The organism is Comamonas sp. BIGb0124 (genome assembly GCF_003752175.1).
Classification (GTDB): domain Bacteria; phylum Pseudomonadota; class Gammaproteobacteria; order Burkholderiales; family Burkholderiaceae_C; genus Comamonas_F.
In genome coordinates this window covers 397,417-455,087 of record NZ_RJVF01000008.1, presented here as the reverse complement: position 1 = coordinate 455,087, position 57,671 = coordinate 397,417, and the positions used below count along the sequence as shown (strand labels likewise).

Genomic DNA, 57,671 nt, shown 5'->3' with positions numbered 1-57,671 from the left:
CGCACCAGATTCAGGTCATGGCTGATCAGCAGGACCGACATGCCGTTCTTGCGCTGCAGTTCGGCCAGCAGATCGAGGATCTGCAGCCTCAGCGTGGCGTCGAGCGCGGTGGTCGGCTCGTCGGCAATCAGCAGCCGGGGCTCGCTGGCGAGCGCCATGGCGATCATGGCGCGCTGGCGTTGGCCACCCGAAAGCTGGTGCGGGTACGACTTGGCCCGGCGTGCCGGCTCGGGAATCCCGGTGGCCGCCAGCCGCTCGACCGCGCGGGCCCAGGCGGTGCGACGATCCAGTCCCAGCTTGACCTGGAACACCTCGGCGATCTGTTGCCCGATCGTGTGGACGGGGTTGAGCGCGGTCATCGGCTCCTGGAAGATCACCGAGATGTCGCGGCCGCGCAGGGCCTGAAGGGCATGCGGCGGCAGCGACAGCAGATCCTGACCTGCAAAGCCGGCCTGTCCGCTCACGGCGGCGCCTGGCACCAGGCCCAGCAGGCTCATCGCCCCGACGCTCTTGCCCGAGCCCGATTCGCCCACCAGCGCGAGCTTTTCGCCGGGCGCGATGGAAAAGGAAATATCGTGGACCACCGGGGTGCCGCTGAACGAGATGCGCAGATCCCGGACATCGAGCAAGGGCGGTGCGGCTGTGTGAAGGTCGGTCATCGTGGGCTTGTGTTTGTCGCGAGGCGGTCGGGTGCGCCTGCGCGTGCATGGACCGGCGGTGCGGCACACGAGGCGCGCAGCACGAACTCGGTCGGGATCTCGGTCCGGGAGGGCGCGCTGGCCGGGTCCGCCGCCGCCAGTTGGTCGAGCAGCAGTTCGGCGGCGGCGCGCCCGAGGTCGTAGGTCGAGTAGCGGATCACGCTGATCGCCGGTTCGGCCAGCTCCGCCAGGTCGCTGTCGTTCGAGGTCACCACCGACAGATCCTGCGGAATGCGGATGTTCTGGCGTTTGCAGGCGACCAGCACGCCTTTGAGCAGATGGCGTCCCAGCGCCATGACCGCGGTGGGTGCGTCGGCCTGGGCCAGCAGCCACTGCGTCTTGCGCAGGCCCCAGTCGTTTCCGGCCGTGCCGCTGTCGATCTGCACCAGCGTGTCGTCGACGGCGATGCCGGCTTGCTCGTGGGCCTGGCGGAAACCGGCCAGCCGGGCGCGGCCGACGCGGTTGTCACGGCCGCCGCTGACCAGTGCGATGCGCCGGTGACCCAGCTCGATGAGGTGCCGGGTGGCCTGCAGGGTGCCCTGGAAATGATCGGCACCCGCCGAGACGGTGGCCGCAGGGGTGCCGTCGCGTTCCAGCATCACGATGGGGAAACGCGCCTGGGCCATGCACTTCTGGACGGCCGGGTGCGATTCCTGCTCGATGGTGAAAATCAATCCGTCGGCCTGGCGTTGGCCGAACAGGTCGATGAGCGCCATCTCGCGCTCGGACTGGCCGTTGCTGCTGCCGACGATCAGCATGTAACCGGCCCGCGTGAGCACATCCTCGGCACCCTTGATCATCGACGAGAACAGCGGGTTGTCGAGGTCGGGAAAAATGAAGCCGATCATGCGGGTGGCGCGCCCCCGCATGTTCTGCGCCACGATGCTGGGACGCCAGCCCAGCGTGGCGATCGCGCTGGTCACACGGTCGCGGACCTGGGCGTTGACGGTTGCTGCGCCATTGACCACACGGGAGACCGTGCCGACGGATACGCCGGCCAGGGCCGCCACATCGCGGGCAGTGGGCCGCGCGCCGGTCTCTCGCGCGGCGAGTGAGGAAGTCTTGAACGTCACGTTGCACTCAAGGCTGCAGCCAGGCGTCCTTGAGCGAGGCGAAGCCGCCGTCGGGCGCCCGGCTCACGCCATGCAGCTTCTTGCTGTAGACCGTGAAGTGATGGATCTCGAACAGCGGCAGCACCGGCAGGTCTTTCTGCACCACGCGCTGGAACTCATGGAACAGCTTGACCCGCTTGCCGGCCTGGCCTTCGACCTGGGCCGCCTCGATCAGCTTGTCGAGCTCGGGGTTGGAGTAGCCCGATGCGTTGGTCCACGGCACGCCCGCTGAGATGCCCTTGCTCCAGTACTGCCGGATCACGCCGATCTGCGGATCCAGGTAGGGCGACCATTGGCCGGTGTTGATGTCGAAGTCGTAATCCGTGTAGACCCGTTTGACGAAGCCCGCCAGGTCCTGGTTGCGTACCTTGACGTCGACGCCCACGGCTTTCAGGCTTTGGCGAAGGTACTCGGCCTGGAACTTGAAGGCCTCGTTGAAGGGCTGGTAGTCCTGGAAGATGGAGAACCGGACGCCGTCCGCCTTGCGCGGGTAGCCTGCGGCATCCAGCAGTCTCTCGGCCTGGGCGCGGTCGAAGCGGTAGGTCGGAACGCCATCTTGCGTATAGAACTGGCGCAGGGTGGAGGGCACCGGGCCCGTGGCCGGCTTGCCCAGTCCATACCAGATGGTGTCGACCAGCGCGCGGGTATCGATGGCATGCGCAAAGGCCTGCCGCACTTCGCGCTTGGCCAGGATGGGGTTGCGCAGGTTGAACTCCAGGAACACGTACTGCGATTGCCAGTCGTAACCCTTGGTGCTGACCACCAGCTCGGGGTTGTCGCGCAAGCGCTGCACGTCGGCCTGCGGCACGGCGTCGAACGGCGCATACTGCACGTCGCCGGTCTCGAGTGCGGCGGCACGCGAGGCTGCATCGGGAACGATGCGGAAAATCACCCGGTCGAGCCGGGGCTTGCCGCTGTCCCAATAATCGGGGTTGCGTTCGAGGGCGATGTACTGACCCTTGCGCCATTCCTTGAACTTGAACGGACCGGTCCCGACCGGCGCCAGGTTGTGCGGATTCTTGTAGATGTCCGTGCCCTCGTACAGGTGGCGGGGCAGCAGTTGCGACTCGACGGCATTGAGGGCGCTCAGGATGACCAGCGAGGGGTGGGCCAGCTTGAGCACGGCGGTGTACTTGTCGGGCGTCTCGACCGATTCGACAGGGGCGAAGGTGATGCGGCCGCGCGAATGCACCTTTTTCCAGACCTCCATGACGTTGTACTGCACATCGGCCGAAGTGAAGTCCACCCCGTCGTGCCACTTCACGCCCCGGCGCAGATGGAAGGTCAGGCGCAGGCCGTCCGGTGAGACCTCCCAGCGCTCGGCCAGGCCCGGCTGGGGGTTCAGCGCCTCGTCGTAGGTGAGCAGGCCATCGTACACATTGGCCGATACGACGCCATTGGGATAACCGTTGTTGACCGTGCTGGTCAGCACCGTCGGCTCGGGCTGCACGATGGCGTGCAGCGTGCCGCCGCGTACCGGGGTGACGGCGCCGGGCTGGGCCCAGCTCGATGCGCCCAGCAGCGCCAGGCCCGTGACGGCTCCCTGCAGTGCCGCGAGTCGAAAAAAGATCTTCATGATGAACGTGTGCCCTTCGAACCGCGTGCGGCGGCCCATGCCCGAGGGGCTGAGGTGAGTTGATACGTTTCATATGTTGGCGGCAGCGACGTTTTGCGGCCACTGAAAAAACGGCATGTCGATATGCGGAGCCTGTTGCAGGGCCGGTCGAAGCGGTTTTCCCTGTGCGCCGCGGTGCCGTGCCGTGCCGACGGCGATGAGCGAGGTCGGTGTGCCCGCTGATGCAGGCGCCCAGCGGACTGCGCGCGTACCCGCTGTTTTGTGCATAAGCACGCGCGTTAATCGACTTTGTCTGTCTGGCGATGAAACGATATTCTTGCCCTTCGCTTTCTTCTGTTACCCGCTGTGCATGGCTGCAGGCCTGCATGGCTCCGCTTCGCAACACACCGCGCTGGAGGGCGCTCCCATGTCTGAATTTCTGATCGACCGCATTCGAGCGCGTGCTCGGATGGGCGCAAAGGCCGGCACGCTGGCGATGCTGGCCGTGCCCTTGGCGGCCGCCCTGATCGGCGGCCCTGCCTGGGCGCAGGATGCAGCGGGCGAGAAGCCGCGCCGCGGCGGTCAACTGCAGGCGCTGGTGCAACCCGAGCCGCCCGTGCTCACGACCGCCTTCAACAACAGCTTTCCCATCGGCGTGGTCTCGACCAATGTGTACGAAGGCCTGGTGTCGTTCGATGCGTCGCAGCGGCCCCAGCCGGCGCTGGCCACGCGCTGGGACATCTCGCCCGACGGCAAGACCGTCACCTTCCACCTGCGAAAAGGCGTGAAGTGGCACGACGGGGTGGACTTCACCTCGGCCGATGTGAAGTTCAGCGTCCAGCAGATCTGGCAGAAAACGCATCCGCGCGGCCGCAACACCTTCGCGGCCGTGTCTTCGGTCGATACGCCGGACGCCCACACCGTGGTCTTCCACCTGAAGCATCCCTCGCTGGTCATCTTCAGTTCGCTCAATGCCAACGAAGGCCAGATCCTGCCGCGTCACCTGTACGAGGGCACGGACATCCAGACCAATCCGTACAACATCAAGCCGGTCGGCACGGGGCCTTTCAAGTTCAAGGAATGGCGCAAGGGCCAGTACATCGCGCTCGAACGCAACCCCGATTACTGGGACAGCGGCAAGCCGTACGTGGATCAGGTGATCTTCCGCATCATTCCCGATGCGGCCTCGCGCGCCGCCGCGCTGGAGACGGGGGACGTGCAATACGCACCGTTCGATCCGGTGCCTCTGGCCGACGTGCAGCGCCTGCGCGACAATCCCGAACTGGTGGTCAGCACCAGCGGCTACGACTGGCAGTCGGCCTATGTGTTCATGGAGTACAACCTGCGCAATCCCGTGCTGAAGGACCTGCGCGTCCGGCAGGCCATCGCCCATGCCATCAACCGCCAGGAACTGGTCGATGTGGTGTGGTACGGACTGGGCAAGCCTGCGACCGGACCGGTGCCGTCGTCGCTCAAGAGCGTCTACACTGCCGAGGGCGTGCCGCAGTACGCCTTCGATCCGGCCCGCGCCGAGAAGCTGCTGGACGAGGCCGGCTACAAACGCAATGCCGACGGCGTGCGTTTTGTGCTGAACCAGGAATACCAGAACTTCAACGAGACCTTCAAGAACAACGCCGAGTACATCCGCCAGTCGCTCAAGCGCGTGGGCATCGACGTGAAGGTGCACAACCGCGATCTGGCGGGGCACCTGAAGGCGGTTTACGGCGAGTATGCCTTCGACCTCAACAGCGGCCGCTGGGTGCCGACGATGGACCCCGAAGTGGGCGGGTTCCGGCACTACTGGTCGCAGTCGCAGGCCAAGGGCGTGCCATGGACCAATGCCTCGGGCTACAGCAGCGCCGAGACCGACCGCGTGATCCAGGCCATACGCGTGGAAGCCGACCCGGCGCGCCGTACGCGGCTGTTCCATGAGTTCCAGCGCCTGGCCCAGGCCGATCTGCCGGTGCTGCCGCTGTTCGAGCAACGGAACTTCACGGTCATGAGCAAGAAAGTGCGTGGTCTGAGCCAGGCACCCGACAGCGCGTTGGCCTCGCTCAAGGACGTGTGGCTGCAGCCCTGAGCGGCAGCGACTTTTCGACATTCATCGATTCAAGGGAACAAGACATCATGGCTCTGGAACTCGAAGGCAAGGTCGCGCTGGTCAGCGGCGGCAGCAAAGGCATCGGCCTGGCCGTGGCCCGGACGCTGGCCCTCAACGGCGCGAAGGTGGCCATCCTGTCGCGTCATGCCGGCAACCTGGAGCAGGCCCGGCAGGTGCTGGCCGGGCAGGGCGTGACGGTGCTGCCCGTGCAGGCCGATCTCGGCGATGCGGCGCAGGCCGAGCGCGCCGTGGCAGAGGTCGAGGCCGGGCTCGGTCCGATCGACATCCTGGTCAACAGCGCCGGTGCGGCGCGCCGGCACGAGCCCGAGGATCTCGATCCCGTGCGCTGGCGCGAGGCTCTCGACGCCAAGTTCTTTCCGTACATCCATGTGCAGCATGCCGTGCTGGCACGCCTGCGAGCCCGTGCCCGCCGGCTCGAAGGCGTGGCGCGGCAGCCGGATACCGGCACCATCGTCAACATCATCGGCGTCGGGGGCAAGCAGCCCACCAGCACCCATCTGGCAGGGGGCTCCGCCAATGCGGCGCTCATGCTCAGCACGGTCGGGCTGGCGGCGCACTATGCGCGCTACGGCATACGCATCAACGCCGTGAATCCGGGCTTCACCCTCACCGAGCGGGTCCAGCAGGCGATCGGCCTGGATGCGGCGCGTCTGGGCATCAGCGAACAGCAGGCGCTCGAACAAGGACAGGCGCGCGTTCCGCTGGGCCGTTATGCCGATCCCGACGAAGTGGCGGAAGTCGTGCTGTTTCTGGCGGGGCCGCGCTCGAGCTACGTGGTCGGCGCCGTCGTGCCCGTCGATGGCGGCAACGGCCCGCTGATCTGATGTTTTTCCCTGCGGTCTGAACATGTCCTCTTTGCCCAGCTACATCGCCCGGCGCCTGCTGCAACTGATTCCCGTCGTCATGGTGATCGTGCTCATGACCTATCTGCTCATGCGCCTGGCACCGGGCGACCTGGTCGATGTGATCGCCGGCGAATCGGGCTCGGCGACGCCCGAATACATGGATGAACTGCGGCGCCAGTTCAATCTGGATCAGTCGGGCTGGGTGATCTTCGGCAACTACCTGAAGAATCTGGCGCAGTTCGATCTCGGCTTTTCCTTCCGCCACGGCATGCCCGTCGCGGATCTCATCCTGGAACGGGTCGGCCCGACCCTGCTGCTCATGCTGGCGAGCATCGTGATGGCGGCACTGCTGGGCGTGATTCTGGGCGTGATCTCGGCGCGTTGGCGGGGCAGTTGGGCCGACGAGTCGATTTCCACCTTCTCGACCATCGGCTTTGCGACGCCCGTGTTCTGGGTCGGGCTGATGCTGATCGTGCTGTTCTCCGTTCATCTGCGCTGGTTCCCGGCCTCGGGCATGTTGACCATCGGCGTCACGCAGGACGGTTTCTGGTCGACCGTGGCCGATCTGCTGTGGCACCTGACCCTGCCCGCGCTGACGCTGAGCCTGTTCTACCTTTCCATCTACGTGCGCATCACGCGGGCGGCGATGCTGGAAGTCTACGGGCTCGATTTTGTGCGCACGGCGCGGGCCAAGGGGCTGAGCGAGCTGCGTGTCTCGGTGCGCCATGTGCTGCGCAATGCGCTGCTGCCGGTGGTCACCATCACCGGCCTGCAGCTGGGCTCGTTGCTGGGCGGCTCCATCGTGGTGGAGACCGTCTATTCGTGGCCGGGCCTGGGCCGGCTGGCGTTCGACGCCGTGTTCCAGCGCGACGTCAATCTGCTGCTGGGCATCTTTCTGTTCAGCTCGCTGCTCGTGGTGGTGATGAATCTGCTGGTCGATCTGCTTTATGCCGTTCTCGATCCGCGGGTTATCGGGAGAAATTCGTGAATCGACTGCACGGCCTGGTCCGTTTTCCAACACTCGCGTTGCCGAAACTCGCGTTGCCCAAACTCACGTCCCGGCCGCTGGCCGTCGGCGGTCTGATCCTGCTGACCGTGGTGGCCCTGGCCGTGCTGGCCCAGCAGCTGTACCCCGGCGATCCCCTGGACATCGTGGGCCGGCCCAATCTGTGGCCCGGCGCGCCCGGTCATTTTCTCGGCACCGACATGATGGGCCGCGACATGGCCGCAGGGGTGGTGCACGCGGCGCGCGTGTCGCTGATGGTGGGCCTGTTCGCGGCACTGCTTTCGGTATTCATCGGCATCGTCGTCGGGCTGTGCGCGGGCTACTTCGGCGGCTGGGTGGACGATGTGGCCATGCGGGTCACCGAGATGTTCCAGACCCTGCCCAGCTTTCTGTTCGCCATCGTGCTGGTGGTGATCCTCACGCCCTCGCTGGGCAGCATCGTGTTCGCGATCGGCGTGACCTCGTGGCCGCAGATCGCCCGGCTGGTGCGCGCCGAAGCGATGCGTGTCCGGCATGCCGAGTATGTGAAAGCGGCCGTGACGCTCGGGCTCGGCCATGGCAGGATCATCGCTGCACATGTGCTGCCCAACAGCATCGCGCCGGTGGTGGTGGCGGCTTCGGTGCTGATGGCCCAGGCCATCCTGACCGAGGCTTCGCTGTCGTTCCTGGGGCTGGGCGACCCCAATGTCATCTCGTGGGGCAGCATGGTCGGCGTCGGCCGCTCCACCTTGCGCACGGCCTGGTACATGACCGCCTTGCCTGGCCTCGCCATCTTCGTGACCGTGATCAGTTTCATGTTGCTGGGCAACGGATTGAACGACAAGCTCAACCCGCGCTCGGCCAAGCCCACCTGATCGCGCCCATGCCGGACGGCTGCGCATGCCTGGCCATGCCTGCAGCCCCGGCACCCGCGCGACGGCATTTTTTTCGGCTTTCCCTATCCAGCTCCCCACATTTCAGGATCCATCCTCATGACCCATTCCACCGCCCTGGCCGCCGAACCGAAAGACAGCGCCGGCGCCCCCGCCGCCGACACCGCCCTCGAAGCCTCTCGTGCAACCGCCCGGCGCCATCTGGCTGCTGCGCATCGCCTGGCGGTGTGGCACGACTTGACGGAAGGCATCTACAACCACTTCACGGTGGCGGTGCCGGGTGCGGACGATCGGTTTCACGTGCCGCCGTTCGGATTGCACTGGAGCGAGGTGAAGGCCAGCGAACTGCTGACCGTCCATCATGACGGCCGCGTGCTCGACGGCGAGGGCATCCTGCAGCGCTCGGCCTACAGCATCCACGCGCCTATCCATGCCTCGAGCCCTGCGCACGCCGCCGTTCTGCACACCCACATGCCCTACGCCAGCGCGCTGGTGCGTCTCGAAGACCAGCGGCTGCAACCCCTCGGGCAGACCGAGGCCCTGCTGCTGGACCAGATCGCCTACGACGATTCGTACGACGGCCTGGCGCGCGATTGGGCCGAAGGCGAACGCCTGGCGCGGGTGCTCGGCAACAAGAGCATTCTGTTCATGGGCAACCACGGCATCCTCGTGACCGGCCGCAGCGTGGCCCAGGCCTACGACAGGCTGTACTCGCTGGAACGCTATGCGCGTGTGCACCTGCACGCCCTCTGGACCGGCCGCCCGGTCAAGAACCTGAGCCCGGAGCAGGTGGCCAAGGTGCAATACCAGATCGGCAACACCGCCTTGCACGATGGCCAGGCCTCTGCCGCCAAGCCGGCCTACGAACTGCATTTCGATGCCTTGCTGCGTTTGCTGGATCGCAAGGAACCCGATTTCAAAGCATGACCGATACCCGAATGATTCCCGCCGACATGCCGCCCGACAGTCCCCTGGGCCAAGCCTGGCAGCAGCCGCTGATGCTGGGGCTGTTCCTGCCGATCCACAACGGCGGGTGGACCATGTCCACTCTGCCACGGGGCACGGACTGGCGTTTCGACTACAACGCCCGCTTGACGCGCCGTGCCGAGGAGCTCGGCTTCGACCTGGTCTTCGGCCCGGCGCACTGGCTCTCCAAGGGCGGTTTCGGTGGCGAGACGAATTACCGCGAGACCTCGCTCGATGCGTTCATCGCGACCAGCGCGCTGGCTGCGGTCACGAGCCGCATCCTGCTGATCTCGACCATCCACATCCTGTATGGTCCCTGGCATCCATTGCATCTGGCCAAGTTCGGCGCCACCCTGGATCACATCTCGAAGGGGCGTTGGGGCCTGAACGTGGTCACCGGTTTCCGCAAGGACGAATGGGCGATGTTCGGCCAGCAGCAGATCGCGCACGGGCAACGTTATGCCCTGGCCGACGAGTTCGTCGACATCATGCTCAAGCTGTGGGGCAGCGACGAGAACGTCAGCTACCAGAGCGAGCGCTGGACGCTCGAGAAAGCCTTCGTCACGCCCAAGCCCGTGCATGGACGGCCGGTGATGGTGAGCGCGACCAGTTCGCCGGCGGGCATCGCCAGTGCGGTCAAGCATGCGGATCTGGTCTTCATCACCAGTCCCGCCGGCGCCCGCATCGACCGCGCGCTGGAAGCCTTGCCGGCGATCAACCAGGCCGTCAAGGACGGTGCCGCTGCACAGGGGCGTTCGGTGCGCACGCTGATCAATCCGCTCATTCTGTGCCGCGACACCGAAGCCGAGGCGTGGCAAGCCTACCGCGAGATTCTGGACCAGGCCGATCACGGCGCCGTCGAGGGTTTTTTCCACTCCCATGCCACCGGCGACAGCCAATCTTGGCGCGGCCATGAGCGCGACGAGCGCACGGTGGGCGGCAACATCCAGATCGTCGGTACGCCCGAACAAGTGGTCGACCAGTTGCTCAAGCTCAAGGCGACCGGCTGCGACGGCATCCAGATCTGCTTTTTCGACTACGAACCGGAACTCGAGTACTTCGGCCGGCGTGTCCTGCCTTTGCTCGAACAGGCGGGACTGCGTCTGCCTGTCGCTCGCTCCACGAACGCCTGAAGGTCGCCGATGTCCACTGCATTCCAATCCCCATCCACTCCGGCGGCGCCGGCCGCCCTGTCGCGGGCGGTCGTGCCTTCCGTCGAGGCCTCCTGGCTGGCTCGGCAGATCGTCCAGGGCACGGGCGAGCTCGCGTGGATCGACATCCGCGAGGCGGGCGAGTACGGCGAAGGGCACGGCCTGCTGGCCGTCAACATCCCCTACAGCCGCCTCGAGATCGAGATCGGGCGCCTGGTGCCGCGGCGCGATGCGGCGGTGGTCGTCTCCGGCCATTCCAGCGACGACGGACGCCTGGCGGCCGAGAAACTGCAGGCGCTGGGCTACGGCGACGTGCGCGTCCTCGAAGGCGGTATCGCGGCCTGGCTCGCTGCGGGCCAGCCGGTCTTCAAGGGCGTGAACGTACCGAGCAAGGCGTTTGCCGAGTGTGTGGAGCTGTTTTTCCATACGCCCGACATCGAATCGGCCGAGCTGGCGCGGCTGCAGGCCGAGGGCGCGGACCTGGTCGTGCTCGACAGCCGCACGGCCGAAGAGTTCGCGCGTTTCCATGTGCCGGGCGCGATCAGTTGCCCGTCCAGCGAACTGGTTCTGCACTTTGCCGACCTCGTTCCGTCGCCCCGAACCCAGGTCGTCGTGTCGTGCGCAGGTCGTACGCGCGGCGTGATGGGCGCTCAGACGCTGCTCAATGCCGGGGTGCCCAATCCGGTACGGGCCTTGTCGGGCGGCACGCAGGGCTGGCGGCTGGCCGGCCTAGAACTGGAGAGAAACACCCCCGTGGCGCCCCGCACGGCCAGTCCGCAGGCGTGGCAGCAGGCCCGCGAGCGCGAGGCCCGTGTGGCCGCCCACTTCGGGGTTCCGCTGATCGATGGCGAGACGGCTGCACGGTGGCGCGCCGATGCCGAGCGCACCACCTATTTCTTCGACGTGAGAACCCCTGAAGAGCATCGCCGTTCGCCCTTGCCGGGTTACACCGGTGTTCAGGGCGTGCAACTGGTGCAATGCCTGGATCAGTGGGCCGTCGTGCGCCGAGCCCGCATCGTGCTGGCCGATCTGGACGGTGGCCGGGCCGTGCTGACCGCACACTGGCTGCGCCAGATGGGCTGGGACGCATCGGTGCTGCAAGGCGAGGAGGCCGAAAGCCCCGCATCGGTTGGGTCGCTCGGCTCACAGAGGGCCGACGCGGTCTTCGATGTGGCCCGGATCGACAGCGGCCAGGCTGCCGCGTGGGTCGAGCAGGGCGCTCTGCTTCTGGACGCATCGGGCAGTGCCGCCTATCTGCGTGAACATCCCGCCGGCGCCGTATGGGCCAATCGCTCGGCGCTGCCGGCGTTGCGCGCGGCTCTGGAAGGCGTACGGCAGGTGGTGGTCCTCGCCGAGGACGAGGCCGTGGCGCTGCTGCTGGCCCGCGATCTGCGCCACGAGGAACGCACCGTGGCCGTGCTGGCCGATGGCCTGCAGGCCTGGCGCCAGGCCGGTCTGCCGGTCGAATCCGGTGCGGGTGCGGTGGGCGAGCTCAAGCGCATCGACTTTCTGTTCTGGCTGCACGACCGCCATGAAGGCAATGCCGAGTCGAGCGCCGCCTACCTGGCCTGGGAAGCCGATCTGCCGCGGGCCATCGGCGATCCTGCCGCCGCCGGCTTTGTGCTGCAGAAAGCGCCTGCCGCCTGAGTCGATCCGGCAGGTGCCCGCAGAGGGCCTCTGCCGTCCGTAACCGAGCGGGCGCGATCGACGGGCCAGCCGCCGCGATGCGTTTTCCCGCAGATCTTCAGGCGGCTTCTTCGGCGCGAGCGTAGCGGCTCGCCGGCCGTTCCAGCCCGAGGTTCTCGCGCAGCGTACGGCCTTCGTACGCGGTGCGGAACAGCCCGCGGCGCTGCAGTTCGGGAATCACCAGATCGACGAAGTCGTCGAGCGACTCGGGCAGCACCGGCGGCATCACGTTGAAGCCGTCGGCCGCTTCGTTTTCGAACCAGAGCTGCATCTGGTCGGCGATCTGTTCGGGGGTGCCCACCACGACCCAGTGGCCACGGGCCCCGGCCAGGTATTCGTAGAGCTGGCGTACCGTGAACCGCTCGCGCCGCGCGAGCTCGATGACCACATGGGCGCGGCTGCTCACGCCTTTGGGCGGCAGGGGGAAGTAGGGCGGCGGCTCGTCGAGCTTCCAACTGCGCAGGTCGGCCTCGGGCCAGAACGGACGCAGCGTGTCGAGCCCCACCGAGGGATGGATGAGCCCCTGCAACTCGGCCCACTTGGCCTGGGCTTCCTCGGGCGTGCGTCCGACCACGGGCGAGATGCCGGGCAGCACCAGCAGTTGTTCGGGACGCCGGCCGTACTTGGCCAGCCGGCCCTTCACATCGCGATAGAAGGCCTGGGCCTCTTCCAGGCTGGTCCAGGCCGTGAAGATCGCTTCCGCACTCGCGGCGGCCAGCTCCTTGCCGTCTTCCGACGAACCGGCCTGCACGATCACCGGATGGCCCTGCGGCGGCCGTTCGATGTTGAGCGGTCCTTTGACGGTGAAGTGCCGGCCGACATGGTTGAGGGCATGGACACGCGCGGGATCGAAGTAGACGCCGGAATCGCGATCGCGTGTCAGCGCATCGTCGTCCCAGCTGTCCCACAGGCCTTTCACGACATCGACGAATTCATGGGCGCGTTCGTAGCGCACGGCCGGATCCGGATGGGCGGCCAGGCCGAAGTTGCCATGCACCGTGGCGGCGCTCGTGGTCACCACGTTCCACGCCGAACGGCCCTTGCTGATGTGGTCGAGCGAGGCGAACTTGCGAGCCAGCAGGTAGGGGTCTTCGTAGGTGGTCGACGCCGTGGCGACAAATCCGATGTGGCGCGTGACGGCCGCCAGGGCCGCCCACAGGGTCACCGGTTCGAAGTGCGACAGACGACCTTGGCGGCTGATGGATTCGTCGTCCAGCCGCTGATGGATGCCCGGGCTGTCGGCCAGGAAGATCTGGTCGAACAATCCCCGTTCGGCGGTCTGCGCGACCTGGATGTAGTGGTCGAGGTTGGTGCCGGAGTCGATCTGTGAGCCGGGATGGCGCCAGGCGGCGATGTGATGGCCGGTCGCCATGACAAAGGCGCCGAGCCGAAGCTTGCGTTGGGACATGAGTGTGCCGAGGAGAAAGGACGCGGCGCAGTCCGCGGCGCCGTTTCGCGTATGCGATCCATCCTAGGAACGTGTGGTGTGCTGGCAAAGAAAGCTTTGCGGCTAAGGATATGAGCCGGCGGAGGTTTAAAGCATCCAGTATTGGATATTCCTATTTGAAACTTGACGCTTTGTCAAGCGAACTATATTCTTACTTTGTCGAATCATGTCGAAACTTGCCAGTATCGGAAATCGCCTATGAAACTCGCTCACATCCAGACGTATGTCCTCCGTTATCCGGACCCATCCGATCTGCAGCAGCCCCGGATGACCGTTCTGGTCCGTCTGGAAACCGCCGATGGCGTGATTGGCTGGGGAGAAGCCGTCGCGCTGTGGCCCGAGGCCTGTCGAGCCACCGTGCTGCTGATCGAGGAGGGTTACTGGCCCCTTCTTCAGCAGGCCGGCGAAACGAGCGTCGAGAAATGCTGGCAAAGCATGCGCCGGCACAGCGAGTGGTATGGCGAAGGCGGCATTGCCTCGTTTGCGCTGAGTGCGATCGACATGGCGCTGTGGGATATTCGAGGGAAACTCGAAAATCAGCCGCTGTGGGCGCTTTGGGGGCGTTTCCACGAAGGTCTGCCGGCCAGTGCGAATTGCCAGGTCGGCACCAAAAACCTGTCGGCCTGCATCGACGAGATACTGGGTCTGGTCTCCGCCGGTTTTCGCAGCGTGAAACTCGGATTGCGCATGGACTCCCGCTCGGCCGTGGGCCGCGATACCGACAGCAGCATTGCGCTGGTGGCCGGGCTGCGACGCGAGCTCGGTCCCGACGTGGAGATCCTGGTCGACGTGGGCAACGGCTTGCATTGGGATGCCGACATCGCCATCGACACCGTGCGGCGCATGGCGGGCCAAGGCATCGGCTGGATCGAGGAGCCGTTCCATCCCGCGCATCTCGAGGACCATCGGGTGCTCAAAGCCGCCGTGGCGGTGCCCATCGCCGGCGGCGGGCGCGAATGGACCGTCACCCACTACCAGCGCCTGATCGACAGCGCGACGCTGGATGTGCTGTGTGTCGACCCGGCGCGGGCCGAAGGGATCACGGGCTTTCGGGAAATCGACCGGTGCGCCGGTGCGGCCAGGCTGAAGGTGAGCGCCCAGGCGTGGAGCACGGCGATCACGACGGCGGCCAGCCTGCATCTTTCGCTCGCCTCCCCGAACACCCGGCTGTTCGAGCTCAAGCCGTCCCTGGTGCAGCACGAGCTGGTGTCCCGGCCTGCCGAACAACTGGCGGGCTGGGTCACCGTGCCGCACGGCCCGGGGCTGGGGGTCGAGGTCGATGAAGCCGTGGTCCGGCGACTGACGTACCGGGCCTGACCTGCGCCGCGCGAACCCGCGCCGCTGCCGCCTGTTCATGGCCGCAGCGGGGCGGGTGCTGCAGCTTTCGCTATGATCGTCGAGAACACCCCGTCAACGGAGACCGAGATGAAGTTCCTCAAAACCGCGCTGGCCGCCAGTGCCCTGCTGCTGCTTTCCGCCACGGCCCATGCCGAGCCGGGTCCTTTGTGCAAGGCCAAGCAGGACGAGATTCGCACCGAGCTGTCCGCCGCCAAGGCACACGGCCAGACCCATCGAGTCCGCGGGCTCGAGCGGGCCTTGTCGCAGGTGCAGGACAACTGCACCGATGCCAAGCTGCAGGCCGAGCATCAACGCACCGTTCGCCAGCAGGAAAAGAAGGTCGCCGAGCGCCAGCGCGAACTCGACGAAGAGCGACGCGAGGGCAAGCCCTCCAAGGTGGCCAAGCGCCAGGAAAAGCTGGACGAGGCGCAGGCCGAACTGGCCCGTCTGCGCAAGGCTGCGCCGCACTGATTCGCGCCGCGGCGGTTTCCGATATGCGCGACCTCAACTAACAGATGACAAAAACTGCGTTGTCGCCGGCGCAGGGCTTTGCCAGACTGACTGCTTCATCAGACGTCCGTTTTCAAAGCCATCCTCATGAGCGATCTCAACGCGTATCTCGAACAGAAACGAAAAGCCTTCCATACCCGCCAGGAGCGAATCGAATCGGGGCAGGCCGATGCCGTGCAACTGAAGGCGAGCGTATCGGCCGAAGGGCGCAGCGGGGTCCGTCTGCTGCGCATCCGGGATCACCGCGTGATCAGCGACAGTCCGGCCGATTTCGCCGGCTACGATCTCGGTCCGAGTTCGCCGGAACTGCAACTGGGGGTGCTGGGCACCTGCGTGACGCATATCTTCCTGATCCAGGCGGCCGATCAGCAGGTGCCGTTGAACAATCTGCGGGTCGACGTTCAGGGCACCCTGGACCCGCGCGCCGGCAAACCGGGGCACGAGCACACGCCGTTCTGGCCGCACGACATCGCGTACACCGTGCATATCGATTCCCCGGCATCTGCCGCCCAGATCCAGCAGCTTTTCGAAAGCGTCGAGGCCGTCTGCCCGATCCTCAACCTGCTGAAGAATCCGCAGACGATACGGGCGCAATGGGTGCATATCAACACGCTGGACGGTGTGACCCCGGCCCGACCCGCCGCGCAGGCCGTCAACGACGATCGCGCCGCGGCGTGAGAACGAGCGGCCACTCCCTGTGTTGCGCCTGGCCGCACGCAGCATCCGAATCCATGCGATATGACCTATGACGCTTGCGCTTGACCATCTTGTGATCGCCGTGTCCGACCTGCCCCGGGCGATTGCCGATTACACGGCACTGGGCTTCACCGTCCTCGAGGGCGGGCGGCATCCCGGCCGGCCGACCCACAACGCCCTGGTGGTGTTCGAGGACGGCAGCTACCTGGAGCTGATCGCCTGGCATTCGCCCGGCCTGGACGACGACCGCTGGTGGCAGTGGCTGAAGGGCCACGGCGAAGGCCTGGTCGATGTGGCCCTGCATCCGGACGACGTGGCCCGCGTGGTGGCACGCGCCCAGGCCGGCGATGTCGCGCTGGGCGGCCCGTACGACGGTGGCCGGGCCCGCCCCGACGGCGAGATTCTGCAATGGCAGACCGCGCGCCACATCACGCCCGATCTGCCGTTTCTGTGCGGCGACATCACGCCCCGGCACCTGCGGGTGCAGGAGGGCGAGGTCCGCCGGCACGCCAACGGCGTGACGGGTGTGGCCAGCGTGACGCTGGTGGTCGAGGATCTGAATCGGACGCTGGCGCGCTACCGCATCCTGCTGGGCGAAGAGGCCGTGCTGTCGGCCCCGTGGCGCCTCGCCACGACGGGTCTGCAGGTCGCTCAACTGCGTCTGCCGGCGCATCCGGGTGCGGAGTCGGGGGCGACGCTGATTCTGATCGAGCCGGATCGCGGCAGCACGGCCGAATCGGCACGAGCCCTGTCGACGCTGCTGCGCCAGCGGGGCGAGGGCGTGCTGGCCTTTACCTTGCGAGGCGCGCGATCACGCGATCAGTTTCCGTGGCCGGGCGGTTCGGTACTGCCGCAGGCGCTGACGCACGGTGCGGTGATCGAGTACGAGCCCTGAGATCGACCCCGAACCAACAAGAACGCGCCCCGGTTTGGAGCCGGGGCGCGTCTGCATTCGGGCCTCGAGCCCGTGGGGGTCAGGCCGCGGCGGCGGGCTTCGGCACCGTCGGTTCACCCAGCGACAGCATCAGCCGATTGGCCCAGTTGAAGAAGGCCGCGCCGTGGATGACGTCCGAGATGGCGTCGTCGTCGAGGCCGGCCGCCCTCAGGCGCAGGATGTGCGCTTCGCCGAATGCGGAGGGCACGTCGCTCAGGGCCACGCTGGCCTGCACGATGGCGTTCCAGCGCTCGTCGCCGAGGTCGGCATCCGTGCCCTCGTCGAGCAGGCGCTGCAGATCTTCGGTGCGCTGCGAGAAATGCGACGAGAAGCGGGCGTGGACCGACGCGCAGTAGATGCAGCCGTTGTGCCGGGAGGTGGCGGCGGCGGCGAGCTCGCGTTCGGCCCGCGGCAGTCCGGCCTGCGGGTTGTAGAAGATGTCCTTGTCGGTCTTGGTGCGTGCGGCCAGTGTGTCCGGGTCCCGCGACAGCAGGCGGAAGTACGGCGACTTGATGCGCGAGGCATCGACCAGCCCGGCGCGATGGCGGTCGGTGAATTCCTCGGGGGGCAGCGGGGGCAGCCATGGCAGCCATTCCAGCTGTGCCTGGGTGAAGGCGACCGGGGGGGCGTTGTCGGGGTGGGCGATGAGGGTGTTGGCCAGATCGGTCATGCGGTACTCCGGTAATCAGGCGGGGGAATGGAGGTGCGGGTGCAATGCGCGCAGGCCCTGGACCACACGGATCTGGAAACTCAGGAATGCCACCAGCTGCGACAGGATGACGATGTCGGTCGTGTCCCAGCCGTTGTCGAGCAGTGCCTGCACTGCGGCGGGACTGGCATCGCGCGGGTGGAACACCAGCAGGTGCACGTGGTCGAAGGCTGCGGCCAGCCGGTTGCCCAGCGCCGGACGAAGCTCGGCCGCCACGGCGTAGCGGGGGCCGTCGGTGTTTTCCACCGTCAGGGGGCCTTCGGGATAGTGGCCGTAGGGGCCGGTGTGCCGTGCCGCTTGCGATGCGGCATCGATGGCCTGCAGCAGGAGCGCCGGAGCGGCTGCATCGTGCAGTCCCTGCTCATAGAACCGCGCGACATCGGGCGAGCGATGCAGCAGGGCGACGAACAATGCGACGGCCTGGCGTTCGAGCCGGCTCACATGGCCCACCACGGGCTTGGCCGGGTGGAACAGCGAGAGGTAGCTTTGCTGGGCGTGGCTGCGCGCCTGCGCACGTTGGGCACGGATGCGGTCGAGTGCATCGCCGGGCTGGATGTCGAGCAGGTGGTCGATCACGTCGTCGACAGCGGGGGTCGGGCGATCGCGCTCGGCGGAGAGGACGGGGGAGGGTGTGGTCATGCGTTGGCTTCAAGAGAAAGATCGAGGCTTGAACGGTGTGTGCCGCCGGCGCGTTCGGACCGGGGCGCAAACCAGCCGAGCGCCGGCGCGACTTCGGTGGCGATGAGTTCGATCGAGCGCAGGATGAAGGCGTGCGGCGGATCGATCGAGTGGGCCTGGAAAACGACGTCGGTGACGCGTTCGAGCGTGGTGTCGGCGCGCAGCGAAGCCACGACGTCGTCGGGTGTGCCCACATGGGCGTCGTAGGCGGCGATGAGCGTGTGGACCGAGGCGCCGGGGTCGATGTCGAGCTTGCCGCTCTGGGCGTGCCGGGCGGCGGTACGGCGCAGGCCTTCGGCTGCCAGCTTCAGCGCCTCGTCCCGGCTGTCGGCGACGAACAGGCTGCGCGAGCCCACGATGCGGGGCGCGTGGCCGGCCGGCAGCGCGGCCAGGTAGGCGTCGACGATGGGATGCTGGATATCGGCCAGCGTGGCGTTCGGTGCATCGGTCGTGCGCGGCTGGGTGCGCGAGAGCATGAGACCGTCTCCTGCCGCCCCGGCCCGGGCGCCGCCGGCGACCGAGAACGTGGCTTGCCACAGACGCCCCAGCAGGGGTGTGGCCGCAGGGTAGAGGCGATCGCCGCCGTCGAGCGCGTCGCCCGCCCAGGCGCGGCGCACGGTCGCCAACTGGCGGGCGAAGATGGCCGACCGGTCGTTGCTGTCCAGGCCGAAGGCGGCGAAGGATTCGGGCGTGCCTCCGGTGCCGACACCGACCTCCAGCCGTCCGCCCGACAGCAGGTCGAGCACGGCGGCATCTTCGGCGACGCGCACCGCGTTTTCGAGCGGCAGCGTGACGATGCCCGTGCCCAGCCGGATGCGGCGGGTCTGGGCGGCCACATGGGCCAGGAACACGAAGGGCGACGGCAGGCCGCCCTCGTGCTCGTGGAAATGATGCTGGGCGACCCAGGCCGAATCGAAGCCATGGGCTTCGGCGTGGCGGATCTGCTCGGCGACCAGCCGGTAGCGTTCGGCGGCCGAGGTCTCGTCAAGAAGCCTGCTGAAGAAGCCCAGGCGCTTGTACGCGGTGCCGGGCAGAGGGGTGTGTCGTGTCATGTGTTGAAGGCTGGGTGAGTTGTTGGTGTTTTTTTCCGGGAATCGCATCGATCAGTTCACGCGTGTAGTCGCAGCCGGGCCGCTCGAACACGTCTTCCACGCGGCCGCCATCGACCTGCCTGCCGTTCTGCAGCACCGAGACGGTGTCGGCGATCTGCCGCACGACGGCGAGATCGTGCGAGATGAACAGATAGGTCAGGCCGAGCTCGCGCTGCAGACGGTCGAGCAGCGCCAGGATCTGGGCCTGCACGGTGACGTCGAGTGCCGAGACGGCCTCGTCGAGCACCACCACGTGGGGCTGCAGCACAAGCGCCCGGGCGATGGCGACCCGTTGGCGCTGTCCGCCCGAGAGCGCATGCGGACGTCGCGACAGCACGGCCGCCGGCAGGCCGACGCGGGCCAGGATGTCCTGCACGCGGTACTGGCGTTCCTGCCGCGGCAGGCGGTCGTAGTTGAGCAGCGGCTCCTCGATGATCTCGTAGATGGTCTGGCGCGGGTCGAGCGACGAGAACGGATTCTGGTGGACCAGCTGAATGCGGCGGCGGGCCTGTCGCAGCGCTTCGCCGCGCAGGGTGGTGAAGTCCAGCCCTTCGATCAGGATGCGGCCCGATGTCGGCCGGCGGAAACCCACCACGTCGCGGATGGTGGTGGTCTTGCCCGAGCCCGACTCGCCCACGATGGCATGGGTGGTGCCGCGCCTGACGCTGAAGGACACCCCGTCGACGGCACGGAAGGCGACGCTTCGTCCGGGCACGTCGAAGGTGTGCACCAGGTTCTCGACCACCACCACGGGCAGTTCGTCGCGCACGCTGGCCTCGGAATCGGCCTGAGCGGGCGCGCGTTGCCGGCCTTGGGCAAGCGAGGGCGCATCGGCCAGCAGCTTGCGGGTGTAGTCGCTGGCCGGCTGGCGCAGCACGTCGAGCGTGGGCCCCTGCTCCTGGATGCGTCCGCCTTGCAGCACGACCAGCCGGTTGGCGCGGTCGGCCGCCACACCCAGGTCGTGGGTCACCAGCAGCACGGCCGTGCCGGATTCCCTTCGCAGGTCGTCGATCAGGTCGAGGATGCGCTTCTGCACCGTGACATCCAGCGCGCTGGTCGGCTCGTCGGCAATGATGAGGGCGGGTTTGAGGGCGATTGCGATCGCGATCAGCACACGCTGCTTCATGCCGCCCGAGAGTTCATGCGGATACTGGCGGGCGCGCAGTTCGGGTTGCGTCAGGCCGACATGGCCCAGCAGCTCGACCACCTGTTTGTCGATGGCCTGGCGTGCCTGCCGGCCCTTGGCCCAGCCATGGATGCGCAGGATCTCGGCAACCTGTTCGCCCACCGTCTGTACCGGGTTGAGCGAGGTGGTCGGATCCTGCGGGATCAGGCTCACGACCGAGCCCCGGATGCTGTCGAGGCGGCGGTCGTTCCAGTGCGAGATGTCGGTGCCGTTGAGCAGGATGCGGCCGGATTCGAGCCGGCCGTTTTCGGCCAGCAGGCCGATGACGGACTGCGCGGTGGTGGTCTTGCCCGAGCCCGATTCGCCGACCAGGGCCACCACTTCGCCCGGCCAGACGTCGAAGCTGACGCCATGCACCACCCGCTGTGCAGGCTGGTGGGCTTCCTGGTAAGCGATCACGACGTCCTGCAGCGACAGCACGGGTGTGCGCGGGGAGAGTTCATGCACCGTGGTCATCGTTGTCCTTTGTGCAGCCCGGCGCTGATGCGGTTGGCGGACAGCACCACCAGAACCACCACCACGCCCGGAACGGTGGTGAGCCACCAGGCGGTGGAGATGTAGTTGCGGCCCTCGGCGATCAGCAGGCCCCATTCCGGGGTCGGCGGCGGGGCGCCGTAGCCCAGGAAGCCCAGCGTGGAAATCGACAGGATGGCCGAACCGAACTGAAGGGCCGCCATGGCGATCACCGACGTCAGCGAGTTGGGCAGCACGTGGCGCCACAGCACCTGCCAGAAACGGCCGCCGCTGCCGAAGGCGGCTTCGACATACTCGGATCGGCGCACCCGGACGACTTCGGAGCGCACCAGGCGGGCGAAGCTGGCGATCGATGCCACCCCCACTGCGATGGCGGCGTTGATGGTGCCGAAGCCCAGGATGATGATGATGGCCAGCGACAGCAGCAGGGCCGGCACCGACAGCAGCACGTCGACGATGCGCATGATGCCGTCGTCGACCCGCCCGCCCGTGGAGCCGGCGATCAGGCCGAGGAAGGTGCCCACGACCAGCCCGACGGCAACCGCCACGAAGGCCCCCGAAAGCGAATGCACGGCACCGTGGACCACCCGGGTGTAGACATCGCGGCCCAGGGCATCGGTGCCCAGCCAATGAGCGGCGCTGGGGCCGAGCAATTGTTGCCCGGCGGTGCCCTGGATCGGGCTGTACGAGGTCAGCAGCCCGGGGGCGACCGCGCAGAGTGCCACGAAGGCGATGATCAGCCAGGCCAGCCAGAGCGTGACCGGTGTGCGGCGCGCACGGCGCCAGGCGTTGCGGATCTTGCCCGGGCCGGGCTCGAAGGCCGGCGGGGGCGACGATGGGGTAAGAGACGGGACTGCGCTCATGGATCAGCTCTCCAGACGGGTGCGCAAACGGGGATCGAGCACGGGGTAGAGCAGATCCACGATGAGGTTGATGAGAACGAAGGAGGTGGCGGAGATGACGACGATGGCCTGCAGCACGGCCGTGTCCTGGTTGCCGACGGCCTGCTGGGTCAGGCTGCCCAGGCCGTTGATGCCGAATACCGCCTCGGTGACGACGGCGCCGGCGAGCAGTTCGCCGAACAGGATGCCGGCGATGGTCAGCGTCGGCAGCACCGCGTTGCGGGCCACGTGGCGCCACAGCACGCCGCGCCGGCTGGCCCCCTTGGCACGCGCCACGGCGACGAAAGGCTGGGCCAGAACGGCGTCGATGTTGCGGATCAGAATCTGCGCGAGCGGCGCGGAGATCGGGACCGCCAGCGTCAGCGTGGGCAGCACCATGCCTTCCCAGCGCCCGGGGTTGATCACAGGGATCCAGCCCAGTCGAAAGGAAAACACCTGGATCAGCATGATGCCCAGCCAGAACACCGGCACCGAAACGAACAGCGACGGCAGCGTCTGCAGAGCCGAGCGCAGCCAGCCGAAGCCCACCTGGTTGGACAGGAAGGCAAGGGCCACGGCCAGGATCAGTGCGGCGACAAAACCCGACAGGGCCAACTGCAGCGTGGGCGGCAGGCTGGTGGCCAGGCTCTGGCTGACCGGCACGCCGGCCTGCATCGAGTAGCCGAAATCGCCCTTCAGGAAGCTGAGCAGGGTGTGGCCGTACTGCTGCCAGAGGGGCGTGTCGGCGCCGTAGGCCAGCCGGATCTCGGCCAGTTGTTCGGGGCTCAACCCGAGCTCGGGGTTGAGGAACTTGATCAGGACTGCATCGCCGGGCAGGAACTGCAGCAGCACGAACGACGCGGTGAAGGCTGCCCAGAGCACCAGCAGGGCCTGGCCGATGCGGCTTGCGAGTTAGCGGGTCATGTTGACGACTGGCCTCGGGAAGGATCAGGGAACGGGGATCAGCGCGGCGCGATCCAGGTGCGGTAGAAGCTGGGACGGCCGACGGCTTCGAAATCGACATCGCGCAGCCACGGGGCACCGGCGAAGACCTGCGGTTCTTCGAACAGCGGGATCACATACGCCTGTTCGATCAGGTAACGCTGCACGTCCTGGGTCAGTGCCAGCCGGCGGGCGGTGTCGGGTTCCTGGGCGATGGCGTCGAACAGGCCGTTGAGCCGGGTGTCCTCGAACGACTTGACCTTCTGGCTGATTCCGCCTTTCTGCAGCAGCAGGTTGCGGTTGGTCGGGTAGTAATTGCTCTTGATCACGTCCGGGTCGGCCCGGCCCACCATGGCGGGGATGAGGGCGGTCTTTTCGGGATCGAGGCTGTCGATGGTCTTGCTGCCGAGATCGCCCGACAGCACATTGAGCTTGACGCCCACCTTGGCCCATTGCTGCGCCACCAGTTGCAGCACCTCGCGATTCTGCAGGTAGTTGAGCGATTCATAGGTCGACAGCACCAGTGGGAGGCCGTCCTTGGCACGGATGCCATCGGCCTGCGGCACCCAGCCGGCTTCGTCGAGCAGGGCCTTGGCCTTGGCTTCGTCGAAAGCCAGTTCGGCGCTGAGGTCCACAAAACCGGCGGCGGTCGACACGATCACGCCCTTGGCCTGCGGGTAGTTGGCGGTGAACAGCGTCTGAACGATTTCCTTGGCATTCGTGGCGTGCAGCAAGGCCTTGCGCACCCGCACGTCGGCCACCCGTTCGTTGTCCGGGCGGAAGGCCAGACTGTCGTTGACGCCGCGTGTCGAGGCCGCGTAGACCGGGAACTTCCGGTCGGTCACGCGCTGCTCGTCGTAGGCCTGGATCTGGCGGATGAAGCCGGCCTGGTTCGACAGCAGGGCGCCGATGCGCACGCTGTCCTCGGGCGTGACGATGATCTTGATCTCGTCGAGGCGCGCGCGGCCCTGGTGATCCAGCTTGGCCGGGCCCCAGGCGTAGTCGTTGCGCGCCTTCAGCGTGACTTCCTTGCCCAGCACCTCGCCGGCGACCACGAACGGGCCGGAACCGACGATGCGGGTGGCGTCGCCCAGTTGATCGATGGACAGCGCCAGGGTCGATTTCGCGACCAGGCCCGAGCCGATGACCGAGGTGCCCTGCAGGAAGCCGGGCGACGGTTTCTTGAAATAGAACCTGACCGTCAGCGGATCGACGACTTCGCTGCGATCGTAGTTGTTGATGACCTCGGAGACCGACTGCTTGAGCGCCTTGTTGCCGAGGCCGAAGGTGTCGAAGTTCAGGGCGACGGCTTCTGCATCGAGCGGCGAGCCGTCCGAGAAGGTGACGCCCGGGCGCAGCTTGAAGGTGTATTCGGTGGCGGTGGCGTTGATGGTCCAGGATTCGGCGAGCCAGGGCTCGATCTCCAGCGTCTTGGGATTCTGGTAGGTGAGCTTGTCGGTGATCTGGTTGAGGATGCCGCCATTGGGGTAAAAGCCGCCGTTGGGGGGGTACAGCGCGTTGTGTGCCTGCTGCTCGAGGTAGACCAGCGTGCCGCCGGTCTGCGGACCGGTCTCTGCGGATTGAGCCGCAGGGGTGCTGTCGCCCGTTTTTCCGCAGGCTGCAAGTGCGACGGCCAGTGCCAGGGTGGCCAGCCGTGCGCCGCGGCCGAAGGTCGCGAAGGAAGAGGTTTTTGTTGTTGTCATAAGAAGCGATGGAACGAGAAGCTGGGGGCAGACGCCTTGCCGGGCAAGGCGGCGATGCGCGTGAAGAAAAACGTGCGAAGACCGGCAGCGCAACGGCTTGCGGCATCGTCTGCACGGCGGGACGTGCGGGCGCGGCGGCGAGGACCTCGCGCCCGGCGCTCAGTGCGGCGCGATCCAGGTGCTGTAGAAGCTGGGGCGTCCGACGGCCTCGAAGGCCACTTCCTTGAGCCAGGGGGCGCCTGCGAAGGCTTGCGGCTCCTCGAAGATCGGGATCACGTAGGCCTGGTCGATCAGGTAGTTCTGTGCGTCCGCCACCAGAGCCAGCCGCTTGGCCGGATCGGTTTCCGAGGCGATGCCGTCCAGGATCGCGTTCAGGCGGGTGTCCTCGAAGGCCTGCACTTTCTGGCTCACGCCGCCTTTCTGCAGCAATGCGTTGCGGTTGCTCGGGTAGAACTGGCTCTTCACCACATCGGGGTCGGCACGGCCCACCATGGTCGCCAGCACCGGGGTTTTCTGCGGGTCGAGGTTGTCGACGACCGAGCTGCCGGCATCGCCGGTGAGCACATTGAACTTGACGCCCACCTTGGCCCACTGCTGCGAGACGAGCTGCAGCGTTTCCTTGTTCTGCGGCTGCGGCAGCGAGACATAGGCGGCCAGCTCGAGCCGCCGGCCTTCCTTCTGGCGTATGCCGTCGGCACCCGGCACCCAGCCGGCTTCGTCGAGCAACTGGCGGGCCTTGGCTTCGTCGTGGCTCAGCTTGGCCGACAGATCGACATACCCTTGCGCGCTGGCGGCCAGCACCGAGGTCGCCTTGGGGTAGTGGCCGGAGAACAGCGTGCCGACGATGGCTTGCGTGTCGGTGGCATGCAGCAGGGCCTGGCGTACCTTCACATCGGCCACGAGGGCATTGTCGGGCCGGAAGTACAGGCCGTTGTTGACGCCGCGGGTCGACGGCGCATAGATGTCGAACTTCTGGTCGGTGACGCGGTTCTCGTCATAGGCCTGCACCTGCCGGATGAACCCGGCCTGGCCCGACAGCAGGGCGCCGATGCGCACGCCGTCCTCGGGTGTGACGATGTACTTGATCTCGTCGAGCCGGGCACGGCCCTGGAGCGGCAGCTTGGCCGGCCCCCATTGGTAGTCGGCCCGCACCTTGAGCACGAGTTCCTTGCCCAGCACCTCGCTGGCGACCACGAACGGGCCGGAGCCGACGATGCGGGTGGCGTCGCCCAGCTCTTCGAACGGGCGCGCCAGCGTGGCGAGCGAAACCAGGCCCGAGCCGATGACCGAGGTGCCCTGCAGGAAACCGGGCGACGGTTTCTTGAAATAGAACTTCACGGTCAGCGGATCGACCACTTCACCGCGTTCGTAGTTGTTGATGACCTCGGACACGGGCTGCTTGAGAGCCGGATTGCCCAGTCCGAAGGTGTCGAAATTCTTGACCACGGCTGCGGCGTCGAGCGGCGAGCCGTCCGAGAAGGTGACGCCCGGGCGCAGCTTGAAGGTGTATTCGGTGGCGGTGGCGTTGATGGTCCAGGATTCGGCGATCCAGGGCTCGATCTCCAGCGTCTTGGGATTCTGGTAGGTGAGCTTGTCGGTGATCTGGTTGAGGATGCCGCCGTTGGGATAGAAACCGCCCGCCGGGGGATACAGGTTGGTGTGGGCCTGCTGCTCGAGGTAGACCAGCACGCCGCCCGTCACCGGCGCGCTGCTGTCGGCTGCCGCCGCGGCGGGCGACCCGGCTTCGTTCTTGGAGCACCCGGCGAGCAGGCCCGCACTGACGAGGACGGAGAGGCTCAACGAGGCCAGAACGGAACGGCGCGAGAAGGACGACAGCACGGGGTACTCCAGGATAGATCGGCCCAGCAGCCGGTGTCGAGGACACGGACTTGACTGGAAAGATCGGTATCGTGCTGCCGTCGTCTTACTATGTACAGGTATGAATAATCAGTTTTTAATTCGTTTTTCAGATAAGCCGTCACAGCGGTTCCGCTACGCCCGGCGTGCGGGTACCGGCGGTGCGACATAGCCGCCATGCCTGTCGCCGTACAGCTCGGTGAACCTGATGGCGGTGTGGTCTTCGAAGTAAGGCCCGATGGCCTGTGCCCCGATCGGCAGGCCTTCGTCGTCCAGTCCCAGCGGAAAGCTGGTGGCCGGCAGACCGGGCAATACCGGCAGACCCGCCCAGTGAAACAGATCGAAGAACCGGAGCGGCCGCAGGCCTTCCGGAAACCGGACGGGGAAACGGCGTTCGTCCTTGGGTTCGCTGTGGTCGTGCCGGAAGGCCGGCGTGGGGGCGACGGGCGTGACGATCACGTCGACCACGGCGAACAGGCGCTCCCACTGCAGACGAAGCTGGTGGCGGTGTTCGTTGTCCTGCAGCCATTGCGCATGCGACAGGGTGGGTGCACGCAGCCAGGCTGCATCGGCGCTGCGGTCGTCCGCCGGCAGCGCGGCCAGACGGCGTTGTGCCGGCGCACTCAGTGCGGGCGGCGTCGGCAGCGAAGAGCCCAGCAGGCTGCGATAGGTGCGGTGCTGGGCGGCCAGATCGGGCAGCAGCCCGGCCGGCAGGTCGTCCGGGCGCAGCACGGCGATACCGTCCTGCCTCAAGGCTTCGGTCACCCGGCGTACCGATTCGTGCTCGGTCAGGCTGGGGTCGGTACCGGGCCAACGGTCGATGACCAGCACTCGAAAATCGCCCAGCCGTGCATGGCGTGCCGCAGGCAGGCGCACCTGCCGTGCCTTGTTTTCCAGAGGGTCGCGGTTGAGCAGCAGATCGAGGGCCAGGCTCAGGTCGCCGGCCGTCCGGGCCAGCGGGCCGCCGACGGTCAGGTCGCGGTCGGCGATGCGGCCCGAGGGCACGCCCGTGCCGCGCATCGACACCAGGCCGTAGCTGGGCTTGTGGCCGTAGACGCCGCAGAAATGGGCCGGAATGCGGATCGAGCCGCCGATGTCCGAACCGAGTTCGAGCGCCACGTAGCCGGCGGCCACGGCCGCAGCCGATCCACCCGACGATCCGCCCGGCGTGCGTGCCGGATCCCACGGGTTGTTGCTCTGGCCATGGATAGCGTTGTAGCTCTGCAGATCGGCGAGGGCCAGCGGGACATTGCTCTTGCCGATGATCACGGCACCGGCTTCGCGCAGGGCGGCTACGGCGTGGGCGTCTTCGGTGGCACGGTTGTCGGCATAGGCCGGGTTGCCCGAGCTCGTGACCAGCCCTCGCACGTCGAACGACTCCTTGACGCTGACGGGGACCCCCAGCAAGGGCAGGCGTTCACCTCGCGCCAGTGCGGCATCGGCCTTCAGGGCTTGGGCGCGGGCCCCTTCGATGTCGAGCTGGGACAGCGCATTCAACGCGGGCTCGGCTTGCCGGATGCGCGCCAGCGCCTGTTCGAGCAGGTCGCCGGCAGACAGGCGGCCTTCGGCCAGCGCCTGGGCCTGCTCTCGCGCACTGGCGTAAGCCAGGTCCTCGGGCGGCGAGACCTGGGGCGCCGGGCCGGGCCGATCGGCCGGATGCCGTGCTTGGGCCTGCAGCTGGGTCTGCAGTTGGGCCTGCAACTGGCCGTGCGGTGGGGTCGTCATGCCTCGCCCCTCACTTGCGCGGTTCGATCCAGGTGTCGGAGAAGTCCCCGGCGGTCAGGTCGATGCTGTTGTTGAGCCCATGCACCCGTTTGCTGTAGACCTGCAGGGCCGAGGGCACGGTGGCGATGGGCAGCACGGGCAGGTCGCGGCCCACGATGCGCTGGATTTCCTTGAACTGCGCCGCACGACGGCTTTCGTCGGTCTCGACGGCAGCCTGGGTGAAAAGCGCGTCGACGCGGGGGTTGACGTAATGCGAGGCATTGATCCAGATCAGCGGATTCTTCACACCGTCGCCCCAGTAGATGCGCTGCACGCCGACCGTCGGGTCGAACAGTCGGCCCAGACCGTTGAGGTTGATGTCGAAGTCGCGCGCGGTGTAGGCGCGCTGCAGGAAGGTAGGCAGATCGCCGTCGAGCACGGTCACACGAATGCCGACCCGGTTGAGTGCGGCACGCAGGTAGTCGGCGCTGCGGCGGAAATCGGCGCCCGGGATCAGCGTGAGCTTGAGGTCGAAACGCGGTCCGCTGCCCTGGCGCGGGTAGCCGGCCTGGTCCAGCAGTTTGTTGGCGGCGGCCACGTCGTAGCCGTAGTCGAAGGCGCTGGCGTCGTGGTACGCGCTGAGCACCTGGGGAATCGGCGAATCGACGACCTGTGCGCGCCGGTAGTAGACCTTTTCGGCGATGAAGTTGCGGTCGATGGCGCGCGCGATGGCGTGTCGGACCTCGGGTTTGGCCAGGATCGGGTTCTCGACATTGAACTCCAGGAACGAGGCATTGTTGAGGAAACCGTCGTAGGTGTCGTCGATGGCCAGCTTGGGGTTGTCGGCAAGGCGGTCGAGATCCGCCAGGCCCACGTTGAGTGCCGCATCGACTTCGCCGGTCTCGACGGCCGCGGCCAGCGCCTGGGCGTCGGTGATGAAACGGAAGATCACGCGGTCGAGGTGAGGTTTGCCCTGGCGCCAGTAGCTGGGGTTCTTGCGCAGCACCAGGTGGCTGCCGCGCACCCACTGCTCGAACACGAAGGGGCCGGTGCCGATGGGCGCAGTGATGTTGGGGCTGGCCAGCGGGTTGCCATCGGCATAGCGGTGCGCCGGCACGATGGGCAGCTCGGCCGACGACAGCGACTTGAGCAGGTAGGGCGCCGGCTTGCGCAGCACGATGACGGCGGTGAGCGCATCGGGCGTGTCGACACGCTCGACGTTGGCCAGCGTGATCTTGCCGCGTGGGCCCTGTTTCTGCTGCGTGAGCACGGAATAGCGCACGTCGGCCGACGTCAACGGCTGGCCGTCGTGGAACTTCACGCCTTCGCGCAGCTTGAAGGTGTAGCGCAGGCCGTCGCCGCTGACGTCCCAGGCCGTCGCCAGCAGAGGCTGGGGATTGAACTGGGCGTCGTAGCGCAGCAGGCCTTCGGTGATCTTGGCGCTGACGTTGCGGTTGTCGGTCTTGGTGTCGAGAAACGAGACCAGCGAGGTCGGTTCCTGGAACACCGCATAGGTCAGCGTGCCGCCGTCGACGGGAGACACGGCCGTTGCAGCACCCGGCGCCGCGCCGGAGGTTGCCGCCCAGAGGGGCGTTGCCAGCAGCGGCAGTGCCAGCGAGGCAGCGATCGCAAGACGACGGGAAGTTGAGGGCTGGGGGTAAGACATGCTGGATGAGGTGAGAGAGACAAAGCCAGCCAGCAAGTTACACGCAGCCCGAAAAGAGGGCTGCTACCCTTTCGGCTATGCATATTCAGTGCACTGCCGGCTGGGCAGCGCCCTTGTTTTCAGGCCAGCCCCAGGTGGCCGCGCAGCGTGGTTTCACTGTATTCGGTGCGGAAGAGTCCGCGTCGCTGCAGGATGGGCACGACCTCGTCGACAAACGCCTCGAGTCCGTCCGGCAGCACATCGGGCATCAGGTTGAAGCCGTCGGCCGCTCCGGCTTCGAACCAGCGCTGGATGTCGTCGGCAATCTGCTCCGGCGTGCCCACGATGACGCGATGCCCGATGCCGCCGCCGAGCTTGTAGAGCAACTGACGGAAGGTCAGGTTGCCCTCGCGCGCGAAGTTGAGCGTCGATTGCGCGAAGGTCGTGCCGCCCTGGGCTGGAATGGGCACGTCCGGGAAGGGCGCGTCGAGATCGAGTCCGCTGAGGTCGGTGCCGAAGGTCTGGCTCACGCGCTGCACGGCGAAGTCGATCGGGATGAGCTCGGCCAGTTCCTGTTCGCGGCGGCGCGCTTCGGCCTCCGTGCTGCCGATCACCGTGGCCAGGCCGGGCAGCACGACCAGTTCGTGGGGGCGGCGTCCGTAGGCCACGGCGCGGGCCCGCAGGTCGGCGGCGTAGGCGGCCGACTGTTCGATGTTTTCTCCGACGCTGAAGACCACCTCGGCGTGCCGCGCGGCCAGGTCTCGTCCGGCCCCCGATCCGCCGGCCTGTACAAGCACCGGCTGCCCCTGAGGCGAACGGGGCACGTTCAGCGCGCCGCGCACCGAGAAGAAGTCGCCTTGGTGTTCGATGGGATGCACCTTGCTGCCGTCGATCAGGCGCGCACCCGCCTTGTCGCCCACCCAGGCATCGTCGTCCCAACTGCGCCAGAGCTTGCGCACCACCTCGGTGAACTCCTGGGCGCGCTGGTAGCGGTCGGCATGCGCCTGCTGGGTCTGGCCGAAATTGGCCGCGGCCGACGGATCGGACGTGGTCACCACATTGAGGCCGGCACGGCCGCGGCTGGCGATGTCCACGGTGGCGAACCGCCGGGCGATGTTGTAGGGCTCGTTGAACGACGTCGAGGCCGTGGCGATGAGCCCGATGTGGGTGGTGTGGGCCGCGATGGTGCTGAGGACGACCGTCGGTTCCAGCGACAGGAAGGGCCGGGCATCGAAGCCCGACTCCAGGGCCGGGCGATCGGCCAGGAAGACGGCATCGAACTTGCCCCGCTCGGCCACGCGTGCGGTGCGCACGTAGTGGTCGATGTCGAGGAAATCCCGAGGCCGTGTCTGCGGCATGCGCCACGCCGAGGCATAGAAGCCCGCGTGCAGGATGTTGATGTTCAGGTGCAGTTGGCGCGGCTTGGAGCCGGCGGGCGGTGCGGAGGCCATGGCGTGTGTTCCTGCGGTATCCGTGTTGTGTTTCAAATGCCGGTCGATGGCGGGCACGAGCGCGCTCAGCGCACCAGCCAGACGTTGTAGAACCAGGGGTAGGAGCGGGTCTGCCCGAAATCGCGCACATCCGGGCTGAGCACGAAGAGCTGGGTGTCTTCGAGCAGCGGGATGACGTAGGCGTTGTCGATGAGGTAGTCCTGCAGTTCGCCCAGGGCCTGCGCACGCCGCGCCGGATCGTTGATGGCGATGTGTTCGGTCAGCAGGCGGTCCAGCTCGGCATCCTTGCCGCCGAGCGAGAAGCGGTCGCTGTAGGCGCTGTGGTACGACACCGTCAGCGTGAACGGGTCTTCGGACGGCCAGCCGTTGCGGCGCAAGGCCACGGACGGATCGCTGCTGACCGTGGGGTAACTCGAGTAGTCGGTTTCCTTGATGGTGAGCTGCACGCCGATCTTCGAGAGTTGCCACTGGATCAGTTGGTAGAGCGGACGGGAGGTGTTGTCGTAGACGTCGACATAGATGTTGAAGGCCAGCGCCTTGCCGTCCTTGGTGCGGATGCCTTGCGGATTGCGTCCGGTCCAGCCGGCTTCGTCGAGCAGGCGATTGGACACGGCCGGGTCGTAGGCGAACTTGGCCGATTCGTCCTTGAAGCCGATGGTGCCCGGCGACAGCACGCTCTGCGCGGCTTTCCAGTTGTCGGTGTAGAGCTTGGAGACGATTTCCTGGCGGTCGATGCCGCGCAGCAGGGCGCGCCGGACACGGATGTCGTCCACGAAATCCGCCTTGAAACGCACCTCGAGGAAGTTGGCGGCACCCGGCGTGCGCACGCCCACCACCTGGAACCCGCGTGCGGCGAGGCCGCGTTCTTCGCTGGGCTGCACGTAGCGCAAGGCGTGTCCCTGGCGTGCGCGCACCGCGCCGAGCCGCACGCTGTCCTCTTCGACCGGGATGATGGTGAGGCTGTCGATATAGGTTTCACCCTGGTTCTTGGCCGTCTCGGGGGCCCATGCATAACCCTTGCGGCGCACGAGCACGGTCTCCTTGCCCGGGATTTCGGACTTGGCCACGAACGGGCCGCTGCCGATGAGGTTGGTGACGATGGCCTGCTTTTCACGGCTGGCGTCGATGGTGGCATGGGCGACCAGTCCTGCCTTGGGCGCCGTGAGTTGCTGCAGGAAGACGGCATTGGGTGCGGCGAGCTTGACGGTGACCGTATGGGCCTGCTCGTCGGTGGCGACCGATTCGATCTTGGGAAACCACGAGTTGCGCGGAATGCCCTTGGCTTTGTCGCCCTGGGCCTGCCACTCGAGGTTGCGCTTGACGCTGGCCAGATCCAGCGGCGTGCCGTCGCTGTAGCTCACGCCCTTGCGGATGGTGAAGACATAGGTGGTGCCGGCGGCATCGACCGTCCAGCGGGTGGCGATCCAGGGCTTGAGTTCGAGGGTCTCCGGATCCTTGAAGAGCAGTCGGTCGAGCACCTGGTTGATGACCGCGCTGGTCTGCCAGAACGACGAGCCGGTCAGTTGGAACGAGGTCGTGCGCTCGGCATCGAGATAGATGAAGTCGCCGCCTCGCCGGGGCTTTTCGGCCGGTGTGGAGGCCGACAGTTTGACGCCGGTCGTCGCGGCGTGGATGTGGGGGGCGGAGAGCAGGCCGAGGACCAGGCCCAGGGCGGTCAGGGCCGCGCGGGCCGTCGATGGCGCGGACATCGAAGCCGCGCGCAGGGAAAAGCGATTCATGTCGGAAAATCCGTTGTCAGGTCAGGGGAAAAGAAAACCGGTGTCCGGGCGGGCGCCGTTCAGGCTGCGCTGCGCAGTGCGCCTTGGCCCGGGATCGCGCCGATGAGCCGCTGGGTGTAGGCATGGGCGGGCGCGTGGAAGATCTGCTGGGCACGCCCGGTCTCGACCCGGCGGCCGCCTGCCAGCACCGAGACCTCGTCGGCGATCTGGCGGACCAGGCTGAGATCGTGTGAAATGAAGAGGTAGGTGAGGCGGTAACGCGCCTGCAGCTTGAGCAGCAGCTCGATCAACTGCGCCTGGACGCTGACGTCCAGGGCCGAGGTCGGTTCGTCGAGCACCAGGATACGGGGTTGCAGCACCAGCGCCCGTCCCAGCGCCACGCGCTGCCGCTGGCCGCCCGAGATCTCGCGCGGACGGCGATCCAGGATGTCTGCCGGCAAGGCGAGCTGATCGAGCATGTCGCGCACCAGGTCGAGGCGTTGTACACCGTTCAACGGGGCGTGGATGCGCAGAGGCTCCTCGATCACCTGGCCCACGGTGTAGCGCGGATCCATCGCCGCCAGCGCGTTCTGGTAGACATACTGCAGCGCGGCAGCATGGTGGTTGCTGGCGGGCGGCTCGGACGGCAGCGTCCGGCCCAGCACATTCACTCGCCCCTTGCTGTAGCCCAGCAAGCCCGAGACGATGCGTGCCAGCGTGGTCTTGCCCGAACCCGATTCGCCGACCAGCGCGTGGATCGAGCCGCTCGCCACGTCCAGATCGACCGCATCGAGTGCAGGCGACTGCCCAGGGGCGCCCGGGTAGTGCTTGCCCAGGCCTTCGACCACGATCGCGGGCGGTTCGGCCACCAGGGCCAGGCCGGGTTTGCGCAGCGCGGCGTAGCGCGAGGGGGCCAGCGCGGGCGCGTCGCTCACCAGCTTGATGGTGTAGGCGTCGCGCGGGGCCTCGAGCACCTGCTGCACGGGGCCTTTTTCGACAGCCCGGCCGCCGCGCAGCACCACCAGTTCGTCGGCGCGGTCATGGGCCAGCGCCAGATCGTGGGTGATGAACAGCACCGCCAGTTCACGTTCTCGCTGCAGGTCGCCGATGAGGTCCAGCACCGTCTGCTGCACGGTCACGTCGAGGGCGGACGTGGGCTCGTCGGCGATCAGCAGAGAGGGGTTGGCAGAGATCGCGATGGCGATCAGCACCCGCTGCAACTGACCGCCGGACAACTCGTGCGGATAGGCGTCGTACCGTCTTTCGGGCTGGTCGATGCCGACCCGCTCGAGCAAAGCCACGGCCTGGCTGCGGGCGTCGTACCGCTCGGCCACCCGGTGCAGCCGCAGCGCCTGGGCCAACTGGTCGCCCACGCGCTGCAGGGGGTCGAGCGAACTCAACGGATCCTGTGGCACGAAGCCGACCACGCGGCCCCGCAGAGGCAGCCACTGGCGCCGGCTGTAGTGGGTCACGTGTTGTTCGCCGATGTGCACCGAGCCCGAGAGCACGCGGCCGTTGGCCGGCAGCAGCCCGGCGGCGGCCAGCGCCAGTGTGCTCTTGCCCGAGCCCGACTGCCCGACCAGTGCCAGGGTCTGCCCGCGTTCCAGCTCCAGGCTCACGCCGTGGACCACGGCTTCGGGTGCCGAACCGCCGGGGCGCACATAACCGGCGACGAGTTCCCGCACGGACAGCGCAGCCGGTGCGCGTTCTACGATCTGTATGGACATGGATGCGTTACCCCAGGATGTTGCGCAGCAGGCGGCTGGCGCGGCCGATGGCGACCACGGTGACGATGATCACGAGGCCCGGCAGCAGCACCATCCAGGGCGACGACACGACGTACTCGCGGCCCTCGGCGACCAGCAGGCCCCACTCGGGTTGCGGCGGCGGCGCGCCGTAGCCCAGGAAACTCAGCGAGGCGATCCACAGGATGGCGGAGCCGAACTGCAGGGCGGCCAGCGTGAACACGGCGGAGTAGGAATTGGGCAGCACGTGGCGGCGCAGCACCTGCCACTTGGTCTGGCCCAGGTGGCGGCTGGCTTCGACGTAACCCAGCTCCTTGATGGTCAGCACTTCGGAGCGGATCAGCCGCGTGAACACGGCCACCGACGACACGCCGACCGCAATGGCGGCATTGATGGCGCCGAAACCGAGCGAGACCACGATCACCATCGACAGCAGCAGGCCGGGGATGGAGAGCAGCACGTCCATGGCCCGTCCGACCAGGGCGTCGATCCAGCCGCCGAAGTAGGCGGCGGCCAGGCCGAGCACAATGCCGACGCCCAGGCCGATGAGCACGGCCACCAGCGAGCCGGCGAGGGTGCGTCCGGTGCCGAACAGCACCCGCGAGAGCAGATCGCGGCCCAGATAGTCGGTGCCGAAAGGATGTTGCCACGAGGGCGCCAGCAAGGTGGCCGAGGGATCGGGCAACAAGGGGTCGTAAGGGGTGAGCCAGCCCGGCACCACGATGGCGGCCGCCAGGACCAGCAGGAAAGCCAGGGCCAGGATGTCGCCGGTCTGCAGCCGCTTGGACGTTCGGCCGTGGCGCGTGAACCAGGCCGCGACAGAGGCCCACTGCGGTTGGCGGACCGGTCCCTTGCCGGTCTTGTCGAGGGCGGGCGAGAGCGACTCAGCCATGGGCGGCCTCCTTGGCCAGCGGCCGGCGATACAGGGCGATACGCGGATCGATGAGCGGATAGAGCAGGTCGGTCAGCAGCACGATCAGCACGAAGACGGTGGCCACCAGGGCCACCACGGCCAGAATGACGGGGGTATCCTGCTCTCGCACCGCCTGCTGGGTCAGAAACCCGATGCCGGTCCGCGAGAATATGGTTTCCGTGATGACCGAGCCGGCCAGCAATTCGCCCACGGTCAGGCCCAGCAGCGTCAGGGCCGGAATCGCGCTGTTCTTCAGGACATGCCTGAAGATAATGGTCGATTCACCCAGACCCTTGGCCCTGAGAATGTTGATGAAGGGTTCCTGGTAGTTTTTCTGGAAACCCTGAATCAACACCTGGGCAATCGGCGCCGAGACCGCGAGGGCCAGCGCGGTGGCCGGTAGAATCACCGATTTGAATCCTTCGTCTCGAATCGAGGACACCCATCCCAGTCCGAATGAGAAGATCTGCAGCAGCAGCACGCCCACCAGAAAACTGGGTGTGGAGAGCAGCACGGCCGGCAGTGATTCGAACCCTGCACGGAGCGTGGGCCAGGGCGAAAAGACCGCCAGCAGCGCAATCGCCAGAGACAGCAGAATCGACAGCAGCAAAGCGGTGGATGCGAGTGCCAGCGTCTGGGGAATGGCTTGCGCGATGAGGGCGGAGACCGGTTTGCTGGTCGTCAGCGAATAGCCCCAGTCGCCGTGCAGCAGCCGTTCGACGGCGATCACGAATTGCTTGAGCGCGGATTGGTCGAGGTTGTAGTACTGGATCAGGACCGCGGCGTCGGCCGCCGGCAGGGGATTCTGAGGGTTTTCGATCTGCTGGCGGATGGGGTCGCCAGGCAATATGAAAAGAACAAAAAATACAAATGTATAAGTCAATGCAATCACCACGGCAGCCTGTGCCGTTCGGCGAGAAACATATCGCCACACGTCTCGTCTCAAATCGATCTCCAGTTTGACGTCGGCCCCGATAAGGGCCGTCGTCCAGTGCAAGTGGAGGCTCATGCTAGCGATGAGTCGATCATCGATTAAGAATCGCTTGCTACAAGCTTATGCGGTTTATCGCCGCGTCCATCGAATGGCAGGGCGTGCCGATGGAATCCGGTTATGCCATTGGTTTGTGTATTTGGGCATGCGGAAATCGATCTTGTGGGGCGAGCCCGGCGGGTTAGCCTTGTGCGGATGAACGGCCAGACGGCCGCCCAGAAAAACGATTCCGACACACAAGGACATTCCGGACAGATGACTTCTTTCTATCGCCAACTCGGCCGCACCGACATCCAGGTCTCGGCCATCGCACTGGGCACCATGACCTGGGGCCAGCAGAACACCGAGGCCGAAGGACACGCCCAGCTCGACTACGCGCTGGCCGAGGGCATCAACTTCATCGACACGGCCGAGAACTACGCCATCCCGCCGCGCCGCGAGACGCAGGGCTCGACCGAGCGCATCATCGGCAACTGGCTGCGGGCGCGCGGCAACCGGCCCAAGATCGTGCTGGCCTCCAAGGTCTCGGGGCCCAGCGAGAGCACCTACCACCGCGAAGACGGATCCTTCCCGCGGCTCGATGCCAAGAACATCAACGAGGCCATCGACAAATCGCTGGCCCGGCTGCAGACCGACTACCTCGACCTCTACCAACTGCACTGGCCGCACCGCAAGGTGCCGCTGTTCGGCGGCGGCAGCCATGCGCCTTCGCGTGGCGGCGACGGCAGCGAAGTGCCCATCGAAGAAACCCTGGATGCGCTCGACGCGCTGGTGCGCGCCGGCAAGGTCCGGCACATCGGCCTGTCCAACGAAACCGCGTGGGGTCTGTCGCGATTCCTGCATGTGGCCGAAACCCAGGGCAAACCGCGTGTGGTCAGCGTGCAGAACGCCTACAACCTGCTCAACCGCACGTACGAAGTCGGCCTGGCCGAGTTCAACGCCCGCGAGCAGGTCGGTCTGCTGGCCTATTCGCCGCTGGCCCAGGGTTACCTGACCGGCAAGTACCAGGGCGGGGCCCGCCCGGCCGGCGCCCGGACCACCTTGTTCGAGCGCGGTGCGCGTTACCAGAAACCCGGCACCGAAGCCGCGATCGACAGCTACCTGCAGGTGGCGCGCGAGTTCGATCTCGATCCCGCGCATCTGGCGATCGCCTATGTGACGAGCCGGCATTTCGTGACCTCCAACATCATCGGTGCCACCCGCCTCGACCAGCTCAAGACCGATCTGGCCTCCAGGCAGGTCGTCATCACGCCCGAGATCGAGGCCCGCATCGATCAGGTCCATCAACTGCACGGCAGCCCCGCACCCTGACCCGCGACATCCCCTGTCGACTCCCCCATGTCTAAACAACAACCACAACAGACCGGCGTGGTGACGCGCCGCGACTTCCTGGGCGCCGCTGCAGCCACCGGCATCGTCACCGCCGGCGCATGGCCCGCGATCGCGCAGGCTGCAGCCACACCGCAGCGCGGCGGCACCCTCAACTGGCTGGTCGATCCCGAGCCGCCCCTGCTGACGGCCGCGATCCAGACCGCCGGTCCGACACGCGCCATCGGCCCGAAGATCAACGAAGGCCTGCTGGACTTCGATTTCGACTGGACGCCCATCCCGGCGCTTGCCACCCAGTGGCAGGTCTCGCCCGATGGCCTGGAGTACGTGTTCACGCTGCGCCGTGGCGTGAAATGGCACGACGGCAAGCCGTTCGGTGCAGCCGACGTGGCGTTCTCCATCCTCTACCTGAAGCAGAACCATCCGAACGGACGCGGCACCTATGCCAACGTGAGCGAGGTGACCACACCCGACAGCCACACGGTGCGCCTGAAGCTCACGGCGCCTGCACCTTACCTGCTGCGTGCACTGGCCGGCAACGAGTCGCCGATCCTGCCCAAACATCTGTTCGACGGCCGTGATCCGCTGAGCAATCCGGCCCACAACGCCCCGATCGGAACGGGGCCCTTCGTCTTCAAGGAATGGGTCAAGGGCAGCCACATCCTGCTCGAACGCAATCCCGACTACTGGGATGCCCCGCGGCCCTACGTGGATCGCATCGTCGTCAAGTTCATCGCCGACCCCGCCGCACGCGCTGCGGCGCTCGAGTCCGGTGCGGTCGACCTGGCGGGCGACAGTCCCATTCCGCTGAGCGATCTGGAGCGTTTCCGGCAACTGCCGCACATCCGGCTCGAGACCCGCGGATACGACTACGCGGGCGATCTCAACCAGATCGTCTTCAATCTCGACAACCCCTACCTCAAGCACCTCGAAGTGCGCCAGGCGATTGCGCATGCGATCGACAAGCAGGCCATTCTCAAGCTGATCTGGTACGGGTATGGCGAGGTGGCCAGCGGGCCCATCATTCCGGCGCAGCGCACCTTCTTCGATCCGGGCCTGCCGCGTTACGCACACGACCTCAAGAAGGCCGAGGCGCTGCTCGATCAGGCCGGTTTCGCCAGGGGCGCGGACGGCGTGCGGTTCACGCTGACCAACGACTTCCTGCCCTACGGCCCCAACTTCAGGCGGGGCTCCGAGTACATCCGGCAGACGCTGGGCCGCGTGGGCATCCGGGTCAACATCCGGGCGCAGGATTTTCCGACCTACATCCGCCGGGTCTACAACGACCGGGATTTCGACTTCGCCAATGCGTGGCTGGGCAATTCGTTCGACCCCACCGTCGGTGTGCAGCGGCTGTTCTGGTCCAAGAACTTCCGCAAGGGCGTTCCGTTCTCCAACGGCTCGCACTACGCCAACGAGCAGGTCGATGCATGGTTCGAGCAGGCGGCCATCGAGCCCGATCCGGCCGTTCGTGCGCAGCTCTTCAGCCGTGTGCAGCACCAGCTGGTGCATGATCTGCCGCACCTCGACCTGGTGGCGCAGAAGAATGTCACGGTTGCCCATGTCCGCGTCCAGGACGCCACCACCAGCATCACCGGCCTCAGGGGCAGCCTGAGCCGGGTCTGGTTGGCGCCGGCCTGAGTCTTTTGTGTTCAACGAACCCTGACCCCTCCAAGATCATGACGACTTCCACGATTTCCCCGGTGCCGCCGGCACCGACGTCCGGCCTGGCGGATCTGCTGGCCGAGCGCTACGGCGACGGCCACGTGCTCGATGCGGTCGACAACGATGTCGTCCGGCACATCCTGAATCACCGCTCGGTGCGCGCCTTCGAAGACCGCGCGTTGCCGGACAACACGCTCGAAACCCTGGTCGCTGCGGCGCAGTCGGGGTCGAGCTCATCGAACCTGCAGGTCTGGAGCGTGGTGGCGGTGCAGGACCGCACCCACAAGGACCAGTTGGCGGTGTGGGCCAACAACCAGGATTTTGTCCGCCAGGCGCCGCTTTTTCTGGTGTGGCTGGCCGATCTGTCCCGTGTGCGCCAGGTGGCGGAGCCGCCTCCCGGCGTGGAGATCGACGGCGCGGATTACCTCGAGTCGGTGATTCTGGCTTCGGTCGATACCGCGATCGCGGCGCAGAACGCCGTGCTGGCCGCCGAGTCGCTGGGCCTGGGCGCCGTCTATGTGGGCGCCATCCGCAGCAACGTGCGCGCCATTGCACACGACCTGGCGCTGCCGCCCTACGTCTATCCGGTGTTCGGCCTGGCTGTGGGGCATCCGGTCGAGTCCAAACCGTCGTACATCCGGCCGCGCCTGCCGCAGGCCGCCGTGCTGCACCGCGAGCGCTACGACGGCAGCGTGCAGGCCGAAGCCGCCCAGAGCTACAACGGTGCGCTCGATGCCTTCTGGAAAAAGCAGTCCATCGACCATCCGCTGTGGACACGGCACCTTGCGCGCCGCCTGGGCAATGTGGGGCGCAGCGGCGACGCCCGCTACGAGCTGCGCAGCATCCTGACCGAACTCGGTTTTCCGCTGCGCTGACGGCCTCGGCTCAGCCGCGAAGCAGGGGCAGCAGCTGTTGACCCTGTCTTTCGATCTCGTTCAGATAGGGCGTGTCCGACAGGATGAACTTGGAGATGCCGAGGTCCTGATACTTGCGCAGCGAGCGCGCGACATCTTGCGCCGAGCCCACCAGCCACGTCGTGCCGGCCCCGCCGCCGCCGAACTTGCCCGGCGCGGTGTAGAGGTTGTCGTCGAGCACCTCGCCGCGTGCCTGCAGATCGAGCAGGCGTTGCTGGCCGACGGCCACCGCGCGCCGGTGGTCGTGCCATCCCGCGCCCTGGGTCTTGGCCATCTCCGCGACCTTGGCTTCGGCATCGGCCCAGGCCTGTTCGGTCGTGTCGCGCACCAGGGTGGTGATGCGCAGTCCGAATTCCAGCGGTGCGTGTTCGCGGCCCAGCGCCTGGCTGAGCGCCTTGAGCCGTTCGATGCGCTGCCGCACGTCTTCCAGCGGCTCGCCCCAGAACAACTGCACATCGGCCTGTGTCGCCGACACTTGCTCGGCCGCTGCCGAGGCGCCGCCGAAGTACAGCTGCGGATGCCGGCGTGTGCCTTGTACGTGAATGCGCGGCACGACCGTGGAGTCGGTGACCTGGAAGTGTTCGCCCCTGTAGGTGACGTTCTCCTCGGTCCACAGCTTGCGGACCAATTCCATGAATTCACGGGTGCGGGCGTAGCGATGGGCCTGATCGCCTTCGCTGTCGCCATAGGCATCGAGATTGTCCTTGCCCGAGACGATGTTGATGCGCACGCGTCCACCGGTCAGGTGGTCCAGCGTCGCCGCTGCCGAGGCGAAGTTGGCCGGACGCCAGTAGCCGGGGCGGATCGCGATCAGGGGCTCGAAGGTGTCGGTGCGTGCCGCGAGTGCGGTCGCCACGGTGAAGGTATCGGGCCGGCCCCAGCCGGTGCCCAGCAGGGCGCCCGTCCAGCCGTTCGCCTCCAGGGCCTTGGCATGGCGGGTGAGTGTGTCCAGGCTGTTGTGGCCGTCGGTGGCAGAGTCGCCGCGATGTCCTGCAACGACCTGATTCGGGATGTACCAGAGGAATTCGGCTTGTTGGCTCATGAGGTCGTTTGCTTCGATGGTGAGGGCGCTGCTGTCTTGTCATCAAGACGGTCGTATCCGTCGGCTCCGCTTGAATGCGGGGTGCGTGACCGGGGCATCCGGAGGGCTGCGCGGAATCGCCGCCGGAAGGCCCATGAAAATGAACAACCCAAAATAGTAGGCGTTCGGGGCCGAGATCAAACAATCCTTTGCTTATATGAATATGCCGGGGCCGGCCGTCTTCAGGCAACCGCAGCCGGCCCGGGCGGAAGCCCGACGCCGGCGCGCACGGGCGGCGGCGTGCCGTTGACCGCGAAGTCGCCCACGATGCGTGTGTGGTAGATGCGCGGATTGTGCGAGGAGATGGTGCGGGCGTTTCGCCAGTGACGGTCGAGGGCCTGGCTGCGTTGCGCCGAGGAAGCGCCCAGGGCGTCGAACAGACGGGCCGTGGCATCGAGGATCAGGTCGGTCACCGTGGTCACGGCCTGGCTGACTTCGATCTCGGCCTCGTCGTAGACGGCCTGGCGCTGTTCGGGCGGCAGGTGCTTGGCGTGATGCGCGCGTTCGAGCGCCCGGGCCGCATCGAGCGTGATGACGCCGGCGGCATGCGCGGCTGCGCGCACGCGGCCCACCACCTCCAGCACTTGCGGATCCTCGCTGCTGCGGGCATTGCTGCGGCCGCCGTAGACCCGTTTCCGTGCCGCCACCCGTTCGGCCAGCTCGCGGCTGGCGGCGCGGCCGATGCCGCTGAGTTCGGCCAGGTGCACCAGCTGATAGAAGCCGACCGAGTAACCGAAGCGTCCCGCATACGGTTTGACATGGTCGGCCTGCAGCACGACGTTGTCGAAACGCGCGGTGCCGCTGGCACTGAGCTGCTGCCCGAATCCATCCCAATCGTCGACGATCTCGAGGCCCTCGGAAGGGAAGGGCACCAGTGCACCGATGGGCTCGCCCTGTTCCGTGCTGGCCGAGATATGGATCCATTCGGAGAGCAGCGAACCCGTGGTGTAGAACTTGGTGCCGTTCACCACATAGTGATCGCCCTGGCGCACCACGGTGGTCGAGTGCTGGCCCAGCGTGTTGTCTCCGACTTCCGAGAATCCGCTGCCCGTGAGCGCACCTGCCGCAATGCGGGCCAGCCAGCCGTCGCGCCATTCGCCTGCCGGCTGCTCCAGCAGTTCTTCTGTGAGGCCGAAATGCGAACGCAGGGCATTGGTGACATTGGGATCGCCCTCGCTGAGTTCGATCAGCAGCGAAAACAGCTCCGGCAGGGTCAGGTCTTCACCGCCCAGCTCACGCGGCAGGCGCAGGCGGGTCAGGCCCAGGTCGCGCAACCGGTGCAGCTCGGCCTGGGGCAGGCGATGGGTCTGCTCGCGCTCCGGCGCACCGGCGCGTATGGCCGCGAACACCGGGCGGAAACGCTCGGCGATGGCGCTGTAGCGTGCGCTGGGGGCATCGCCCCAGGCCCTGTCGGCGATGGCGGCGCGTGGGGCGTAGCCGGCGGCTGCCGGGGTATCGGATGAGAGGGCTGTCGTTGTCATGTGCAGTTCTTCGGGGATGGTTGCCGGACATTGCGCGTCGGCCACCATGGGCACGCGTCGATGAAAGGGGCCGGCCGGACCGCCTTGCCACGGCGCCGATGACGCCGGCTTCGAGCCGAGCCCGCCGCCGGCGTTCGTCTTCAGGCCGCGCGCAGCAGGTGGGGAGAGGCCGCCTGGACGGGCGCCTGTCCGAGCGGCGACCGGCTATCGGCAGAGGATCCTTCGCGTGCCGCCGGCACCGCGGCAATGAGCTGCTGCGTGTACGCATGCTGCGGCCGGCTCCACACGTCCTGCACACGGCCGGACTCGACGATGCGGCCGCCGTTCATCACCAGTGCCCGGTCGGCGATGTAGCGCACCACGGCCAGGTCGTGCGAGATGAACAGATAGGAGAGCTGGAAAGCCTGCTTGAGCTCGACCAGCAGATTCAGGATCTGGGCCTGGATGGACACATCCAGGGCCGAGACCGGCTCGTCGAGAATCAACAGCGAGGGCTTGAGGATGAGCGCACGCGCGATGCCGATCCGCTGCCGCTGTCCGCCCGAGAACTCGTGCGGATAACGCTGGGCCGAATCGGATGGCAATCCCACGCGGTCGAGTATGGCGGTGATGGCCGCCTGGCGGGCCTGGCGATTGCCGTGTCCATGCACCACCAGCACGCTCTCCAGGATGTCGTGCACGGTGCGTCGCGGATTGAGCGATGCATACGGATCCTGGAACACCATCTGGATGCGGGGACGCCAGGGCTGGAGTGCTCGGGGCGAAAGTTGTGCCAGATCGGTGCCGTCCAGCAGGATCTGGCCGCTCGTGGGCTGCAGCAGCCTCAGCAGGGTGCGCGAGAGCGTGGATTTTCCGCAGCCGGATTCACCGACCAGACCCACGGTTTCGCCCTGTGCGATGTCGAAAGACACCTGATCGACCGCACGCACATGGCCGTGCCGTCCGCTGTACTCGGTGACCAGCTCGCGCACCGACAGCAGAGGGTGTTCGGCCGCCGCCGGTGGGGCCGAGACGCCGGATGCCGACGCGAACACCGACTCGGGGCGGAACAGCGTGAACACCGGATCGGCGCTGGCGGTCTCCCGGTGGGTGCGGATCTCGGGCAGGGGACCGTCGCGGTAGTGCAGATCCTTGCCCGCGTGCAGCGATGCGCCCAGCAGGCCGCGCGTGTAGGCATGCTGGGGCTGTGCGAACAGGCGAGCCGTCTCGGCTTCCTCGACCTTGCGGCCGCCATGCATCACGGCCACCCGGTCGGCCCATTGAGACACCACGCCCAGATCGTGGGTGATCAGCAGCAGCGACATCGACAGCTCGCGCCGCAGATTGTCGAGCAGCTCCAGAATCTGCGCCTGGATGGTCACATCCAGCGCCGTGGTCGGTTCGTCGGCGATCAGCAACTGCGGTTTGCAGGCGACCGCCATCGCGATCATGATGCGCTGGCGCTGGCCACCCGACAGGTGATGCGGATAGTCGTCGATGCGGCGGGCCGCCTGCGGCAGCCGCACCAGCTCCAGCAGCTCGATCGCCCGGACCCGGGCTTCTCGGGCGCTCAGCGACTCGTGCTGGCGCAGCGTTTCCACGATCTGCTCGCCGATGGTGTACACCGGGTTGAGCGAGGTCATGGGCTCCTGGAAGATCATCGAGATGTTCTTGCCGCGCAGATTGCGGAGTTCCGGCGGCGTCAGGCTCAGCACATTGCGGCCGTTGAAGTCGATGCGGCCGTCCAGCCGGGCCGAAGGCGCCAGCAGGCGCAGGATCGCCAGCGCGGTGGTCGATTTGCCGCAGCCCGATTCACCGACCAGTGCCAGCGTCTCGCCGCGCCGAAGCTGCAGGTCGAGATCGCGCACGGCCTGCTGTTCGCCGCGGGTCCCCTTGAAGAACACATTGAGCCGCTGGATGTCGAGCAGCAGCTCGCCGTGGGCCGATGGCGCGGTTGCCGTGCGCGCCGAATATGCGGTGTGTGCGGTGTGCGAAGTGGTCATGGTGGGAGGATTCCTCAGCGTGTGCCGCGCAGACGCGGGTTGAAGGCGTCGTTCAGTGCATCGCCCACCAGGTTGAGCGCCAGCACGGACAGCACGATGGCCAGCCCGGGCAGTGCCGTCAGATACCAGGCGGTGCGCAGCAGTTCACGTCCTTCGCCGATCATGCTGCCCCACGACACTTGGTTGGGGTCGCCCATGCCCAGAAACGACAGGGCCGATTCGATCAGGATCGCGCTGGCCACCAGCACCGAGGTGGTGACGATGACGGGGGGCAGCGCATTGGGCAGGATCTCCTGGAAGATGATGCGCAGATCCGAGAAGCCCTGGCTTCGTGCGGCCTGCACGAACTCGGATTCGCGCAGCCAGCGGAACTCGGCACGCACCAGGCGCGCGATGACCGGCCATGCCGCCAGGCCGATCGCCAGCACGATGACGCCGATGGAGGGCTGGCCGATGGCCACGATCACGATCACGAACAGAAAGGTCGGCACGGTCTGGAACAGCTCGGTGATGCGGACCAGGATGTCGTCGATACGCCCGCCGAAGTAGCCCGCCGTCGCGCCGACCGTGATGCCGATGATCAGGCTGATGACAGCCGCCACGGCGCCCACGGCCAGCGACACGCGGGCACCGTGGGCCAGCCCGGCTGCCACGTTGCGGCCCAGCGAGTCGCTGCCCAGCGGCGCTTCTGCACTGGTGAATGGCCACAGCAGCGGCTCGGCCACCATGTCGAGCGGATCGCCCGGGAACAGGACGTTCGCAAAGGCCGCGATCGCCACGATCGCCAGCAGGATGAACAGGCCGGCCAGGCCCGAGGGGTTGCGCAGAAACGCCTGCCAGGACTCTGAAAGTCCACGCGGCTGGCCGGATGCAGGCACCGGCTGCGCTCGGGACAGGCGCAGGAAAGGAAGTCTGGGAAGACGGGTGAGACTGAGTTTCATGAGAGCGATCGGAGGCGGGTATCGGGCCGTGTCAGCGCAACTGGATGCGGGGATCCAGCCAGGCGTGAAGAATGTCGACCAGCATGTTGGCGACGATCACCAGCAGCGAGGACAGGAAAAGAATGCCGAGCAGCACGTTGTAGTCGCGCGCCAGCACCGACTCGAGTGCCAGCCGGCCCAGGCCCGGCCAACTGAACACGACTTCGACCACCACCGAGCCGCCCAGCAGCGTGCCGAAGTGCATGCCTGCGACCGTGGTCACGGGGATCAGCGCATTGCGCAGCACGTGCCGCAGCGTGATGCGGACCGGCCCGAGGCCCTTGGCCTGTGCCGTGCGCACATGGTCCTGCCGGCTCACCTCCAGCATCGCCGAACGCGTCAGGCGCGAAAAGATGGCGATCAGGAAACCGGACATCGCCAGGGCCGGCAGGATCAGATGCTGGGCCACATCCACGACGTGGTCCCAGCCCTGCAGATCCGCGCCGATGGTGATGTTGCCCCCCGTCGGCAGCCAGCCCAGCTTCACCGCGAACAGCACGATCGCCATCAGACCCAGCCAGAAACCCGGCGTCGAGTACAGCAGCAGGGCCAGCACCGACAGCAGCCTGTCCTGCCATTTGCCCACATGGGTGGCCATCACACCGCCCAGAACCAGGCCCGCCAGCAGAGCCAGGCCCAGTGCGGTCAGCATCAGCAGCAGCGTGGCGCCCAGCCGGCCGGCGATCAGGTCGACCACCGGCACGTTGTGGCGAGGCGACACCCCCAGGCTCAGGTGGGCCAGGTTGTTGAGGTAGGCGCCCAACTGGTTCAGCACCGGCAGATCGAGACCGAAGTGCGTGCGCAGTTGCGCCATGGTCTCGGCGGTGGCGGCACCCGATTCGGCCGCAATCACATCGGCCGCGTCGCCGGGAACCAGCTGCATCAGAAAGAAGTTGAGCAGGATGACCCCGATCACGGTCGGGATGGCCTGCCAGGCCGTGCGCCGCAGGGTACTGCCCAGTCGCTGCGTGGTGGTACTCATGGTGTCTTGCCTTTTGGGGTCGTGCGTGGCGGAGCCGGCGCTCAGGGAGCAGGGGCCAGTTTCACGTCGGCAAAGCTGCCGCGGATGCCTTCGCCCGTGGGGGCGTAATCGCTCACGCGCCGGTTGGCGATGGTGATCGTGGGGTTGGCGCCGATCTCGATCGACGGCACGTCGCGGTGCACCACCTGCTGGAAGTCCGAGAACAGCTTCTTGCGCTGCGCGTCGTCGACCTCGATGGCCGCGGCCTCGAGCAGGCGGTCGGCCTCGTCGCTCACGTAGTGCGGGGCATTCGAGAACGGCAGCCCGATCTTGAAGTTCTTCGACCAGAAGATGCGCTGAACGCCCAGCGTGGGATCGAAGATGTTGGTCAGGTTCTCGACCGTGATGTCGAAAGCCCGGTCGGTATAGGCCTTGGTGACATAGCTGGCGAAGTCATAGCTCTGCAGATCGGCACGGATGCCGATGCGGCCCAGCGCCTGGCGCACGAACTCGGCGGCGCGGCGGTCCACGAACGGGTTGTAGAGCAGGCGTACGGCAAAACGGTTGCCGTCGGCAGCGCGTTTGAGGCCTGCTGCGTCCAGTGCGGCCTCGGCAGCCTTCGGGTCGTAGGGGTAGGGCTGGATGGAGGCGTCGTGATAGGGGCTGGCTTTGCCGATCGGGCTGGCCGAGGCCGTGCCGTTGCCGTACCAGACGCTCTTGATCAGCGTGTTGACATTGACCGCCTGCGCCACGGCCCGGCGCACGGCCACGTCCTTGAACTGGGGTGTGTCGAGGTTGTAGAAGATCTGCACGTGGTTGCCGACGTACGGCCAGTCGCGTGTATCCACCGTCACGTTCGGCAGCTTGCGGAAGCGCTCGACATCGCTCAGCGGAATGACCTGGCTGCCCAGCAGCACCTCGCCGGATTCGAGCGCGGCGGCACGCGAGGCTGCATCCGGAATGAAGCGCACGATGACCTGGTCCAGCGAGGGCTTGGGCTGGTCCCAGTAGTTCGGGTTGCGTTCGAGCTTGACATAGCTGCCCCGCACCCATTCCTTGAACACATACGGACCGGTGCCCACCGGCCGGCTGTTGTAGGGGTTGCTGGCGATGTCCTTGCCCTCGTAGAGGTGCTTGGGAATGATGGGCGACTCGGCGCCTGCCAAGGCCGTCAGCAGGTAGGGGGCGGGCTTGGCGAGCACCAGTACCACCTGGTCGGGCGCGGGGGTGCGCACTTCGGTCACGTTGGCGAACGTCACGCGGCCACGCGGGTGGTACTGCTTGAGCGTCTGGATCGAGAAGGCCACATCGGCCGAGCTGAAGGGCTGGCCGTCGTGCCAGGTCACGCCTTTGCGCAGCGTGAAGCTGTATTGCAGGCCGTCGGGGCTGACCGACCATTGCGTGGCCAGCAGCGGGCGCGGCTGCAGCTTGAAGTCGTAGGTCAGCAGGCCTTCGACCACCTTGGGGCCGATTTCCGTGTTGCCGCCCGCGGTGGTGACCAGCGGCACCAGCGAAGAGGGCTCGGGGTCGACCACCCAGGTCAGTGTCTTGCCGCCGCTCTGCGCCAGAGCCCAAGGGCTGGCCAGGGCCAGCGCCCCCCATAAGGCGGCCGTGCCGATCCGGCTCGCCAATGTGTTGAACTGCATCGTCTGCTTCCGCGAGAAAAGGACACATGCTAGAGAGGCCGGCGCGTTCGTCCAACTGACAAATCGGCATGAGCTTAGACGTCGCGCCGCGCCGCGCCGTGCTGTGCCGGCTAGAGGTTGGCGACGCCGCCGTCGACCAGCAGCTCGGTGCCGACGACAAAACGCGATTCGTCCGAGGCCAGGAACACCGCAGCCCGGGCCAGCTCCCAGGGCGTGCCCATGCGGCCGATCGGCACCAGTTCGCGGATCTGCGCACGCATCGCGTCCTGCTGGGCCGCAGGAAGCCCGAGCTTGCCGAGTGCGGGCGTCTCGGTCGGCCCCGGGCTCAGGCCGTTGACCCGGATGCCCCGCGCGGCCAGCTCGCCGGACAAGGTGCGGGCCAGCGACAGCAGCCCCGCCTTGCTCGCGGCATAGGCACTGCTCTGCGGCAGCCCGATGTGGGCGCTGGTCGAGCCGCACACGATGACCGAGCTCGGGTTGGCCAGCAGGGACAGCACCGACTGGATCAGAAAAAAAGGCCCTTTCAGGTTGATGTCCATGAGCCGGTCCCAGGTCCCGGCCGTCCAGTCTTCGAGCGGCAGATGCGTGACGTCGCCCGCATTGGCAAACAGCACATCCAGGCGCGGCCAGCGTTCGGCCAGTTGCCGGGCCAGCGCCTGCTGCGAAGCCACATCGCCGGCATCGCTTCGGATCAGCCAGGCCCTGTCGCCCAGTTCGCGGCCGGCCTGCTCAAGGGCCTGCGCATTGCGGCCGGTGATGGCCACGGTCGCGCCTTCGGCCAGGAACTGGCGTGCGGTTTCCAGCCCGATGCCGCTGCTGCCGCCGGTGATCAAGGCGAACTTGTCTTTCAGTCGTGTCATGGAGAAATGTCCTGTGTCTCTTCGAAAAACACACAGTCTCTCTCCGGCGGTATCCTTTGCCCAGTAGGAACCAAAAGGATACCGAGTGGCCGACAGAACACCCATGCACACGCTTCGCCTGCAAGACGCGCACGCCGACCGCCCCGTCCCGGCTCGCCGTGTGGTCCGCGGCGGGCAGGTGGTGCCCGATCCGCGCCCACCCGCCGATCTCGCAGCACTGGAGGCCGGGCCGTGTCCCATGGTCACCTTCGTCAACCTGATCTCGGGCAAATGGGCCATTCCCATCCTGTATCGGCTGATCGTGAGCGATGCCCCCATTCGCTTCAACGAATTGCAACGTGCCGTCCGTCCCATCACACAGAAAGAACTGACCCGGCAGTTGAGGCAGTTCGAGCAGCGGGGGCTGCTGCAGCGCACGGCATATGCCGAAGTGCCGCCGCGCGTCGAATACCGCATCACGCCGCTGGGTGCCTCGCTGCGCCCCACGCTCGACCTGCTGGCGGACTGGATGCGTGAACATGCCCCCAGCCTGACCCAGGCGAGCCCGGCAGAGTCCCCGAGGCTGGCCGCTGCATAAGCATGGCTGAAAATCGAGCGAGGCCTCGTGCGCGTCTGGTCTTGTAATACAGGGTTTGGGTGCTGATCGCACCCGGCTTTTCTTGAGAGGAATCCGTGCCATGACTTACCGATACCTGGGCCGCAGCGGCCTCAAAGTTTCCCGTCTCGCTTTGGGCACCATGATGTTCGGCGGCCCGACGGACGAGGCCACTTCCCACGAGATCATCGCCCGTGCCAAATCGCAGGGCGTCAATTTCATCGACACGGCCGATGTCTACCAGAAGGGCATCACCGAGCAAGTCGTGGGCCGCGCGCTGCAGAAGGACCGCGACGACTGGGTGTTGGCCACCAAGTTCGGCAACGCACTGGGCGACGGCCCGAACCGCCGCGGCACCTCGCGCAAGTGGATCATCGAAGCCGTGGAAGGCAGCCTGCGCCGCCTGGGAACCGACTACATCGACCTGCTGTACTTCCATCGCGCAGATTTCGATGCGCCGCTGGGTGAAGCCGTGCGGGCCATCGGCGACCTGGTCCGCGCCGGCAAGGTTCGTTATTTCGGCCTGTCCAACTTCCGTGGCTGGCGCATCGCCGAAGTCGCTCACCTGGCCGACGCCGAAGGCATCGACCGCCCGATTGCCAGCCAGCCGCTCTACAACCTGGTCAATCGCACGGCCGAAGCCGAGCAACTGCCGGCAGCTGCCGCTTACGGTCTGGGCGTGGTCTCGTACAGCCCGCTGGCGCGCGGCGTGCTGACCGCCAAGTACCCCACCTGCGGCGACGCCGAAGAGGGCTCGCGCGCTGCCCGCAAGGACAAGCGTCTGCTCGAGACCGAATGGCGCATCGAATCCATCGAGATCGCCGAGGAGATCCGCCGGCACACGGCAGAGCGCGGCATCACCCCCACCGACTTCGCCGTGGCCTGGGTGCTGAACAACCAGCTCATCACCTCGGCGATTGCCGGGCCCCGCACCTTCGAGCAGTGGGAAGGTTATGTCAAGGCGCTCGACTACCGCTTCACCGCCGAAGACGAGGATCTGGTCAACCGCCTGGTGGCGGCCGGCCACGCCTCGACCCCGGGCTACACCGACCCCGGCCATCCCGTCGAAGGCCGGGTGCCGTATGTCGAAGCCGGCGCGAGCCACTGACGAGCGGTTCGTCCTTGCGCCGAAGCTCGGCCTAGAGCTGGCTCATGCCGCCGTCCACCAGGATCTCGCTGCCGACGATGAATGAGGATTCGGCGGCGGCGAGATGCAGAACCGTGGCTGCGATCTCTTCGGCTCGGGCAAACCGGCCCAGCGGCACCATCTGCCGGATATGCGCTTTGGCCAGCTCCAGACGCTCCGCAGCCATCCCGAGCTTGCCGAACAGCGGCGTTTCCACCGGGCCGGGGCTGACCACATTGACGCGCACCCCTTGTGCCATCAGCTCTTTGGACAGCGTGCGTGCCAGCGAGATCAGCGCAGCCTTGCTGGCTGCATACACCGATGACATGTCCATGCCGACGTGGGCGTTGACCGAACCGTTCAGGACGATGGAGGCGCCGTCGTTGAGACGGGCGCGCAGGGCCTGGATCTGGAAAAAAGGCCCCCGCGCATTGACGTCGAACACCTCGGCCCACAGCGCTTCCGTGACGCTGCTCAACGGTGCCAGACGGGCGATGCCCGAGTTCAGAAACACGGCATCGAGGTGAAGTCGGGCCGAGGCCAGGGAATCGGCAAGCTCTGCCGCCGCCGCCGCGGAGCCGGTGGCATTGCGGATGCCGATGGCATGGTCGCCCAGGCTGATTCTGGCCGCATCGAGGCGGCCGGGGTCGCGGCCGGTGATCACCACCCTGGCGCCTTCGTCGATGAAGGCTCTTGCTGCGGCAAAACCGATGCCGCTGCTGCCCCCCGTGACGAGAACCACTTTTTGATCGAAGCGTCGCATAGGCTTTCTTTCGGTTGGATCTGTTGGATCTGTTGGATCGGTTGACGTGACCGGTTGGCATGGCATCACGGCCTCGGGTCGAGGCCCTGCATCAGCGATGCGGGATGCTTTGCGCTGCAGCCCGGCGGCCGCGCAAGATGGCGCTCACGCAAGGCATCGTCAGCATCGTGCTGCCGACCGCCATGAACAGCAGCGAAGCGAATGTGTTCGAGGAGATCAGTTGCCGGTCTGCCAGCACATTGGCAAAAATGATCATGATCAGCGCCTTGCTTTGCAGCAGCCACCCGATCACCGAGGCTTCGGACGGCTGCCAACCCAGCAAGCGTCCGGCCATTCGGGCCCCGATCAGTTTTCCCGAGATGGCGGCAAGCAGCAGGACAACGGCCACCACGATCACGGCCAGGCTGTCGCTTTGCCAGTGGGTACGCAGGCCCGTACTCAGAAAAAACACGGGCATCAGGATCAGAAGGATGTTTTCGCGAACGGCATCCACCCTGGCTTCGTTGAACCAGGCGGCATCCAGCACCACCCCGGCCAGGAACGCGCCGACCATGAAGTGCAGGCCCGATGCATCGGCGCCGAAAGCACACAGCGGCAGCCAGATCAAGGCCAGGTACCACCGGTCGCCTTCGGGCACCCGGACGATCAGCCGGCGCATGAAAAAACTGGCCACGGCAAAAGCGAGCAGGAAAAGAAGCTGCAGGCCCAGTCGGTTCCATTCCATCAGGATCAAGGCCAGAACGGCCCAGATGGCGATGTCGTCGAGGCTGGAGTACCGCAGCACGCGCTGTCCGAGCGGTGTCCTGAGAATGCCGAGTTTCTGCATGAACAGCATCAGGATGGGCAAGGCGGTCACGGCACACGACATGCCGATGCCGAGCACGAATTGCCAGTCCTCGGCCGCGTCTCCCTTCCAGCCGCTCCACTGAAGCAGCCCGGCTGCCGCGAGCGAGCCGAAGGCGAGCGGCACGATCAGCAGCAGTGCGGCGGCGGTGAAATTCTCCTGCTTGGCGTGCCAGACCTGCCGCAGATCCAGTTCGAGACCCGCAATCCACACAAACAGCGTCACGGCCCAGATGGCCATGCCGTCGATCGATTGAATGACCCGAGGACCGAACATCAGGGCGAAGACCTCGGGCTGCCACGCACCGAGCACGCCGGGCCCGAGTGCAACGCCCGACAGGATCTGAATGACGACCAACGGTGCGATGGACTCGGTACGGCCGAGACGCCAGAGCAGATAGGGTGCGCCGAGTACCAAGGCCATGGCGAGAAGAAAGACTTCGGTGCCGGTCATGGGCGTTTCTCCCGCGCTTGCGACACGTTCATCAGCAGCTCGGTCGGCCGCCGGAGCGTGTTGTTCGGCAGAAAGGTGACGGGTTTTTCACAACCGATCTCGTCGGCGCGGCTCGCCAGCGCCCTGATCATGCCCTCGGCCTGTCCGCGCGCCAGGGCACGCCCCACGCAGCGATGGAGGCCGGCGCCGAAAGACAAGGTGTCCCGCGAGCTTCTCCGAACGTCGAATCGCCCAGGCTCGGGAAAGTGCCGTGGATCGCGAGAGGCAGCGCCAAGGTGGATCATGATTCGTGCCCCGCTGTTCAGCCGCATTCCGTCGAGCGCGCAGTCGACGGCCAGCAGGCGGTAACACATCTGGACAGGCGGTGCGATCCGCATGGCCTCTTCGAAAGCCCTGATGGCCAGCTCGGGGCGCTGCACCACCCAACGCCATTGATCCGGCCGTTCCGCAAGGCAGTGCAGCGTGTTGGAAATACCCGCCACCGTGGTGTCGATGCCGGAGATCAGCACCGCCTGGATCAGGCTTTGGGCATCGGCTGCGCTTTTTCCTTTGCGCAAGGCCTCGTCATGGATGCGACGCCCAATCTTTCCACCATCCATCTCGTCGACCGGCAAAGCATGTTGCAGCCATCGCTTGATCTGCGGAAACCGTGCGGCCGAGGCCATGAAATTCGCGTTGCGAGGTCCGAGCGAGTTCAAGGCCAACTCCCCCAGTGCCAGCAAATTGTCCCGACCCTCGGGCACGACGCCGTAGGCGTCCGGGAAGGCCTGCAGCACGACAGGAATCACCCATTCGCCAATCGCATCGAACCGACCTTTTTCAAGCAGCGGCTCCAGCAGCCCCAGTGCAATGCGGTTCGACTCGGCCGTGATCGCCTTGATGGTCGAGGCATTCAGTACCACGTCGAGCGCGGCACGGTTCTCGAGGTGCGTCTGCCCGTCCTCCTCGACCAGCGGTGTGCGTTTTCGATGAGAGGTCGAGATGTTCTCGGACTGCCCGTCTGGCAGGCCCTGCGTCGCTCTTTCATCGGCCAGGCCCACGCCTTCTCCCGAGATGAATGAACCCGGATCGTTCAGGATGCACTGGGCGATATCGAATCGACCCGTTGCGTAGATCTTGTACCGAGTCAACCAGGCGACCGCACCCGCCTCATGCAGCGCCCGTTGAAAGGGCTCGGGATCGGCCAGGTTGGCCGATGAAAAGGGATCGATGTCGAGCGACTTCATGATGGATGAGCAATCGAGGTTGTGGAGCCGAAGTACAGACAGCGCACGGGCCGGGCCTGCATGCAGCGTGCAGAGAGCCCGTCTGTTCCTGGAGACGGGCAGGGGCTGACCGTGCGGCGTCCAAAAAAAGGTCAGCGCATGCGGAACTGGCGAAATCCGAGCCTCGACAATCCCGCGCAGATCAGATAGGTCAAGCCTTCGATCGCCAGAATGGACACGGGCATGGTCGGCATCGCTTTGAGTGCCGAGCATGCCTGGGCGTAGGTATGGCCCGGGCCGTTCAGCCTGAAAGCCGCAGGGCAAAGAAACGAAAAATTCACCTTGAACCACACCCGTGGCGCACACACCAGCAAGGTCCATTGCCTGGGCATGACACCGAGTTGAGTCGCCAGACTTTTCAGCAGTCCGTAGTAGTCCACCAGATGCCCCACCCGTTCGAAGTCGGCTGGAAACTGCGTTTTCGCCATCTGCTGCTGGACCTGGATCGCCGCATGCATCTCATCGGCCGGCGGCAGCACGAGCTCCCCTTGGAGAAACCGGGCGAGCAGCCGGCTTTGCAATTCCGTCAGCGCCGGGACCGTTCCGACCGCCGGGCGTACATAACCGACGAAAGCCAGCTTGTCGTGCAGGCCCGGCAGGAACATGTAGTTGTAGAGGCGGTTGCTTGAAACCAGTCGGCCCTGCAGGGCTTGATCGAAGAACGGAAAGGCCTGCTTGTAGCCCGTGCAGGCGATGACCACATCGACCTCACAACGGCTGCCGTCGGAGAAACACGCCGCGCTCTTTTCCAGCCGTGTGACCGCAGGATGGAGCCGCACCCGGCCCTTCAGTTCGGCGTGGATGAAACCGCAACTCTTGGTCGATGCCCGTCGAAAAGGGCCCAGGGACCGCGTTTCGGTCCATTCGTGATTCAGCTCGTCGGCGCGGCGCTGTACCGCCCGGTCGTGCGGACTTCTGAGCCGATTCCTCTCGATCCTCCGCTTGCATCTCAGCAGCCAGCCCAGTCGCGTGGCATCGATGCCGCTGGGCAGGCTGTGGTACAGCCTCGAGGTGTCCAGATCGGTGGGTCTCGTGTCGTGATAGCGCGGGATCAGATAACCGGGTCCGCGTCGGATCGACAGATGGGTCGCGGCCGAGTGCTCGGCGATCAGTTCGCTGAGATCGGAGCCCGTTTCTCCCAAGCCCATCAAGAGGACACGGCGCCCCTTGAAAAGGGCCGGATTCTTCACGCTGGAGGCGTGGACGATCTCGCCGTCAAAATCGGTGTGCCCGGGAATTTCGGGACACGACGGCATGTAATTGCTGCCGGCGCAGACCACCAGATAGTCGAAATCCAAACGGGATTCACGTCTCCCTTGCCGAATCACGAGACGCCAGATTCCGTCGCTCAAGCGCGCCTTCAGAACTTGGCTGTTGAATGTGATCAGGTGCTCGATGCCGTTTTTCTGCGCATAGCGCTCGAGGTAATCGACATATTCTTGTGCTGACCACATTTTCAACGCCGGCAATGTCCATGCTGCCGGGAAATCGCTGAAACTCACGAGCATGGGATTGTTGACCATCGTCAAGTGGGCATGACAGCGCGCAAAGGTTCCTCCCAGACGGCTCTCGGACTCGAATACGGTCACGCTTGCAGCAGGATTGGATTGGCGGATTTCCTTCGCTGCACAGAGACCCGACGGGCCCGCACCGATGATGGCGATTCTCATGCCGTCTCCTTGCCGAACGTGATGAAGTATTTGGCGTCGAGAAATTCCTTGAACTTGTCGAAATGGGCGTCGACCAGTGTCAAGGCCGTTGTGGCCGTGGTGTCGTCGATCGTGATCTTTTCGAAAAGAGGGGTGTCGACGGCGTGGTCGATTTCACTTCGGATGTGATCCTCTCCGAAGTATTTCAGGGTTTTTCCAGTCACCTGCTTGAAACGACCGGCCATCAGCCGCGTGGTCGCAAAAAACAGCTTGACGGTCGCCTCTCCCGATTCCATCGAGGCGACCCGCAAATAGGGTGATTCACCACAACTCTGGGCCCGCACGACCAGGGCATACATGTAGCGGCGAATGGGAGCACCCGCATCTGACCAGATCTGTTTCAGGTGCTCTTCATAAAAACAGGGATCGTCGTCGTTTCCGATGGTCTTGAGGTCGTCCAGCAGGAAGCGCCAGTGCGTCGCGTCGACGTCGGCATGGGCCGTGATCTCGCGCTCATAGGCATCGCGCGGCTGCAAGTAGGCATAGAACATCCGATTGACATCCCGGAAGGTCATGCTGAGGTGAATGAACATCGGTGCCCATACCTTCATCATGCTGGGTATCTGTTCGGCTTCGAGGGTATGGACATCGCGAAACAGGGGATGGCTCTCGATGGCGTCGATGCGCGTCTTGATTTGCGAGAAGATACGTTTCATGGTTTGTCTCCGGTTCGTGATGGCTCGGATCGAGGGTTCCGTGAGGTGGATCGGCGTTTCTCTTGAGGTTGCTGTCAGGGATCGATGAGCAGGGGCGGATGGGAATTCCCGGTGGGATGGGTTGAAATAATAGCGGCGTGCGGACGATAGGTTTGCCCTTGAGACACTATTTGACATTCAATAGAATGAAATGATTCATTCCGACCGCGGGTGTGTACTTTGGCATTCGCGGTCTGGCTTTTGGGCGAGGAAGAACGAGCGTCTGGGCGATTTTTTGAAAAAATAGCCCATTTGCGCGGGGAATGATCTTCAAGGGGTTTGAAATTGAACCCGTTTCATACGCCATCCGCCCGAAGATGGGCTCGCGCCCGGACGGTATGAGCTGTCGAAATCCGGGGTATAGAGTTTTGGTATTAATCCATTTGGCCGCGCTGTCGGCCGGGCCGTTTTCGACCCTGGACGGGCAGGGCGGCGAAAGGCCTGCGAAATTCAGCGCCGCTTGCCTGAACCCGGGCATGCACGATCCGCGCGCAGCGGCTTCAGTGCCGCTGGCGTCGAGTAGGCTGTGGGGGAGTAGGGGTATCCGCTGGCGGCCGCCAGGCTTGCCCAAGATATCCGGGTCTATCAATGCGGTCCATGGACCGCATTTGTTCATACCTCGGTCCGTCGAGTTCAGGCCTCGGAAAGGCGACTCGAACGGAAGGACTGGAAAGCTATCGCGGCAAACCGGAAACG

The 57,671-nt window shown here is 66.2% G+C and carries 47 protein-coding genes (1 of these 47 running past the window's edge); 16 read left to right on the top strand and 31 right to left on the bottom strand.

The annotated features are described in order from the left end of the window. The 3 genes in view from EC845_RS03255 to EC845_RS03245 are tightly spaced (at most 7 nt apart) and all read right to left on the bottom strand, a layout consistent with a single transcriptional unit that may run on beyond the window. On the bottom strand, positions 1-659 hold the 5' portion of the coding sequence (locus tag EC845_RS03255) for an ABC transporter ATP-binding protein (protein WP_123295766.1). Its footprint begins 982 nt before the window's first position; only the first 659 of its 1,641 coding nucleotides appear in the window; it begins with the start codon at positions 657-659; its stop codon lies off the left edge, out of view. Beyond that, entirely contained in the window at positions 656-1,771 is a 1,116-nt protein-coding gene (locus tag EC845_RS03250) for a LacI family DNA-binding transcriptional regulator (protein ID WP_123295765.1), read from the bottom strand. The genes EC845_RS03255 and EC845_RS03250 overlap by 4 nt, the downstream gene beginning before the upstream one ends. A 7-nt stretch (positions 1,772-1,778) precedes the next feature. Then, positions 1,779-3,386, bottom strand: a complete 1,608-nt coding sequence (locus tag EC845_RS03245) for an ABC transporter substrate-binding protein (protein ID WP_123296335.1) — start codon at positions 3,384-3,386, stop codon at positions 1,779-1,781. Positions 3,387-3,792: 406 nt separating this feature from the next. Here EC845_RS03245 and EC845_RS03240 point away from each other — a divergent pair, with 406 nt between their 5' ends. The 7 genes from EC845_RS03240 to EC845_RS03210 all read left to right on the top strand — a co-directional run bounded on the left by EC845_RS03240 (position 3,793) and on the right by EC845_RS03210 (position 11,974). Beyond that, entirely contained in the window at positions 3,793-5,445 is a 1,653-nt protein-coding gene (locus tag EC845_RS03240; RefSeq protein ID WP_233597918.1) for an ABC transporter substrate-binding protein, read from the top strand. Positions 5,446-5,492: 47 nt separating this feature from the next. Then, positions 5,493-6,311 (top strand): SDR family NAD(P)-dependent oxidoreductase, encoded by an 819-nt coding sequence (locus tag EC845_RS03235; RefSeq protein WP_123296333.1) that lies wholly within the window; start codon positions 5,493-5,495, stop codon positions 6,309-6,311. 22 nt (positions 6,312-6,333) lie between these two features. After that, entirely contained in the window at positions 6,334-7,320 is a 987-nt protein-coding gene (locus EC845_RS03230; RefSeq protein WP_123295764.1) for an ABC transporter permease, read from the top strand. Next, positions 7,317-8,192, top strand: a complete 876-nt coding sequence (locus EC845_RS03225) for an ABC transporter permease (protein WP_233597917.1) — start codon at positions 7,317-7,319, stop codon at positions 8,190-8,192. Before EC845_RS03230 ends, EC845_RS03225 begins: the two co-directional genes overlap by 4 nt. A 117-nt stretch (positions 8,193-8,309) precedes the next feature. Next, on the top strand, positions 8,310-9,137 hold the full coding sequence (locus EC845_RS03220; RefSeq protein WP_123295763.1) for a class II aldolase/adducin family protein: 828 nt from the start codon (positions 8,310-8,312) through the stop codon (positions 9,135-9,137). After that, entirely contained in the window at positions 9,134-10,309 is a 1,176-nt protein-coding gene (locus EC845_RS03215) for an LLM class flavin-dependent oxidoreductase (RefSeq protein WP_123295762.1), read from the top strand. The genes EC845_RS03220 and EC845_RS03215 overlap by 4 nt, the downstream gene beginning before the upstream one ends. Before the next feature lie 9 nt (positions 10,310-10,318). Continuing rightward, positions 10,319-11,974: a rhodanese-like domain-containing protein gene (locus EC845_RS03210; protein ID WP_123295761.1), complete on the top strand. Its 1,656-nt coding sequence runs from the start codon at positions 10,319-10,321 to the stop codon at positions 11,972-11,974. 97 nt (positions 11,975-12,071) lie between these two features. Here EC845_RS03210 and EC845_RS03205 read toward each other — a convergent pair whose 3' ends face one another. Beyond that, entirely contained in the window at positions 12,072-13,421 is a 1,350-nt protein-coding gene (locus tag EC845_RS03205) for an LLM class flavin-dependent oxidoreductase (protein ID WP_123295760.1), read from the bottom strand. A gap of 237 nt (positions 13,422-13,658) precedes the next feature. Here EC845_RS03205 and EC845_RS03200 point away from each other — a divergent pair, with 237 nt between their 5' ends. The 4 genes from EC845_RS03200 (at position 13,659) to EC845_RS03185 (ending at position 16,899) form a co-directional block, all read left to right on the top strand. Further along, a complete protein-coding gene (locus EC845_RS03200) occupies positions 13,659-14,777 on the top strand; it encodes a mandelate racemase/muconate lactonizing enzyme family protein (protein ID WP_123295759.1) in 1,119 nt (372 codons plus the stop codon). A gap of 108 nt (positions 14,778-14,885) precedes the next feature. Next, entirely contained in the window at positions 14,886-15,269 is a 384-nt protein-coding gene (locus EC845_RS03195) for a DUF1090 domain-containing protein (protein ID WP_158615598.1), read from the top strand. 126 nt (positions 15,270-15,395) lie between these two features. Continuing rightward, a complete protein-coding gene (locus EC845_RS03190) occupies positions 15,396-15,986 on the top strand; it encodes an OsmC family protein (RefSeq protein WP_123295757.1) in 591 nt (196 codons plus the stop codon). 67 nt (positions 15,987-16,053) lie between these two features. After that, positions 16,054-16,899, top strand: coding sequence for a VOC family protein (locus EC845_RS03185; RefSeq protein ID WP_123295756.1), 846 nt, complete (start codon positions 16,054-16,056; stop codon positions 16,897-16,899). A gap of 79 nt (positions 16,900-16,978) precedes the next feature. On the opposite strand, the gene EC845_RS03180 is transcribed toward EC845_RS03185, so the two are convergent. From EC845_RS03180 to EC845_RS03110, 15 genes are all read right to left on the bottom strand, one after another. After that, positions 16,979-17,608, bottom strand: a complete 630-nt coding sequence (locus EC845_RS03180; protein WP_199739711.1) for an alkylhydroperoxidase domain protein — start codon at positions 17,606-17,608, stop codon at positions 16,979-16,981. A gap of 15 nt (positions 17,609-17,623) precedes the next feature. Then, on the bottom strand, positions 17,624-18,286 hold the full coding sequence (locus EC845_RS03175; protein WP_123295755.1) for a CMD domain protein: 663 nt from the start codon (positions 18,284-18,286) through the stop codon (positions 17,624-17,626). After that, entirely contained in the window at positions 18,283-19,377 is a 1,095-nt protein-coding gene (locus EC845_RS03170; protein WP_123295754.1) for a putative FMN-dependent luciferase-like monooxygenase, read from the bottom strand. The genes EC845_RS03175 and EC845_RS03170 overlap by 4 nt, the downstream gene beginning before the upstream one ends. Continuing rightward, the gene (locus EC845_RS03165) at positions 19,310-21,058 is read right to left on the bottom strand and encodes an ABC transporter ATP-binding protein (protein ID WP_123295753.1); all 1,749 of its coding nucleotides are present in this window, start codon (positions 21,056-21,058) and stop codon (positions 19,310-19,312) included. Before EC845_RS03165 ends, EC845_RS03170 begins: the two co-directional genes overlap by 68 nt. Beyond that, a complete protein-coding gene (locus EC845_RS03160; protein ID WP_123295752.1) occupies positions 21,055-21,939 on the bottom strand; it encodes an ABC transporter permease in 885 nt (294 codons plus the stop codon). Before EC845_RS03160 ends, EC845_RS03165 begins: the two co-directional genes overlap by 4 nt. 3 nt (positions 21,940-21,942) lie before the next feature. Then, complete coding sequence (locus EC845_RS03155; protein WP_233597916.1) at positions 21,943-22,839, bottom strand: ABC transporter permease; 897 nt, start codon at positions 22,837-22,839, stop codon at positions 21,943-21,945. Positions 22,840-22,919: 80 nt separating this feature from the next. Then, positions 22,920-24,602 carry a TIGR04028 family ABC transporter substrate-binding protein gene (locus EC845_RS03150; protein WP_123295750.1) on the bottom strand — a complete coding sequence of 561 codons (1,683 nt, stop codon included), beginning with the start codon at positions 24,600-24,602 and terminating at the stop codon, positions 22,920-22,922. Between the two features lie 159 nt (positions 24,603-24,761). Then, positions 24,762-26,441, bottom strand: coding sequence for a TIGR04028 family ABC transporter substrate-binding protein (locus tag EC845_RS03145; protein WP_123295749.1), 1,680 nt, complete (start codon positions 26,439-26,441; stop codon positions 24,762-24,764). 153 nt (positions 26,442-26,594) lie between these two features. Continuing rightward, positions 26,595-28,184 carry an amidase gene (locus EC845_RS03140; RefSeq protein WP_123295748.1) on the bottom strand — a complete coding sequence of 530 codons (1,590 nt, stop codon included), beginning with the start codon at positions 28,182-28,184 and terminating at the stop codon, positions 26,595-26,597. A gap of 10 nt (positions 28,185-28,194) precedes the next feature. Further along, on the bottom strand, positions 28,195-29,829 hold the full coding sequence (locus EC845_RS03135) for an ABC transporter substrate-binding protein (protein WP_123295747.1): 1,635 nt from the start codon (positions 29,827-29,829) through the stop codon (positions 28,195-28,197). 119 nt (positions 29,830-29,948) lie between these two features. Beyond that, the gene (locus tag EC845_RS03130) at positions 29,949-31,259 is read right to left on the bottom strand and encodes an LLM class flavin-dependent oxidoreductase (RefSeq protein ID WP_123295746.1); all 1,311 of its coding nucleotides are present in this window, start codon (positions 31,257-31,259) and stop codon (positions 29,949-29,951) included. Between the two features lie 65 nt (positions 31,260-31,324). Next, positions 31,325-32,998: an ABC transporter substrate-binding protein gene (locus tag EC845_RS03125; protein WP_123295745.1), complete on the bottom strand. Its 1,674-nt coding sequence runs from the start codon at positions 32,996-32,998 to the stop codon at positions 31,325-31,327. A gap of 59 nt (positions 32,999-33,057) precedes the next feature. Further along, on the bottom strand, positions 33,058-34,704 hold the full coding sequence (locus EC845_RS03120; RefSeq protein WP_123295744.1) for an ABC transporter ATP-binding protein: 1,647 nt from the start codon (positions 34,702-34,704) through the stop codon (positions 33,058-33,060). 7 nt (positions 34,705-34,711) lie between these two features. Next, positions 34,712-35,614 (bottom strand): ABC transporter permease, encoded by a 903-nt coding sequence (locus EC845_RS03115; protein ID WP_123295743.1) that lies wholly within the window; start codon positions 35,612-35,614, stop codon positions 34,712-34,714. Next, positions 35,607-36,482: an ABC transporter permease gene (locus tag EC845_RS03110; RefSeq protein WP_199739710.1), complete on the bottom strand. Its 876-nt coding sequence runs from the start codon at positions 36,480-36,482 to the stop codon at positions 35,607-35,609. Before EC845_RS03110 ends, EC845_RS03115 begins: the two co-directional genes overlap by 8 nt. Positions 36,483-36,881: 399 nt before the next feature. On the opposite strand from EC845_RS03110, the gene EC845_RS03105 reads away from it, so the two are divergent. From EC845_RS03105 to EC845_RS03095, 3 genes are read left to right on the top strand one after another with little or no spacing between them, the layout of a single operon-like run. Then, positions 36,882-37,937: an NADP(H)-dependent aldo-keto reductase gene (locus tag EC845_RS03105; protein WP_123296330.1), complete on the top strand. Its 1,056-nt coding sequence runs from the start codon at positions 36,882-36,884 to the stop codon at positions 37,935-37,937. 27 nt (positions 37,938-37,964) lie between these two features. After that, positions 37,965-39,596, top strand: a complete 1,632-nt coding sequence (locus tag EC845_RS03100; protein WP_123295741.1) for an ABC transporter substrate-binding protein — start codon at positions 37,965-37,967, stop codon at positions 39,594-39,596. Positions 39,597-39,634: 38 nt separating this feature from the next. Beyond that, positions 39,635-40,495 carry a nitroreductase family protein gene (locus EC845_RS03095; RefSeq protein ID WP_123295740.1) on the top strand — a complete coding sequence of 287 codons (861 nt, stop codon included), beginning with the start codon at positions 39,635-39,637 and terminating at the stop codon, positions 40,493-40,495. 10 nt (positions 40,496-40,505) lie between these two features. Here the strand turns inward: EC845_RS03095 and EC845_RS03090 are convergent, their stop codons facing one another. The 7 genes from EC845_RS03090 to EC845_RS03060 all read right to left on the bottom strand — a co-directional run bounded on the left by EC845_RS03090 (position 40,506) and on the right by EC845_RS03060 (position 49,525). Then, entirely contained in the window at positions 40,506-41,576 is a 1,071-nt protein-coding gene (locus EC845_RS03090; protein WP_123295739.1) for an LLM class flavin-dependent oxidoreductase, read from the bottom strand. 221 nt (positions 41,577-41,797) lie between these two features. Then, positions 41,798-43,096 (bottom strand): acyl-CoA dehydrogenase family protein, encoded by a 1,299-nt coding sequence (locus EC845_RS03085; protein WP_123296329.1) that lies wholly within the window; start codon positions 43,094-43,096, stop codon positions 41,798-41,800. A gap of 140 nt (positions 43,097-43,236) precedes the next feature. Continuing rightward, positions 43,237-45,078 (bottom strand): ABC transporter ATP-binding protein, encoded by a 1,842-nt coding sequence (locus tag EC845_RS03080; protein WP_123295738.1) that lies wholly within the window; start codon positions 45,076-45,078, stop codon positions 43,237-43,239. A gap of 14 nt (positions 45,079-45,092) precedes the next feature. After that, positions 45,093-46,019: an ABC transporter permease gene (locus EC845_RS03075; RefSeq protein ID WP_123295737.1), complete on the bottom strand. Its 927-nt coding sequence runs from the start codon at positions 46,017-46,019 to the stop codon at positions 45,093-45,095. A 31-nt stretch (positions 46,020-46,050) separates the two neighbouring features. Further along, a complete protein-coding gene (locus EC845_RS03070) occupies positions 46,051-47,040 on the bottom strand; it encodes an ABC transporter permease (protein ID WP_123295736.1) in 990 nt (329 codons plus the stop codon). A gap of 41 nt (positions 47,041-47,081) precedes the next feature. Next, a complete protein-coding gene (locus tag EC845_RS03065; protein ID WP_123295735.1) occupies positions 47,082-48,665 on the bottom strand; it encodes an ABC transporter substrate-binding protein in 1,584 nt (527 codons plus the stop codon). A gap of 110 nt (positions 48,666-48,775) precedes the next feature. Then, positions 48,776-49,525: an SDR family oxidoreductase gene (locus tag EC845_RS03060; RefSeq protein WP_123295734.1), complete on the bottom strand. Its 750-nt coding sequence runs from the start codon at positions 49,523-49,525 to the stop codon at positions 48,776-48,778. A 103-nt stretch (positions 49,526-49,628) separates the two neighbouring features. Between EC845_RS03060 and EC845_RS03055 the strand changes: the two genes are divergently transcribed. After that, entirely contained in the window at positions 49,629-50,102 is a 474-nt protein-coding gene (locus EC845_RS03055; RefSeq protein ID WP_123295733.1) for a helix-turn-helix domain-containing protein, read from the top strand. 100 nt (positions 50,103-50,202) lie between these two features. Beyond that, positions 50,203-51,228 carry an aldo/keto reductase gene (locus EC845_RS03050; protein WP_123295732.1) on the top strand — a complete coding sequence of 342 codons (1,026 nt, stop codon included), beginning with the start codon at positions 50,203-50,205 and terminating at the stop codon, positions 51,226-51,228. A gap of 31 nt (positions 51,229-51,259) precedes the next feature. Here EC845_RS03050 and EC845_RS03045 read toward each other — a convergent pair whose 3' ends face one another. From EC845_RS03045 to EC845_RS03025, 5 genes are all read right to left on the bottom strand, one after another. Next, positions 51,260-52,009 (bottom strand): SDR family oxidoreductase, encoded by a 750-nt coding sequence (locus EC845_RS03045; protein WP_123295731.1) that lies wholly within the window; start codon positions 52,007-52,009, stop codon positions 51,260-51,262. A gap of 91 nt (positions 52,010-52,100) precedes the next feature. Continuing rightward, positions 52,101-53,306, bottom strand: coding sequence for a cation:proton antiporter (locus EC845_RS03040; protein WP_123295730.1), 1,206 nt, complete (start codon positions 53,304-53,306; stop codon positions 52,101-52,103). After that, complete coding sequence (locus EC845_RS03035; protein WP_158615597.1) at positions 53,303-54,532, bottom strand: cytochrome P450; 1,230 nt, start codon at positions 54,530-54,532, stop codon at positions 53,303-53,305. The genes EC845_RS03040 and EC845_RS03035 overlap by 4 nt, the downstream gene beginning before the upstream one ends. Positions 54,533-54,663: 131 nt before the next feature. Continuing rightward, complete coding sequence (locus EC845_RS03030; protein ID WP_123295728.1) at positions 54,664-56,241, bottom strand: NAD(P)/FAD-dependent oxidoreductase; 1,578 nt, start codon at positions 56,239-56,241, stop codon at positions 54,664-54,666. Continuing rightward, positions 56,238-56,936 carry a hypothetical protein gene (locus tag EC845_RS03025; protein WP_123295727.1) on the bottom strand — a complete coding sequence of 233 codons (699 nt, stop codon included), beginning with the start codon at positions 56,934-56,936 and terminating at the stop codon, positions 56,238-56,240. Before EC845_RS03025 ends, EC845_RS03030 begins: the two co-directional genes overlap by 4 nt. Positions 56,937-57,671: the final 735 nt, after the last annotated feature.

Coding starts and splice junctions, on each gene's coding strand:
- EC845_RS03175 (WP_123295755.1), bottom strand. CDS start 18,286: ATGACCACACCCTCCCCCGTCCTCTCCGCCGAGCGCGATCGCCCGACC.
- EC845_RS03080 (WP_123295738.1), bottom strand. CDS start 45,078: ATGACCACTTCGCACACCGCACACACCGCATATTCGGCGCGCACGGCA.
- EC845_RS03235 (WP_123296333.1), top strand. CDS start 5,493: ATGGCTCTGGAACTCGAAGGCAAGGTCGCGCTGGTCAGCGGCGGCAGC.
- EC845_RS03045 (WP_123295731.1), bottom strand. CDS start 52,009: ATGCGACGCTTCGATCAAAAAGTGGTTCTCGTCACGGGGGGCAGCAGC.
- EC845_RS03085 (WP_123296329.1), bottom strand. CDS start 43,096: ATGACAACGACAGCCCTCTCATCCGATACCCCGGCAGCCGCCGGCTAC.
- EC845_RS03075 (WP_123295737.1), bottom strand. CDS start 46,019: ATGAAACTCAGTCTCACCCGTCTTCCCAGACTTCCTTTCCTGCGCCTG.
- EC845_RS03065 (WP_123295735.1), bottom strand. CDS start 48,665: ATGCAGTTCAACACATTGGCGAGCCGGATCGGCACGGCCGCCTTATGG.
- EC845_RS03190 (WP_123295757.1), top strand. CDS start 15,396: ATGAGCGATCTCAACGCGTATCTCGAACAGAAACGAAAAGCCTTCCAT.
- EC845_RS03105 (WP_123296330.1), top strand. CDS start 36,882: ATGACTTCTTTCTATCGCCAACTCGGCCGCACCGACATCCAGGTCTCG.
- EC845_RS03050 (WP_123295732.1), top strand. CDS start 50,203: ATGACTTACCGATACCTGGGCCGCAGCGGCCTCAAAGTTTCCCGTCTC.
- EC845_RS03205 (WP_123295760.1), bottom strand. CDS start 13,421: ATGTCCCAACGCAAGCTTCGGCTCGGCGCCTTTGTCATGGCGACCGGC.
- EC845_RS03120 (WP_123295744.1), bottom strand. CDS start 34,704: ATGTCCATACAGATCGTAGAACGCGCACCGGCTGCGCTGTCCGTGCGG.
- EC845_RS03210 (WP_123295761.1), top strand. CDS start 10,319: ATGTCCACTGCATTCCAATCCCCATCCACTCCGGCGGCGCCGGCCGCC.
- EC845_RS03095 (WP_123295740.1), top strand. CDS start 39,635: ATGACGACTTCCACGATTTCCCCGGTGCCGCCGGCACCGACGTCCGGC.
- EC845_RS03180 (WP_199739711.1), bottom strand. CDS start 17,608: ATGACCGATCTGGCCAACACCCTCATCGCCCACCCCGACAACGCCCCC.
- EC845_RS03240 (WP_233597918.1), top strand. CDS start 3,793: ATGTCTGAATTTCTGATCGACCGCATTCGAGCGCGTGCTCGGATGGGC.
- EC845_RS03165 (WP_123295753.1), bottom strand. CDS start 21,058: ATGACCACGGTGCATGAACTCTCCCCGCGCACACCCGTGCTGTCGCTG.
- EC845_RS03070 (WP_123295736.1), bottom strand. CDS start 47,040: ATGAGTACCACCACGCAGCGACTGGGCAGTACCCTGCGGCGCACGGCC.
- EC845_RS03130 (WP_123295746.1), bottom strand. CDS start 31,259: ATGGCCTCCGCACCGCCCGCCGGCTCCAAGCCGCGCCAACTGCACCTG.
- EC845_RS03215 (WP_123295762.1), top strand. CDS start 9,134: ATGACCGATACCCGAATGATTCCCGCCGACATGCCGCCCGACAGTCCC.
- EC845_RS03220 (WP_123295763.1), top strand. CDS start 8,310: ATGACCCATTCCACCGCCCTGGCCGCCGAACCGAAAGACAGCGCCGGC.
- EC845_RS03025 (WP_123295727.1), bottom strand. CDS start 56,936: ATGAAACGTATCTTCTCGCAAATCAAGACGCGCATCGACGCCATCGAG.
- EC845_RS03160 (WP_123295752.1), bottom strand. CDS start 21,939: ATGAGCGCAGTCCCGTCTCTTACCCCATCGTCGCCCCCGCCGGCCTTC.
- EC845_RS03170 (WP_123295754.1), bottom strand. CDS start 19,377: ATGACACGACACACCCCTCTGCCCGGCACCGCGTACAAGCGCCTGGGC.
- EC845_RS03035 (WP_158615597.1), bottom strand. CDS start 54,532: ATGAAGTCGCTCGACATCGATCCCTTTTCATCGGCCAACCTGGCCGAT.
- EC845_RS03090 (WP_123295739.1), bottom strand. CDS start 41,576: ATGAGCCAACAAGCCGAATTCCTCTGGTACATCCCGAATCAGGTCGTT.
- EC845_RS03115 (WP_123295743.1), bottom strand. CDS start 35,614: ATGGCTGAGTCGCTCTCGCCCGCCCTCGACAAGACCGGCAAGGGACCG.
- EC845_RS03230 (WP_123295764.1), top strand. CDS start 6,334: ATGTCCTCTTTGCCCAGCTACATCGCCCGGCGCCTGCTGCAACTGATT.
- EC845_RS03185 (WP_123295756.1), top strand. CDS start 16,054: ATGACGCTTGCGCTTGACCATCTTGTGATCGCCGTGTCCGACCTGCCC.
- EC845_RS03245 (WP_123296335.1), bottom strand. CDS start 3,386: ATGAAGATCTTTTTTCGACTCGCGGCACTGCAGGGAGCCGTCACGGGC.
- EC845_RS03140 (WP_123295748.1), bottom strand. CDS start 28,184: ATGACGACCCCACCGCACGGCCAGTTGCAGGCCCAACTGCAGACCCAG.
- EC845_RS03060 (WP_123295734.1), bottom strand. CDS start 49,525: ATGACACGACTGAAAGACAAGTTCGCCTTGATCACCGGCGGCAGCAGC.
- EC845_RS03100 (WP_123295741.1), top strand. CDS start 37,965: ATGTCTAAACAACAACCACAACAGACCGGCGTGGTGACGCGCCGCGAC.
- EC845_RS03055 (WP_123295733.1), top strand. CDS start 49,629: ATGCACACGCTTCGCCTGCAAGACGCGCACGCCGACCGCCCCGTCCCG.
- EC845_RS03200 (WP_123295759.1), top strand. CDS start 13,659: ATGAAACTCGCTCACATCCAGACGTATGTCCTCCGTTATCCGGACCCA.
- EC845_RS03030 (WP_123295728.1), bottom strand. CDS start 56,241: ATGAGAATCGCCATCATCGGTGCGGGCCCGTCGGGTCTCTGTGCAGCG.
- EC845_RS03195 (WP_158615598.1), top strand. CDS start 14,886: ATGAAGTTCCTCAAAACCGCGCTGGCCGCCAGTGCCCTGCTGCTGCTT.
- EC845_RS03135 (WP_123295747.1), bottom strand. CDS start 29,829: ATGTCTTACCCCCAGCCCTCAACTTCCCGTCGTCTTGCGATCGCTGCC.
- EC845_RS03150 (WP_123295750.1), bottom strand. CDS start 24,602: ATGACAACAACAAAAACCTCTTCCTTCGCGACCTTCGGCCGCGGCGCA.
- EC845_RS03125 (WP_123295745.1), bottom strand. CDS start 32,998: ATGAATCGCTTTTCCCTGCGCGCGGCTTCGATGTCCGCGCCATCGACG.
- EC845_RS03040 (WP_123295730.1), bottom strand. CDS start 53,306: ATGACCGGCACCGAAGTCTTTCTTCTCGCCATGGCCTTGGTACTCGGC.